General features: G+C 60.7%; 53 protein-coding genes and 4 pseudogenes (2 of these 57 only partly in view). 35 read left to right on the forward strand and 22 right to left on the reverse strand.

All coding sequences use genetic code 11. The annotated features are described in order from the left end of the window. Positions 1-334: the final stretch of a type VI secretion system baseplate subunit TssG gene (tssG, locus tag AB3X95_RS14940; protein ID WP_368621717.1), read on the forward strand. Its footprint begins 800 nt before the window's first position; 334 of the gene's 1134 nt are visible here — the last part of the coding sequence; its start codon lies off the left edge, out of view; it ends in the stop codon at positions 332-334. 26 nt (positions 335-360) lie between these two features. After that, positions 361-882, forward strand: a complete 522-nt coding sequence (tssJ, locus tag AB3X95_RS14945; RefSeq protein WP_368621718.1) for a type VI secretion system lipoprotein TssJ — start codon at positions 361-363, stop codon at positions 880-882. 13 nt (positions 883-895) lie between these two features. On the opposite strand, the gene AB3X95_RS14950 is transcribed toward tssJ, so the two are convergent. Beyond that, entirely contained in the window at positions 896-1489 is a 594-nt protein-coding gene (locus tag AB3X95_RS14950; protein WP_368621719.1) for a ParB-like protein, read from the reverse strand. 418 nt (positions 1490-1907) lie between these two features. Here AB3X95_RS14950 and AB3X95_RS14955 point away from each other — a divergent pair, with 418 nt between their 5' ends. The 8 genes from AB3X95_RS14955 (at position 1908) to AB3X95_RS14990 (ending at position 8075) form a co-directional block, all read left to right on the forward strand. Then, positions 1908-2663: a hypothetical protein gene (locus AB3X95_RS14955; RefSeq protein ID WP_368621720.1), complete on the forward strand. Its 756-nt coding sequence runs from the start codon at positions 1908-1910 to the stop codon at positions 2661-2663. 131 nt (positions 2664-2794) lie between these two features. After that, the gene (locus AB3X95_RS14960) at positions 2795-3115 is read left to right on the forward strand and encodes a DUF4148 domain-containing protein (protein ID WP_368621721.1); all 321 of its coding nucleotides are present in this window, start codon (positions 2795-2797) and stop codon (positions 3113-3115) included. A 135-nt stretch (positions 3116-3250) separates the two neighbouring features. Further along, positions 3251-4201: a ketopantoate reductase family protein gene (locus AB3X95_RS14965; RefSeq protein WP_184225045.1), complete on the forward strand. Its 951-nt coding sequence runs from the start codon at positions 3251-3253 to the stop codon at positions 4199-4201. Beyond that, positions 4198-4590, forward strand: coding sequence for a VOC family protein (locus AB3X95_RS14970; RefSeq protein ID WP_184225044.1), 393 nt, complete (start codon positions 4198-4200; stop codon positions 4588-4590). Before AB3X95_RS14965 ends, AB3X95_RS14970 begins: the two co-directional genes overlap by 4 nt. Positions 4591-4593: 3 nt before the next feature. Next, positions 4594-5055: a MaoC family dehydratase gene (locus tag AB3X95_RS14975; RefSeq protein WP_176120311.1), complete on the forward strand. Its 462-nt coding sequence runs from the start codon at positions 4594-4596 to the stop codon at positions 5053-5055. After that, positions 5055-6275 (forward strand): CaiB/BaiF CoA transferase family protein, encoded by a 1221-nt coding sequence (locus AB3X95_RS14980; protein ID WP_368621722.1) that lies wholly within the window; start codon positions 5055-5057, stop codon positions 6273-6275. Before AB3X95_RS14975 ends, AB3X95_RS14980 begins: the two co-directional genes overlap by 1 nt. After that, positions 6275-7108, forward strand: coding sequence for a shikimate dehydrogenase (gene aroE / locus AB3X95_RS14985; RefSeq protein ID WP_176365898.1), 834 nt, complete (start codon positions 6275-6277; stop codon positions 7106-7108). The genes AB3X95_RS14980 and aroE overlap by 1 nt, the downstream gene beginning before the upstream one ends. Before the next feature lie 55 nt (positions 7109-7163). Beyond that, positions 7164-8075 (forward strand): LysR family transcriptional regulator, encoded by a 912-nt coding sequence (locus AB3X95_RS14990; protein WP_176106325.1) that lies wholly within the window; start codon positions 7164-7166, stop codon positions 8073-8075. 20 nt (positions 8076-8095) lie between these two features. Here the strand turns inward: AB3X95_RS14990 and AB3X95_RS14995 are convergent. Continuing rightward, positions 8096-8545: pseudogene (locus AB3X95_RS14995) on the reverse strand (IS5 family transposase); the annotation flags it as partial. 108 nt (positions 8546-8653) lie between these two features. On the opposite strand from AB3X95_RS14995, the gene AB3X95_RS15000 reads away from it, so the two are divergent. Next, on the forward strand, positions 8654-9898 hold the full coding sequence (locus AB3X95_RS15000; RefSeq protein ID WP_368621723.1) for an alginate lyase family protein: 1245 nt from the start codon (positions 8654-8656) through the stop codon (positions 9896-9898). Positions 9899-10310: 412 nt separating this feature from the next. Here the strand turns inward: AB3X95_RS15000 and AB3X95_RS15005 are convergent, their stop codons facing one another. The 4 genes from AB3X95_RS15005 to AB3X95_RS15020 all read right to left on the reverse strand — a co-directional run bounded on the left by AB3X95_RS15005 (position 10311) and on the right by AB3X95_RS15020 (position 14890). After that, positions 10311-11672 (reverse strand): metallophosphoesterase, encoded by a 1362-nt coding sequence (locus tag AB3X95_RS15005; RefSeq protein WP_368621724.1) that lies wholly within the window; start codon positions 11670-11672, stop codon positions 10311-10313. A 214-nt stretch (positions 11673-11886) separates the two neighbouring features. Continuing rightward, entirely contained in the window at positions 11887-13179 is a 1293-nt protein-coding gene (locus AB3X95_RS15010) for an NRAMP family divalent metal transporter (protein ID WP_368621725.1), read from the reverse strand. A 169-nt stretch (positions 13180-13348) separates the two neighbouring features. Further along, positions 13349-13960 carry a response regulator receiver protein gene (locus AB3X95_RS15015; protein ID WP_176120319.1) on the reverse strand — a complete coding sequence of 204 codons (612 nt, stop codon included), beginning with the start codon at positions 13958-13960 and terminating at the stop codon, positions 13349-13351. Positions 13961-14056: 96 nt separating this feature from the next. After that, a complete protein-coding gene (locus tag AB3X95_RS15020; RefSeq protein WP_176120320.1) occupies positions 14057-14890 on the reverse strand; it encodes a class II glutamine amidotransferase in 834 nt (277 codons plus the stop codon). Positions 14891-14998: 108 nt separating this feature from the next. Here AB3X95_RS15020 and AB3X95_RS15025 point away from each other — a divergent pair. Both AB3X95_RS15025 and AB3X95_RS15030 read left to right on the forward strand, forming a co-directional pair. Further along, a pseudogene (locus AB3X95_RS15025) lies at positions 14999-15204 on the forward strand (MFS transporter); the annotation flags it as partial. An 86-nt stretch (positions 15205-15290) separates the two neighbouring features. Further along, positions 15291-15962 (forward strand): SagB/ThcOx family dehydrogenase, encoded by a 672-nt coding sequence (locus tag AB3X95_RS15030; protein ID WP_368621726.1) that lies wholly within the window; start codon positions 15291-15293, stop codon positions 15960-15962. Positions 15963-16007: 45 nt separating this feature from the next. Here the strand turns inward: AB3X95_RS15030 and AB3X95_RS15035 are convergent, their stop codons facing one another. Continuing rightward, on the reverse strand, positions 16008-16319 hold the full coding sequence (locus tag AB3X95_RS15035; protein ID WP_176120322.1) for a hypothetical protein: 312 nt from the start codon (positions 16317-16319) through the stop codon (positions 16008-16010). A 131-nt stretch (positions 16320-16450) separates the two neighbouring features. Next, the gene (locus AB3X95_RS15040) at positions 16451-17389 is read right to left on the reverse strand and encodes a cation diffusion facilitator family transporter (protein ID WP_176365891.1); all 939 of its coding nucleotides are present in this window, start codon (positions 17387-17389) and stop codon (positions 16451-16453) included. 203 nt (positions 17390-17592) lie between these two features. Between AB3X95_RS15040 and AB3X95_RS15045 the strand changes: the two genes are divergently transcribed. Together AB3X95_RS15045 and benC are read left to right on the forward strand one after the other, a co-directional pair. Continuing rightward, positions 17593-18078: an SgcJ/EcaC family oxidoreductase gene (locus tag AB3X95_RS15045; protein WP_368621727.1), complete on the forward strand. Its 486-nt coding sequence runs from the start codon at positions 17593-17595 to the stop codon at positions 18076-18078. A 192-nt stretch (positions 18079-18270) separates the two neighbouring features. Further along, positions 18271-20871 (forward strand): benzoate 1,2-dioxygenase electron transfer component BenC, encoded by a 2601-nt coding sequence (benC, locus tag AB3X95_RS15050; protein WP_368621728.1) that lies wholly within the window; start codon positions 18271-18273, stop codon positions 20869-20871. On the opposite strand, the gene AB3X95_RS15055 is transcribed toward benC, so the two are convergent. Beyond that, positions 20840-21745, reverse strand: coding sequence for a helix-turn-helix domain-containing protein (locus tag AB3X95_RS15055; protein WP_176120326.1), 906 nt, complete (start codon positions 21743-21745; stop codon positions 20840-20842). The genes benC and AB3X95_RS15055 overlap by 32 nt on opposite strands. Positions 21746-21857: 112 nt before the next feature. Between AB3X95_RS15055 and AB3X95_RS15060 the strand changes: the two genes are divergently transcribed. From AB3X95_RS15060 to AB3X95_RS15070, 3 genes are read left to right on the forward strand one after another with little or no spacing between them, the layout of a single operon-like run. Beyond that, positions 21858-22691: an SDR family NAD(P)-dependent oxidoreductase gene (locus AB3X95_RS15060; RefSeq protein WP_176120327.1), complete on the forward strand. Its 834-nt coding sequence runs from the start codon at positions 21858-21860 to the stop codon at positions 22689-22691. Positions 22692-22718: 27 nt separating this feature from the next. After that, complete coding sequence (locus AB3X95_RS15065; protein WP_184225033.1) at positions 22719-24428, forward strand: FAD-dependent oxidoreductase; 1710 nt, start codon at positions 22719-22721, stop codon at positions 24426-24428. Continuing rightward, complete coding sequence (locus tag AB3X95_RS15070) at positions 24422-24757, forward strand: NIPSNAP family protein (RefSeq protein WP_176120329.1); 336 nt, start codon at positions 24422-24424, stop codon at positions 24755-24757. The genes AB3X95_RS15065 and AB3X95_RS15070 overlap by 7 nt, the downstream gene beginning before the upstream one ends. 411 nt (positions 24758-25168) lie before the next feature. Here the strand turns inward: AB3X95_RS15070 and AB3X95_RS15075 are convergent, their stop codons facing one another. After that, on the reverse strand, positions 25169-25924 hold the full coding sequence (locus AB3X95_RS15075) for a TetR/AcrR family transcriptional regulator (protein ID WP_368621729.1): 756 nt from the start codon (positions 25922-25924) through the stop codon (positions 25169-25171). On the opposite strand from AB3X95_RS15075, the gene AB3X95_RS15080 reads away from it, so the two are divergent. From AB3X95_RS15080 to adhP, 10 genes are all read left to right on the forward strand, one after another. Further along, positions 25914-26051 (forward strand): hypothetical protein, encoded by a 138-nt coding sequence (locus tag AB3X95_RS15080; protein WP_368621730.1) that lies wholly within the window; start codon positions 25914-25916, stop codon positions 26049-26051. The two genes, AB3X95_RS15075 and AB3X95_RS15080, sit on opposite strands and share 11 nt — an antisense overlap. Positions 26052-26239: 188 nt before the next feature. Beyond that, entirely contained in the window at positions 26240-27310 is a 1071-nt protein-coding gene (locus tag AB3X95_RS15085) for a VOC family protein (RefSeq protein ID WP_368621731.1), read from the forward strand. A 34-nt stretch (positions 27311-27344) separates the two neighbouring features. Further along, positions 27345-28301, forward strand: a complete 957-nt coding sequence (locus AB3X95_RS15090) for a fumarylacetoacetate hydrolase family protein (protein WP_176106310.1) — start codon at positions 27345-27347, stop codon at positions 28299-28301. Next, entirely contained in the window at positions 28298-30277 is a 1980-nt protein-coding gene (locus AB3X95_RS15095) for an acyl-CoA synthetase (RefSeq protein ID WP_368621732.1), read from the forward strand. The genes AB3X95_RS15090 and AB3X95_RS15095 overlap by 4 nt, the downstream gene beginning before the upstream one ends. Positions 30278-30332: 55 nt before the next feature. Next, positions 30333-30572 (forward strand): hypothetical protein, encoded by a 240-nt coding sequence (locus AB3X95_RS15100; protein WP_176365882.1) that lies wholly within the window; start codon positions 30333-30335, stop codon positions 30570-30572. Between the two features lie 286 nt (positions 30573-30858). Beyond that, on the forward strand, positions 30859-31596 hold the full coding sequence (locus AB3X95_RS15105) for an OmpW family protein (protein WP_368621823.1): 738 nt from the start codon (positions 30859-30861) through the stop codon (positions 31594-31596). Between the two features lie 223 nt (positions 31597-31819). Next, complete coding sequence (locus tag AB3X95_RS15110) at positions 31820-34798, forward strand: molybdopterin-dependent oxidoreductase (RefSeq protein ID WP_184225031.1); 2979 nt, start codon at positions 31820-31822, stop codon at positions 34796-34798. Between the two features lie 11 nt (positions 34799-34809). Further along, on the forward strand, positions 34810-35673 hold the full coding sequence (locus tag AB3X95_RS15115) for a 4Fe-4S dicluster domain-containing protein (RefSeq protein WP_184225460.1): 864 nt from the start codon (positions 34810-34812) through the stop codon (positions 35671-35673). A 22-nt stretch (positions 35674-35695) separates the two neighbouring features. Then, positions 35696-36370, forward strand: a complete 675-nt coding sequence (locus AB3X95_RS15120) for a TetR/AcrR family transcriptional regulator (RefSeq protein ID WP_176365879.1) — start codon at positions 35696-35698, stop codon at positions 36368-36370. Positions 36371-36472: 102 nt separating this feature from the next. Then, positions 36473-37498, forward strand: coding sequence for an alcohol dehydrogenase AdhP (gene adhP, locus AB3X95_RS15125; RefSeq protein WP_368621733.1), 1026 nt, complete (start codon positions 36473-36475; stop codon positions 37496-37498). Between the two features lie 135 nt (positions 37499-37633). Here the strand turns inward: adhP and AB3X95_RS15130 are convergent, their stop codons facing one another. From AB3X95_RS15130 to AB3X95_RS15140, 3 genes are all read right to left on the reverse strand, one after another. Beyond that, a complete protein-coding gene (locus AB3X95_RS15130; protein WP_368621734.1) occupies positions 37634-39013 on the reverse strand; it encodes an MFS transporter in 1380 nt (459 codons plus the stop codon). A gap of 91 nt (positions 39014-39104) precedes the next feature. Next, entirely contained in the window at positions 39105-40628 is a 1524-nt protein-coding gene (locus tag AB3X95_RS15135) for a bifunctional 3-(3-hydroxy-phenyl)propionate/3-hydroxycinnamic acid hydroxylase (RefSeq protein ID WP_368621824.1), read from the reverse strand. Between the two features lie 57 nt (positions 40629-40685). Beyond that, the gene (locus AB3X95_RS15140; RefSeq protein WP_368621735.1) at positions 40686-41537 is read right to left on the reverse strand and encodes a fumarylacetoacetate hydrolase family protein; all 852 of its coding nucleotides are present in this window, start codon (positions 41535-41537) and stop codon (positions 40686-40688) included. A gap of 191 nt (positions 41538-41728) precedes the next feature. Between AB3X95_RS15140 and AB3X95_RS15145 the strand changes: the two genes are divergently transcribed. After that, positions 41729-42250: a VOC family protein gene (locus AB3X95_RS15145; RefSeq protein ID WP_368621736.1), complete on the forward strand. Its 522-nt coding sequence runs from the start codon at positions 41729-41731 to the stop codon at positions 42248-42250. Positions 42251-42399: 149 nt separating this feature from the next. After that, on the forward strand, positions 42400-43212 hold the full coding sequence (locus AB3X95_RS15150; protein WP_176120339.1) for an IclR family transcriptional regulator: 813 nt from the start codon (positions 42400-42402) through the stop codon (positions 43210-43212). An 87-nt stretch (positions 43213-43299) separates the two neighbouring features. On the opposite strand, the pseudogene AB3X95_RS15155 reads toward AB3X95_RS15150, so the two are convergent. The 7 genes and pseudogenes from AB3X95_RS15155 to AB3X95_RS15185 all read right to left on the reverse strand — a co-directional run. Continuing rightward, positions 43300-43440: pseudogene (locus AB3X95_RS15155) on the reverse strand (hypothetical protein); the annotation flags it as partial. After that, positions 43419-43607 (reverse strand): Arm DNA-binding domain-containing protein, encoded by a 189-nt coding sequence (locus tag AB3X95_RS15160; RefSeq protein WP_368621825.1) that lies wholly within the window; start codon positions 43605-43607, stop codon positions 43419-43421. The gene AB3X95_RS15160 and the pseudogene AB3X95_RS15155, both read right to left, overlap by 22 nt. Next, positions 43564-43719, reverse strand: a pseudogene (locus AB3X95_RS15165) (fatty acid desaturase); the annotation flags it as partial. The pseudogene AB3X95_RS15165 and the gene AB3X95_RS15160, both read right to left, overlap by 44 nt. Before the next feature lie 240 nt (positions 43720-43959). After that, complete coding sequence (locus AB3X95_RS15170) at positions 43960-45153, reverse strand: porin (protein ID WP_176120441.1); 1194 nt, start codon at positions 45151-45153, stop codon at positions 43960-43962. A gap of 124 nt (positions 45154-45277) precedes the next feature. Next, positions 45278-46696, reverse strand: coding sequence for a cytochrome c (locus AB3X95_RS15175; protein ID WP_368621737.1), 1419 nt, complete (start codon positions 46694-46696; stop codon positions 45278-45280). Positions 46697-46703: 7 nt separating this feature from the next. Beyond that, positions 46704-48479: a GMC family oxidoreductase gene (locus tag AB3X95_RS15180; protein WP_368621738.1), complete on the reverse strand. Its 1776-nt coding sequence runs from the start codon at positions 48477-48479 to the stop codon at positions 46704-46706. After that, positions 48480-49235, reverse strand: a complete 756-nt coding sequence (locus AB3X95_RS15185; protein WP_176120443.1) for a gluconate 2-dehydrogenase subunit 3 family protein — start codon at positions 49233-49235, stop codon at positions 48480-48482. A 914-nt stretch (positions 49236-50149) separates the two neighbouring features. On the opposite strand from AB3X95_RS15185, the gene AB3X95_RS15190 reads away from it, so the two are divergent. Both AB3X95_RS15190 and AB3X95_RS15195 read left to right on the forward strand, forming a co-directional pair. Next, entirely contained in the window at positions 50150-50485 is a 336-nt protein-coding gene (locus AB3X95_RS15190; RefSeq protein WP_176120353.1) for a DUF3331 domain-containing protein, read from the forward strand. 457 nt (positions 50486-50942) lie between these two features. After that, positions 50943-51380, forward strand: coding sequence for a hypothetical protein (locus AB3X95_RS15195; protein ID WP_309235089.1), 438 nt, complete (start codon positions 50943-50945; stop codon positions 51378-51380). Between the two features lie 265 nt (positions 51381-51645). On the opposite strand, the gene AB3X95_RS15200 is transcribed toward AB3X95_RS15195, so the two are convergent. Next, positions 51646-53427, reverse strand: a complete 1782-nt coding sequence (locus AB3X95_RS15200) for a winged helix-turn-helix domain-containing tetratricopeptide repeat protein (RefSeq protein WP_368621739.1) — start codon at positions 53425-53427, stop codon at positions 51646-51648. Positions 53428-53968: 541 nt separating this feature from the next. Here AB3X95_RS15200 and AB3X95_RS15205 point away from each other — a divergent pair. The 3 genes from AB3X95_RS15205 (at position 53969) to AB3X95_RS15215 (ending at position 56328) form a co-directional block, all read left to right on the forward strand. Further along, positions 53969-54286, forward strand: coding sequence for a hypothetical protein (locus AB3X95_RS15205; RefSeq protein ID WP_176120355.1), 318 nt, complete (start codon positions 53969-53971; stop codon positions 54284-54286). Positions 54287-54549: 263 nt separating this feature from the next. Continuing rightward, a complete protein-coding gene (locus AB3X95_RS15210) occupies positions 54550-55578 on the forward strand; it encodes a GlxA family transcriptional regulator (RefSeq protein WP_368621740.1) in 1029 nt (342 codons plus the stop codon). Next, entirely contained in the window at positions 55579-56328 is a 750-nt protein-coding gene (locus AB3X95_RS15215) for a response regulator transcription factor (RefSeq protein ID WP_368621741.1), read from the forward strand. It begins immediately after the preceding gene. Positions 56329-56349: 21 nt separating this feature from the next. Here AB3X95_RS15215 and AB3X95_RS15220 read toward each other — a convergent pair whose 3' ends face one another. Beyond that, a protein-coding gene (locus AB3X95_RS15220; protein WP_368621742.1) for a winged helix-turn-helix domain-containing tetratricopeptide repeat protein crosses the window boundary here: on the reverse strand, positions 56350-57473 show its 3' portion. The gene runs 688 nt beyond the window's last position; only the last 1124 of its 1812 coding nucleotides appear in the window; the start codon falls outside the window, past its right edge; it ends in the stop codon at positions 56350-56352.

Raw genomic sequence — 57473 nt, forward strand, 5'->3', positions numbered from 1 at the left:
TGCGTATCGCAGCCGGGCGGTGCGCGTGACGTTGCGGCCGGCCGATGCCGCCCAGGCGCACGATCTGTTGCCGGGTGCGTGGCTGCATCGCGAGTTGATGGCGTTCGTGCAGTTGTATGTCGGGGTGAAGGCCGACGTGCATCTGCGGATGGAAATGTCGTCGCGCCTCGCGCCGCTTTTCGCGATCAACGGCGGATCGCCAGGACCCGCGCCGCGCCTCGGCTGGACGACCGTGCTGCCCGCCGCGAGCGAATGCCTGATCAACGTCGCGCTCGGGGTTTATCAAGCGTTTCCGAAGCCCGCGGCCAATCCATACCTGACTCGATCCGCGTGATGAACAACGCGCCCAAAGGACTATCGATGAATCTTCGTTCTACCGTTTCCACGGTTGCGGCCGTTGCGCTGCTGTCCGCCTGCGGCGCATGGCAATCCATGTCGGACGCGTCGTCGAGCGCGTATCACGCGGTGTTTTTCAAGCGGATCAAGGTGCTCGACGTCGATCTGTCCGCGCGCGAAGCGCTGAACCCCGACGACGCCGGTCGCGCGACATCGGTAGCGGTGCGCGTGTATCAGTTGAAGGACCGCAAGGTGTTCGATGGCGCGTCGTACGAGGATCTGCTGAAGAACGACCGCACGCTGCTCGCGCAGGATTTGCAGGCGAGCATGGCATCGGTGCTGAATCCAGGGGCGTCGGCGAGCCTGTCGCAACCGATGCAGGCCGATACGAACTATGTGGCGATCGTCGCGTTTTATCGCAATCCCGGCAACGGGGATGGCTGGAAGTATGTGATCGAGAAGAAAAAGCTCGACGCGGACAAGCCGTTGAAGATGTCGTTGATGGATCAGTTTCTGGTGACGGCGGGCAATGTGGCCCACGATTGAGTGAGCCACCGGCTCAATCCTTTCGACCGAGATAGCCCGGCAGTCCCAATGCCCGGTCGCTCTTTGCCAGCTTCAAGGCTTCCTTGAGCAAAGCCGAGAACTTTTCGTCGTTATCGGGCCGCGGCAACATCGCGCGAAAGAAGTCGGACCAGCGAAATTCTTCCAACGGGACATTGGTTTTTTCATAGCCGCCGGCATCGCGGACCGCCGCCGCGAGGCTTCGGTATTCATCGTCCTTCATTTCCCACACGTGCCTGGCAAATTCGGCAAACGGCCGGCGCACCCCTTGCGCGTCGTACGGAAAGGTCCATCGTTCGTTTTCCATGCTGAGCCAGAACGACGCCGACGTGTACGAGGAAAGATCCCGCACCAGCACGACCGGAACCGAGCGCACGCCAACCTGCCACAGCGCCGCCGCCACATGGTGATGATCGATCGCGAACGGTATGCCCTTCGGTCCGCAGACGACCGGTATCGGCTTTTCGGCAATGGCCATTTGAAGGTCATGGGCGCTCAGCGATCGGTATTGGCGGGCCTTTTCCCGGACCTCGCGCGCGCCGTGGGTCATCTGCGTCGGACGCAGTTCTTCGATTTGCCGCGTATCCATGTCGGTCTCCGTGTCGGGATGCGATCACGCGGATTCCGCAAAATTCATGCCGCCGCACGAAGCGTCGCTCGCGTTCCGCCAGACGTCTACGGCGCGCGTCGGACTTCGTCAACGGTCATGTTCTTTATGTCGATGGTGGGGTGACGGCGACGCTTTGACGGGCTCTCAGGCCGCCGCCGCAATGGCCTGCAAGCCTCCCCGGCACCGCCTTCACTGCATGCAGGTCGGGTATGCGGTGACGGGCGATGTCGCGCGCAACGCGTGATGGGGCGATGATGCGGCGAAGCGAATCGGGAATAAGCACCGCATCTTGGTGGTCTTGCAGGTAAGACTGACATCGGATGGGTGATCAAATGAACCTGATCGACGCGGCGGCGTTTGCCCCGCACGTGACATACGACATCAACGGGACGTTCGCATGACGTTGCGGATGCAAGCCGCTCTGCGGCGATTGCAACTCGGCTCCGGCGTGGTGTTGCTGGTCTATCTCTTTCTCCATCTGCTCAATCACGCACTCGGAATCTGGTCGCTCGAACTCGCCGGACGCGGTCTGGTTCTGGCGCTGCGGCTCTGGCGCAGCGCGCCTGGAACGATCGCGTTATACGGAGCGGCTGCGCTGCATTTCGTGCTGGCGATGCGAACGATTTATGCGCGCCGTCACTGGGCGTTGCCTCTGGCGGAGTGGGTGCGTCTATGGGCAGGCCTCAGCCTGCCGCTGCTGCTGATCCGTCATGCGGTGACGACCCGGCTCGCGTCCACGCTCTATGGCTTCGAACCGGACTACGAGCGTGTCGTGATCCAGTTGCTGACGACCGGTACGCAGGGTTTGCAGCTTGCGCTGCTCGCGCCCGGATGGATACACGGATGCCTCGGACTATGGTTTCGCTTGCGTCACATGCGATGGGCGCTTCGCATGAAGCCCGTGCTGTTGACATGGGCCATCGTGCTGCCATTGTTGTCCGCAGCAGGCTTTGTCAGGATGATGCGAGCCGTCGAAGCGAAGCGGGCAGTCCTTCCAACTCCCGATCCAAAACTGATTGCGCATCAGCTTGCATTGAACGCATGGCGTCACGATCTCGTGGCCTTGTATCTGTCTCTGATCGTCGGCGCGTTCGTCGCAGGTCAATTGCGCAATGGGATCGAACGTCGGAGATTGCGTGGTAGTTCTATTTAGAAAAGACCGGGAATATCCAACGAGAAAACTCCGTCTACCGGATGTGCATCGCGTAACACTCACGATCTGACGAGACGGTCCGAAGTGAATGCAGATGCGCGAATACATTCTCAGGTCAAAAGGAGCACATCATGAAATCGGAATCGTTGAGACAATACGCGGTTTGCTCGCTACTGAGCTGCGTGTTCGCCGGTGCGATGTTGATGGCGGGCTGCACAAGCGCGGATGCGCAAACTGTATCGGAGCCCGAGCCTCATCAACTCACGCGCGCGGAGGTCATGCACGAACTCGAGGAGCTGGAAGCGGCGGGATACAACCCGTCGATGGGCGATGATGGTTCATATCCCGCCGATATTCAGGCCGCGGAAGCGAAGGTGGCCGCGATGCATCGAGCGGATAGAGCCGCGGCGATGAACGCGGGACAGAGCGGTCAGACGGTACGCGCGCATTGAGGGGAAAGACTGGAACGTTGATCCATCCCAGTTGGCGTAATGTAACATTAAAATACACAATGACCATATTGCGTTCATTGCATTGCCAGCATGAGGTAGGAATCGTATCTTCGTCTCCAAATCACGGAGACATCTATGAAGATCGCATTCCTGGGAGCCGGCGCGTTGGGTTGCGCGATCGGCTCCGCGCTGACTGAAGGCGGCCATCAGACGTGGCTGGTCGACCGCTTCGCGGCGCACGTCGAGGCCATGCGCCGCGACGGCCTGCTAGTCGACGATGCCAACGGCTCACGCCGCGTAAAAGTCCGCGCGACGATGAACCCCGCCGAAGTCGGGCCGGTGGACCTCGTCATCGTGCTGGTCAAGTCCTTCCACACCGATTCGGCAATGCGCGGCGCGCTCGATCTCGTCGGACCCGACACGCTCGTGTTGTCGCTGCAAAACGGCCTCGGCCATGAAGACGTGCTCGGCGAAATCGTCGGCCGGGAGCGCGTGCTGGCGGGCAAGACCTATGTGGGCGGCGTGCTGAAGGCGCCCGGGCACATCCAGTCGGGCGTGAACGGAAAGCTGACCATCGTCGGCGAGCTCGATGGCCGGGTTACCGACCGGGTCCGCGCCATCGCCGACGCGTTCAACAGTGCGGGTCTGACGACCACGATCAGCGACAACATCCTCGGCACCATGTGGGACAAGTTGCTGATCAACGTCGCAACGGGCGCGATCACCGGCATCACCGGTCTGACGTATGGGCAACTGTACGAAGAGCCCGTTCTGAAAGCCACCGCGTTGGCGGCGATCGAAGAAGCGATGGCAGCCGCGAAGGCTGCCGGCATCCGTCTTTCGATCACGAAAGCGGAACAAGCCTGGACGCTCGCGGCCGAAGGACTCTCGCCGGCGTTCAGAACCTCGATGCTGCAGAGCCTCGAAAAAGGCTCGGTCACGGAAATCGACTTCATCAACGGAGCGGTCGTGCGCTGGGGCGAGCGCCTCGGCGTGCCGACGCCGGTCAATTCGACGCTGGTCGCGTGCATCAAGGGCATCGAGCGCGCGATGACCGACCGTCAGCGAGAAGGAGCGACGGCATGAGCGGCGCGAAAGCCTATCTGGAGCACGTCGCCATCTGGGTGACGGATATCCACTGGCATATCCGCTTCTTCGAACAGGTCTTCGGCATGACCATGCGCGAGGTGGATGGCACGCGCGACGAGCCGCGTCAGTACTGGACGCTCGGCGGACTGCAGTTCATCAGTGATCCGCGCTACGAAGGTCCCGAGGGCCGGCTCGCGCATCTCGGCGTGATGTGCGAGGACCTCGAGGCTTCGCTCGCCGCGGCGCAAGCGTTCGGCGTCAGTGAAATGCCGCAAGGGCGCAACTGGCTGCGCCTGCCGGATGGACTCGCGGTCGAACTGATTCAGGCCAAACCCGCCACGTGCGTTGCGCAGGCGCTGGCGATCAATCCACGCGCGGAGGCGTAAAGCATGAGCACGATCATCGAAAAGTACTGGGACGACGCGAACGAAGGCGACGAGTGCGTGAGCCCGACCTATACCGTCACCAAAGAACGCATTCTCGCTTACGCCGATCTGACCGGCGATCACACGCCCGTGCATGTCGACGAGGAATATGCAAACGCGAGCCACTTCGGTTCGATCGTCGCGCACGGGCTGTTCGGCCTGTCGATCGCCGATGGCCTGAAGACGCAGAGCGACTATCGCTTCCTGCCGGGCATGTCGCTCGGCTGGACGTGGGACTTCCTGCTGCCGATCAAGGTCAACGACGTGCTTCACGTCAAGTTCCGCGTCGGCAACATGCGCGCGAGCAACAGCCGTCCGGACTGGGGCATCGTCGTGCTGCCGTCCGAGCTGATCAATCAGGACGGCCAGGTCGTCCAGCGCGGCGAACATCGGCTGATGGTGCCGCGCCGTCCGGGAGCGAACTGATGCAAGCCCGCCCCCTCGAAGGTATTCGCGTCGTCGACTACAGCCACTTTCTTGCCGGTCCGTACGTGGGCCGCTGCCTCGCGGCGCTCGGCGCCGAAGTGATCAAGGTGGAGCGTCCCGGCAGCGGCGATGCCGGCCGGCAGCACGCGACCATCCTCGACGACCAGCAAAGCGCCTACTTCCTGCAATTGAACATGGGCAAGCGCGGCGTCAGCGTCGACATGAAAGACCCGCGCGGCAAGGAGTTCATGCGGCGTCTGTGCGATTCGGCCGATGTGTTCATCGAAAACTATCGGCCGGGTGCGCTCGACAAGCTGGGCCTCGGCTATGCCGCGTTGTCCGAACGCAATCCGGGTCTCGTGTACTGCTCGATTTCGGCGTACGGTCACACCGGCCCCGACGCGCATCGCGCCGGCTTCGGCCTGATCGCCGAGGCGAAGAGCGGCATCATGCAGATGGTCGGCAATCCCGGCGAACCGCCGCCGCTGATGCGCATTTCGCTCGGCGATATGTACACGGGCATTCACGCGGTCGCCGCGATCAACGCGGCCTTGCTCGGCCGCGTGAAGAGCGGCCTCGGCCAGCATATCGACATGGCGTTGTACGACACGCTGGTGTCGATGCACGAATACGCGGTGCAGTGCTACACGATGCAAGGCGTGCTGCCCGAGCAGACGGGGCACGACATGCCGACGTCGACGCTGTACGGCGTGTTCCGCGCGGCCGACGGCGATCTCGTGATCGCCGCGCAGGTCGACGATGCGTGGAAGCGGTTTGCTTCGCTCGTCGAACAGCACGGCGGTCCGGCCGGCTTCGGCACCGATGCGAGGTTTCACAGCCTGAACGGACGCAACTCGCATCGCGACGAAATCCTCGCGGTCGTGAAGCCGTGGGTTGCGGCGCGGCCGGTCGCCGGCGTGCTGGCGCTGCTCGATGGCATCGACGTGCCTTGCGCAAAAGTGCAGCGCATCGATGAAGTGGTCAACGATCCGCAGATCGTCGCGCGTGGCATGGTGATCGAGCAGGACCATCCGCGCTTCGGAAAGCTGCGCCTGCCTAACCTGCCGTTCCGCTTCTCTGACTGCGACACGTCGATCCGCGAAGTCGGCCCGGATCTCGGTCAGCACAACGCGGAAGTCGCGCAGTCGTTGGGCTTCAGCGCCGCGGAAATCGACGCGATGCAGACCCAAGGCGTGCTGTTTTCGAAGAGGAGTGCGTGATGAGCGACCAATACGCGGTGATTGGCAATCCGATCGGCCACACGAAATCTCCGCTGATTCACGGTCTGTTTGCGCAGGCGACCGGACAGGACATCAGCTACTCGGCGATCCAGGGTCCGATCGAGCCCGCCGACGCTTTCGTCGAGACCGTCAAGACGTTCATCGCCGCGGGCGGCAGAGGCATGAACGTCACCGCGCCTTTCAAGATGCAGGCGTTCGCGATCGCCGACGAGCGCAGCGAACGGGCCACGCTCGCCGGCGCCGTGAATGCGCTGAAGTTCGAAAACGGCCGGATCGTTGCCGAGAACTTCGACGGCGTCGGTCTCGTGCGCGATATCGAAGTGAACCTCGCTCAGCCGATGGCGGGCAAGCGCGTGCTCGTGCTGGGTGCGGGCGGAGCGGTGCGTGGCGCGCTGCTGCCGTTCATCGCGGCGCGTCCGGCGCAACTGGTCGTCGTGAATCGGGATGTGCGCAAGGCCGAGGCGCTGGTCGCGCAAGTCGCTAGCAGCCGCCCATTGATCGCATGCGGCTACCGGGAACTCGACGGAATGGGGCAGTTCGACCTCGTCGTGAACGCGACATCGGCGAGCCTGACCGGTCAGTTGCCTGCGGTTCCCCCGGACGTGTTCAGCCCAGCAGGAACCGCGTACGAACTCGCGTATGGAAAGGGGCTCACGCCGTTCCTGCGGCTCGCGCGAAATGCGGGCGTGCAGGGCATCGCCGACGGCGTCGGCATGCTCGTCGAGCAGGCTGCCGAAGCGTTCGAGTGGTGGCGCGGCGTTCGACCGCAGACGCAAGCGATCATCGACCGGCTGACCGTTCCGCTCATTTGACGCATGCGGTGGGCGCAATGGATACAATGGCGATATTGCAAATGACAATACCGCCATGAGTACCACTGAGCTTCCGGACCTCAAGCTGCTTCAGCTTTTCGACCTGCTTTACGACGTGCGAAGTGTCACGCGCGCCGCTGAGCAACTCGGGCAAAGTCAGCCGACGGTCAGCATCTGGTTGGGTCGCTTGCGCGAGCATTTGCAGGATCCGTTATTCGTTCGCACGCCGGGCGGTATGACGCCCACTCCGCAGGCTGACGCGTTGATCGGACCGTGCAGGGAAATTCTCGAGTCGCTGCGCCGGTTCGCTGCGTGGGAGATATCGTTCGATCCCGCCACGGCGAAACGACGGTTTCGAATCTGCATGACGGACGCGAGCCACATTACGCTGCTGCCGCGAATGTTGGCGCATTTGCGGGCGCAGGCGCCAGGCGTTCGGCTCGAAGCGGCAAGGATCGACGGCAATACGGAGCGGGCGCTCGAATCCGGCGAGGCGGATCTTGCGATCGGGCACGTGCCTTGGCTGGGGGGCGGTATGTACCAGCAACAGCTTTATATGCAGGACTGGGTATGCCTTGCCAACCGCAATCATCCTCGCGTGCGTGCGCGGTTGAGTCTGAAGCAATACCGCAGCGAGGGGCATGTCGTCATTGCGGCTGGCACGGGCGGGCAACTTCTCGAACAGGCGTTATTGCGCGAGAACATCGAACGCGACGTCGTGCTCGAATTGCCCGGCTTCCTCGGACTAGGATCGATCATCAAGTCGACCGATCTGATTGCTACCTTGCCCCGACACATTGGCGAGACGCTGGCGCGGGCGAATGACGTCGTGGTCCATTCGTGTCCTTTCCCGGTGGACAGGTTCGCGGTGCGCCAGCACTGGCACGCGAAATACCATCACGAAGCCGGCAATCGCTGGCTGCGCTCGGTCGTCGCGGATCTGTTTCTCAATGGGAGCAGAAGCTAGACCGCCTGCACGTCAAGCGCACGCAGGTGTGCAATGATCGCGTCCGTATCGTAGGCCTTGTCGGCCGCGACGCTGCCTGGCCTTAGTTCGCCCAGCAACGGCAATGCCTCAGCACTGTCGCCGGCTTGCCCGCCCGTGAGGCCGAATTTAGCCAGCATGCCCAGCCCGTCAACCAGTGCGTGAATCTTCGTGCTCAAGCCACCGCGAGACCGACCCAGCGATTGGTCACCTTTTTTGGGACCGCCAGCAGCGCGCTGGTGCGCCCGGACAATGGTGCTATCGATGAAAACTTCCTCGAAATCCGCATCGCCTGCCAGCGCGACAAACACGCCGTGCCATATGCCGGCCTGGGACCATCGTGTGAACCGCTTGTACAGGCTGTTCCAGCACCCGAATTCCTCCGGAAGATCGCGCCATGGAGTGCCAGTGCGAGCAATCCAAAGAACGGCTTCGACAAACTCCCGGTATTCCGGCAACGTCAACGCTTCTTCCCAATCGGGCGTTGATCCGATGCGAGGCTTGTCTTCGGTGCAAAGCACGAGGCACCCGTTCGTTCAATTCCTGAGGCTCATCCGCTCATGTCGAGAAAATCGATACTCACTGTGTCAATCATCGCTGTGGTCAGCCTTTCGGCCTGCGTCGCTCAACCAGCGAACCATTACGCTGGCGCAGACCGGCAACACGCTCCGGTGGCCGTGCAAACCCCATCCGATATCGAAGCGAAGCCGTTCGCACATCCTGGGCTGCTGCACAGCGAGCGGGACTTCGAGCGCATGCGAGTCAACGTGGCGGAGGGCAAACAGCCTTGGCTACAAGGGTGGCAACGCTTGATCGCCAACCGCCATGCGTCGCTGGACTGGACGCCACGCCCGCAGGATGCCATCTATCGCGGCAAGAACCCTGAGCATGCCGAAAACTATTCGCTGCTGTTCAACGACGCGGCAGCGGCCTATGCGCTCGCACTGCGCTGGAAAGTCTCTGGTGACGACGCCTACGCCGGCAAGGCCATCGACATCCTGAACGCGTGGTCGGCCAATCTGAAGATGATCGATGGGAGTTCGGACAAGTTCCTCGCCTCGGGCATCTACGGCTACGAACTGGCGAATGCGGCGGAAATCCTGCGCACGTCGCCGCAATGGAAGGCGGCGGATTTCCGGCGCTTCCAGTCGATGATGCTCACCGTGTTCTACACGATGAACCACGACTTCCTGACCCGGCACAACGGCACTAAGGTTGATCACTACTGGGCAAACTGGGATCTCGCCAACATGGCGTCGATGCTGGCGATTGGCGTGCTGACCGACCGTCGGGACATTTATGCGGAAGCGGTCGAGTATTTCAAGCACGGCGCGGGCAATGGCTCGATCGAACACCTCGTCTGGAAGCTTTATCCGAACGGGCTCGGTCAAGTCCAGGAAAGCGGCCGCGACCAAGGGCACACCATGCTCGACTTCGCGCTGGCGGGTGCGTTTTGCCAGATGGCCTGGAATCAGGGAGACGACCTGTTCGGATACGACGACAACCGTCTGCTCAAGGGTGCCGAATACGCTGCGCAATACAACCTCGGCCACGACATGCCCTACACCTTGTATTCCGATAGCCTCGCGACGCAGCCGAGTATTTCGCCGGGATCGAGAGGCGATATGCGGCCAATCTGGGAATTGCTCTACAACCACTACGTGGTGCTGAAGAAACTCAAGGCGCCGGGCGTGACCGCATATGCCCAGCGTGTGCGCCCCGAAGGTGGCGGCGGTGATTATGGATCGAATAGCGGCGGCTTCGACCAACTTGGGTATGGCACGTTGACGTACACCCTCAAGTAACGGATCCGCTTGGGTGCTCGCGAGACTTGTCGTCGGTAGGGGTGATCGAAGATGGTCGGGGCAGAAGGGGGCGGATCTGTCCCGACCAATAGGCGAGGAACAGTGCGCCTCGCATTGGATGGTCCTGCGTTGACCATACCGCGACAGGAAGTAGGAAAGAAACTGCTGGTTGCGGGCTGACCAGCCATTCGCGTGTGCGTCGCTATCGACCCGAGACTCAATCGGGTCGGGTTTTGTAGGGCACGAGGCCGCTTTGAATCTCACGCTGTTCTCCGACTACCGGGTTGAGCGACGGCTCGAACGCTGCGAGCCGCCTCACTTTTACGATTACGGTAGATCTTCGCGAATCTGCAATGCGGGAAAACCAGCGGGAGCCGCGGATCGCATCGGATCGAGGCGAGTTGCGCACCTGTCAGTCTTCGCGAGGCTGGACCCGCGCGAATTGACGAATGTGCTCGGCAAGAGCGGGTATGCCCGAGTCGCGAGCGACATAGTGCGCGACCTGCCGGGTGGCCAGATCGATGGTCACCTGATCGTCGGGGGTTTTCGTGTTGGGTCCGTCGACCGCGGGATGGTATTCGATGCGCAACTGCCTCGCGTTGGCGACGAGCCGTAAATAGCCGAAGTTGCGGTCGTCGTAGCTTTCAAGGACGACTGCATCGGTGTCTTTCGACGCGGCCTGGATCAGCTGCGGCGCGCGAAGCGGCGGCTGTCCGTTGGTGGTGAGCTGCTGCACCGCGTGACCGCCGTTGCCACAAACGATGTAAGGGATGTGGGTGCCATCGGAACGGGTTCGCGTAAAGCGCTGATAGTTGTGCGCGTGTCCCGCGAGGTCCGCATGCGGCCAGATACCGACTTCATCGCAAACCGTATCGATCTGCTGTTGCATTTCCACGCTCCAGCCGTGACGCCCGCGCGCCACATACGGCGGATGGTGATGCGCGAACAGCAGTGCGCCTCGATAGTTCTCTTTCTTCACCCGCAATAACGCCGCTTTCAGGAACTTCAGCTGACTGTTGCCGATGTCACGGTCCGCGATCACACCGGGGTCCTCGAGCGTATTGCTGTACAACGCGATGATGCGCACGAACGGCGCCTCGAACGTGAAGAAAACGCCTGGCTGAATTTGCGCGGTCCGTGAAAGGTGGCCCGCGTCGGGAGAGACCTGGAAGCAGTCGGAGCAGAAGTTCCTCAGAAACGCCTGCAGGCTTTTTTCATGCTTTAACGGCGAAACCATTCCGTCGTGGTTGCCGGCAGCGGCGAGAATCGGCGCATGGTAGTTGCGGTACGGTTCATAGAACTGATCGTAGTAGTACTGCGCCTCGCCAAAGCTGTAGACGATGTCGCCCAGCAGAAAGTTGAATTGCGGCACCTCGGCGGGATCGGCTTCGTCGAAGTCGCTGACCATCTTGTCCGCGACTTCGTTCTGGGTGGCCGGACCCTTCGTACTGCCACAGTCGCCGGTGGCGTGAAAGACGATCTGTCCACTCTGGCTAATCGTATCGATGAGCTGCTGGTTGTTGTTCACCACCTCCGCAAACGTCAGCCGGGGCTCGGTGCCGCCGCGCGGCGGCGGAAACGGCAGCGCCTTCAGCTTGTGCTCGCGGTTCAGTTCGTCGATGACCTTGTAGGCCGCGGCATCGGATGCGTGCCTGACCACGAAGGTTTGCGGGTCCGGCGTGGGCTGCGGCTGCGAGAAAACCGGCGCGGCGAGAATCCTGCCACTGCGGTTGCCGCGTGAGGGTGACGATTCGTCTAAACGCTTCTTCGGCATGTGCAATCCTCCTTGGTCGTGGAACGGGAGCGGCCACGCGGTTGTCGGCAAACCGTCAGCATGTGACGGCGCCGTCGGTGGCCGGATGCACCGTTCAGACGAAGGTAAAACGAGGAAGTTCAGATACGGTTGCCGTTGCGCAACCGGTGCGGCGCGAATTGCTAAGCATGGTTTCCCCGTACGAAAGCCGGGTTCGTGGTGAACACGCGTCTGGTTACGACGGCACGAACACGCCAACCGCCGCCAGCGCCATCGCGAGCGTCGCGAGCCATCCTCCCCACGCCAGCACGCCCTTGACGGCGAACTGTCCCATCACCCGCCGACTTCGCGCGATCAGCATCATGACGACCATGATGGGCACCGCGGTAACGCCATTGATCACCGCGCTCCAGTACAGCGCGCGGATCGGGTCGAAATGCATGAAGGTGATAGCCACACCGCCGACGATGGCCAGTGCGATCACCGCGTAGAATTCGCGCGCGAGCGTCAGATGCAACGCCAGACTGCTGCGCCAGCGAAAGCTGCCCGCGGCGGCGTAGGCGGCCGAGCCGGCGAGAACCGGCAGTGCGAGCAGGCCGGTGCCGATGATGCCGAGCGCAAACAGGACGTAAGCAAAACGCCCGGCAAACGGCTCGAGCGCTCGCGCGGCATCGGCCGAGGTTTTTACTTCGATGTGGTGCAGATGCAGCGTAGCCGCCGCAGTCAACATGATGAAAAATGCAACGAAGTTCGACACCCCCATGCCGACCCACGTATCGAAGCGGATTCTTCGCAACTGCGCCGGCGCCTGCTGCGGCACGCGGCGCAGCGGCGCCTGTTCAGGTGCCGAGCGCATTTCTTCGACTTCCTGCGACGCCTGCCAGAAGAATAGATACGGACTGATCGTCGTACCCAGCACCGCGACGATCATGGTCAGATAGTCCGACGTCAGCGAGATGCGCGGCAACACAATCGCGCGCGCGACTTCGCCCCAAGGGATCGGCACGATGAGAGCGACCGCGACGTACGCAAGAAGCGATAGGGCGGTCCACTTCAGAATCCGCGCGTAGCTCTCGTAGGGGACAAAAATCTGCAGGATGACCGAGAACGTCCCGAGGCCGACGACGTAAAGGTGCTGCGGACCTGGCAGCAGCAGTCCGGCCGCGGCGCCCATCGCCGACAGGTCAGCGGCGATGTTGATCACGTTTGCCACGACGAGCAGGGCGACCGCGCTGTACAGCAGCCACGCCGGATAATGCGCGCGGATGTTCGACGCGAGGCCCTTGCCGGTCACCCGGCCAATCTGCGCGCTCACCAGCTGGATCGCGGTCATCAACGGATACGTGATCAGGATCACCCACAGAAGATTGAACCCGAACTGCGCGCCTGCCTGCGAATAAGTGCCGATGCCGGAGGGATCGTCGTCGGCCGCGCCCGTGATCAGGCCCGGGCCCAGGCGTCTGATCCAGGATCGCTCGACGGGGTCGCGTACGGCGGATTCCGGCTCGATCGATTTATCGTCGTTCATATATATGTCACCTCGCCGCCACATTTAGCAAATTGTGGGCCCGGGGTGTTCGTGCCGGCGTTGCGCGGCTTCGGCAAGCAGATGCGAAGCGCGGCTTCGGTGAAAATACGCGGAAATACCGGGCTTCTAGAGGGGAGGAACGAACCTTGGGCCGTGCCGACGGACACCGTCACCCATGATGCGCTGGAGCCTTCGTCTGCAACTGGATCAAGTCGATTGCGTAAAGCAATTCTTCGAGCACGATGGGCTTGGCAACGACGGCATCGACCTTGCCAGCGAAACTGGCCGCGTCTTCCGGCCGCGCCAGCGCAATGATGTGCGGCTTATCGATGCTTGTATCGAAGCTCTCCACGAACCACAACGCTGTCGTAATCGAATTGACGGGAACGTCGAGAATGATCAATTGGCGCGACGGCTCGAGCCATATTTCATGCCAATGGTCGAAACCGAGCGCTTTGGAGCGCCCATATCCCTTCACATTGAGCAGAACCCGCAGAGAATCCCGGACCGCCTTGTCGTGCCCAACGATGACGACCGCGCCGATGCATTGTGATGGTCTCTTCACCGCATGGGCCGTCGCGGCCCGCAGTTGCCACTGACAGCGCTGCCATTGCACCCGGGACAATTCGTAGTCGCGCTGCGCTTTCGACAGCGCATTCAGCGATGTTGCCGGGTTGCTTCTCAACTGTTGCAGATCGCGAGTCGCCTGGTCCAGTGCGGTGCAGGCGACGCAGAAGGCGAGCTTGTCTTCTGCGGTCGGTCCCGGATTCGAAGATGACACGCCGCGTTTCTCCCGAGCCGGTATGCACGTTTTGTGCCGTAGACCTTGCTCATTCCCGCAGCATAGGGCGGCAGGGCACAAAATGCCAGGCGCGGCTCAGTCCATTCGCGGCTTGAACGCATACTGCTCGATCTCGCCACCGCGTGCGACCACCGCCGTGCTCTCGGGAATTTCCTCCCAGATGCCCGGCAAGTCCGAGAGCGGCTCGGACAGCACGAGGAACGCATTCTCGCCGGCCGTCCTGATGCGCTCGTCGTCGGGATACAACTCGCGCAGATGGCGGAACGACGTGCTGTGAAACAGCGAGCGCGACTGGCCTTCGCTCGAATAACGGACCGCGATGATCTGCTCGCCGTCGGTCGCGCACACGGTCATGTTCAGCGGTTCATCGACGCCATGCCGGCGGCCGGTGGCTTCGACGAAGCCGACCATCCGCTCGAGCGCGGTGACGGGCGTGAGCTCCAGCCCGAAAGTCAGCGCCAGAAAAAACAGCACCTCGGAATCGGTCGAGCCTTCGATGGACGGGAACAGATCGGGGTCGATCTGCACCATCAGATCGCGGCGCACCTTCGGGTAGTTGCGCACCAGCCCGTTGTGCGCGAACAGCCAGCGGCCGTGGCGGAACGGATGACAGTTGGTTTCCTGCGACGGCGTGTCGGTCGCCGCGCGTATATGAGCAACGAATAGCGGCGAATGGATCGCCCGGGCGGCCTCGCGTAGATTGCGGTCGCTCCATGCGGGCTGAATGCAGCGGTAGCGAAACGGAATGTCGGTGGGATGGCCATACCAGCCGATCCCGAAGCCGTCGCCATTGGTGGTGGTGGCGCCGAGCCGCGAATGCATGCTCTGATCGATCAGCGAATGCCGGGCGTTGAACAGCACGGTTTCGAGCTGAAGCGGATTGCCGGTATAAGCGAGCCAGCGGCACATGATGGGTCTCCTGTCGGTTGCGCATGACAAACCTACACCACCGCACGGGCGGCGTTTGTAGGACCAAAGTCCGATTGAGGGAGACTTGATGCATGTCACCATAGACCGGAGAACACGGGCGTCGTCACCGGGATCGTCGGGCTTGCAGGGGCCTTGGCGGATTCCTGCTGCCGATTATATTCGGCATCCTGCTGGATTTTTTCAGAGTGCGTTCCACCTGCTTCATGTTCCTGTACGGGATCGTCTGGGTTTCGCTGATCCTGATCTATCTGTCGGAAGTGCGGCGTACACCGGTCGCGGGTTCCGTGGCCTAGCCGTGTTCGCCAACGCGCAGCACTGAGATTCGCGCAGGCTGCAGGCTCTGCCAGCCAGCCTGCTTTTTTGCTGATGGAGGTGCCCGATGAAACGCCGTGAACTGTTGGTTGCGCTGGCCGCAGGCGCGCTCGCCGAGGGTTCTACCAGCCTGGCGCAGGGCGCCCAGGCGAAATTCACCGATCAGGTCGAGTTGCCCAAGCCCAACCTCACAGGCACGGTGTCCCTCGAGGAAGCCATCGCGAAGCGCAGGTCCGTGCGCCGATTCGCGTCGAAGCCGCTGCCCGTCGAAGTCATCGGCCAATTGATGTGGGCGGGGCAGGGCATCACCAGCTCGGACGGTAAGCGCGCGGCTCCGGCGGCCGGCGCTTTGTATGCGCTCGAACTTTACGTGGTGACCGCCACGGAGGTGATGCACTATCTGCCGGAAGGCCATCGGGCCGAGAAGCGCGCCAGCCACGACCTGCGCCCCGCACTGCGAGCGCTTGCGGTCAACCAGGCGTCGGTCGAGGCGGCCCCGGCCTTGCTCGTGGTGGCCGCCGACCCCGGCAGGCTCACCGCGAGATATGGCGGGAGAGCCAATCTGTATGCCGATCTCGAGGTCGGGCATTCGACCCAGAACATGCTGTTGCAGATCGTCACGCTGGGGCTAGTCGCCGTGCCCGTGGGCGCCGTCGACGGGGCTCCGGCGGCGCGCAAGCTCGGGCTGCCTCACGGCCAGACCGTCCTCTATCTGATCCCGGTAGGCTATCCGGCCTGAGTCGTTCGGAGAGGCACGATCAGTTCGATCAAGCCTTCGCGAGTTTTACGGTCTCCAGCGTCGGGCGGTAATTGGCCAACGCCTCGGGCTGTACTCGCTTTGTTGCACGACCGGCAGTAGCGTGTCGACACAGTCCAGCGCGTCCGTCAATCGCCCGAGCACGATCAGCGAGCGCGCCGCATCGATACGACCGTGAAACATCGCGTCGCGCGGTCCGGCCCGTTCCACCATGTCGATGAGCTGCCCCATCTCGGCCTTGACGCGCGCGCGGTCGATTGGCCAGTGGCGGTCAATCCAGTTCCGAAGTGCGCGAACCAGCACCACGCAATCGTCGTACTCACACTGCAAGCTATCCATTGCCACCCTCAGCCCTATCACGGGTCGGCCTGGCCGAGCCGTTCATTGGGGGAACAAACCATCCCTATCTCGCCCGCATCCATATGTCAAGCAAGCGGCGCGCCACGTGTCGCCGGTGCTGTGCATCGTTGCTAGAGCGGGGCTCGGCCATGTTCTCGCAATTCGGGCTCGAAGAATATCCATCGAGCGGTTGGAAAGCGCTCCTTCAATTCGTGCTCGATGCGGTCGATCGTGCGCACCATCTCGTTTGCATTGTCGTGCGGTTCGAGTTCGGCCTGAATCGCAATCACCAGATCCTCCGACCACTTCAAGGCGATCAGACTGACGATGCGGCGGACTTCGCGGCGCTCGCTGAGCCACGCGCGCATCTCCTGGCGTATGCGCTGGTGCGCCGATTCACCCACGAGAAGCGATTGGATCTCGCGCATCGAGAACAGCGCCGTGGCCATCAGCACGATGCCGACGCCGACACTGCCGAGCGCATCGTAAAGCGGATTGCCGGTAAGAACCGTAATGCCGATCGCGATCAGGGAGACGAGCACGCCCGTTACCGCGGCGGCATCCTCGCTGACCGAGAGCATCACGGACGGCCTGCCGCTTTCCTTGAACCAGTTCAGTAGCCCGCCGGCGCGATGCCGGGGCTCGATCGTGCGAATGGAGGCTCTGAGAGCGACTGCCTCGATCACGCCGGACACGCACAACACGCCGATCGCGAGCAAGGGCTGTTCGAGCCGTGAGTGATGGATTGCTCGAAAGCCGCCGATCACCATCGACACAACGCCGCCGAAGATGAAAAGCTGCATCGCCACCAGCATTGCGTAGACATAGGTCGCGCGACCGAAGCCGAGTGGATGTTGCTCGTCGGGCTCGGCTCGCGCGGCGCGGTGACCGACGAGCAGCGCAATCTGGTTCAGACAATCGGCGCTGGAGTGTACGGCTTCGGCGAGTGCGGACCCCGAGTTGGTGTAGAACGCGACGGCGAACTTGCACGCGGCGACGGCGATATTCGATGCGAGGGCGTAGTAGACCGCCCGTGGCGCAGATATGTGCCGCCCGGACCTGGCCCTCATGACCCTATCTCCTTGTTCAAATCGAAAACGGGCGGTTCCCGACCTTGAAGATTGAACAGCAAAAAGCAGACCTCGAGACGCGAGACGCCTGCCGACTACAGGAGAGTCCAACCGATCTGGCGTCCGTTGCAGTGTGCGAGCTGGAACATTCTCATCGGCCCTCTGTCACCTCTGTCGAGGAACCAGACGAATGGAGACGCAACATGACTTCCCACGCGACGATTTCCGGCGATCAACCGAACCGGCCGACACTGAGTGCCGACGCATCCGCAACACGGCAGGCAAGCGACGCAGTCGCGCGCTTCGTCGAGGAACTCCAGGCCGGCTGGGACCAGCATGACGCGGACCTGTCGAACCGCCACTTTGCCGCGGACATCATCTGGGGCAGCCCATTCGGTGCGTCTGTTCATGGCTACGCGGAACTGCATCCCATCCATGCGCGATTGAAGCGATCCGGAAAGGGTGACAATGCTTCCCGCTTCGAGATCGTCGGTGTTCTTGCGCCGGCTCCGGACGTGGCGGTCGCGCAAGTCCGGCGCGTAGCGCTCGGCCCGGACGGACAGGTGGCGGAACCGTCCCATGACCTCGCGGCGTCGTTCTCCGAGATGGCCCTTTACGTACTGGTGCGCCGGGACCGAGTATGGTGGGTCGCGGCGGGGCAGAACACGCCCATTCGGCCCGCTCCATAGCGTGACGACGGGCCGCTTGCGGGCTTCATATCGGCCTTCCGGTGGCTTTTTCGTCTTACATTCCCCCCTTTCCTGGATGCAGGTTTTGTCCTGCTAAATAGAAGGTCTGTCCGTTGAGCATGTGACAATTTGGCCCTAGAGTGCGTCTACTAAAAACAGCCTGACCGTTCGGTTCAGCACACGGAGCGCACTATGGTCTATCAGATCACCCTCAATTTTGAAGACGGCGTAACTCGGCTTATCGACTGCGAAGACGGCGAGCGCATTACCGACGCCGCGATTCGCGCCAAACTCAATATTCCCCTCGATTGCCGTGACGGCGTGTGCGGTACCTGCAAGGCCGTATGCGAATCCGGCGAATACACGACGGGTGACTGCACGGATGAAGCCATCAGCGCGGAAGAGCTGGCTCAGCGCAAAGTCCTGACCTGCCAGATGAGCCCGAAGTCGGACTGCGTGATCCAGATCGCGTCGAGCTCGACGGGCAAGAGCGCTCGCATGCACCAAGGCCGTCTGACGTCGATCGAGCGCGTTTCGGAAAGCACCATTGCATTCGCCGCCAAACTCGAAGACCGTGTTGGTCTCGAATTCAAGGCCGGTCAATACGTGAACGTGACGGTTCCGGGCACGGATCAGACGCGCAGCTACTCATTCTCCTCAGGGCCCCAAGACCGTGACGTCTCGTTCCTGGTGCGCAATGTGCCGCAAGGCCTGATGTCCACGTGGCTGGCCGAGGAGGCGAAGGTCGGTGCTGCGCTCGAGTTCAAGGGTCCATACGGCGGTTTCTATCTGCGTGAAATCGGGCGTCCGGTTCTGATGCTGGCCGGTGGCACGGGGCTCGCACCGTTCCTGTCGATGCTTGACGAGGTCCTGAAGAGCGGCGGCAGCAAGTATCCGATTCACCTGATTCTGGGCGTGAATACGGACAACGATCTGGTGTGCGTTGATCAACTCGAAAGATACGCGAAGCTGATCCCCGGTTTCACGTACGCAACGGTCATCGCGGACAAGACGAGTGCTCACCCGCGTAAGGGTTGGGTCACCGATCACATCGAGGCCGCTCAACTCAATGACGGCGAAGTTGACATCTACCTGTGCGGGCCGCCCGCGATGGTCGATGCAGTAAGCAAGTATCTCAAGGACCAGAACGTGAATCCCACGAGTTTCCATTATGAAAAATTCGCTACGGCGGCGCCCGCACAAGCTGCTGCTCCGGCTGCGGCTTCCGTAGTCGTATCGCAAGCGGTGGATGCGCCCGTTTCGACCTCGGACGCGGCCAGGGCTCTCGAACTGGGCTTGCTGCTCGGTCGCTTGAACGCAGATCAGATCCAGAAGTTCGGGGCCTTCGCTGCGGCACAGAAGGCGCTGGTTCAAGCAACGGGCGATGATCAACTGGTCAAGCTGTACACAGAATTCGCACAAGACGATTTCGTGATGAAGGCGCTGGCCAAGCACGTGAAGCGTGATTCCGGGGCTATGTCGGCTCTGGCTGAAGAAGCCAAGGCCGGTGGTTGCCCGTTCCACGCGATGATCGACCAGGCGCCTGCGACCGCGCTCCCCCCATACTCGCATGAATTGAAGTGGCCCGAGGGTATGGAGCCGTTCAAGGTCGTTGACGACGGTTCGCAGGGCGACCCCTACGCTCACTACGAGTGGATGCGTGAAAACGCACCGGTTCTGCGCTGCCAGTCCACGACGTCCGACGTCTGGTTCATCTCGCGTTACGAAGACGTGTTCAAGGCCGTCCGTAACACGAAGCTGTTCTCGTCGGAAGTGGTGAAGCCGGTGCCGCTCACGTTCCTCACGCTGTTTGACGGTGAAGCACACTCGCGTCTGCGCACGATTCTGCAACCGTCGTTTACGCCGCTGGCAATCGATCCGTTTGTTGAAGCGGTGACCGCACGTGCCAACGAACTGCTGGATGCGATGATCGCCAAGGGCGGCGGCGACGTGGTTCAGGACTTCTCGATTCCGCTGTCGATTCGCACGATTTCGGCCATGCTGGATGTTCCGGCAGAAGACGAAGAGAAGATGAAGTTCTGGTCGGACGAAACCTTCTCGTACTTCGGGCGTATTGCACGCAACGCGCTGGGCACCGGTACCGATGAGCAGAGTGCTAACGATTTTTGGGAATACCTCCGCGTCCAAATGCTGAAGCTCATGGACACGGACAGCCAGTCGATTGGCGCGCACATCGCACGCATGTGGAAGGACGGGCTGCTCAGCGAGAAAGAGGCAAAGGAGCTGTGCTCGTTCGTGTTCATCGCCGGTCACGACACGACGACTATCCTGGTGGCCAACGCGTTCCGTATGATGGCCGAGCAGCCGCACCACCTCGAACGACTGCGCGCCAACATGGACGACTGCGATAAGTTCGTGGAAGAGACGGCACGCTATCGTGGCACCGTTCAACGCGTGTCCCGCGTGACGACCGCTGATACGACGGTCGCCGGCGTTCACATCCCGAAGGGTTCGATCATCCGACTGCTGCTGTCCTCGGCCAACCGCGACTCGCGCAAGTTCCCGGACGGTGAGACGTTCAACATCGACCGCGATAACGAAGCACACATGGGCTTCGGAAACGGGATGCATAAATGCTTGGGTATGCCGCTGGCGAAGCTGGAGACGCTGCTGTCGGTGCGTGCGCTGGCACAGAAAGTGGGTTCGATCTCGCTCGATGCCACGAAGGAAATCAAGTACGTGCGTGGCAACAACTTGACGAACTCGGGACCGGAGCAGTTGTTTGTCAAGCTCACGGGCGCTAACCCAGCAGGAATCGCTCTTGGGCAGTAGAACGATACTCGGTTGGCCGTTCTCCCACTTGTTTGCGGAAGAAACGGCCGAAGTAGGCTTCATCCTGGAATCCTAGTTCGTTGGCGATCTGCTTCACGCTCATCGTTGAATAGCCGAGTAGTCGTTTTGCTTCATGGATAGAACGTGCGTCGATAGCCTCGATCGCTGAAGTACCAAATGCAGCATGGCAGATTCGGGAAAGTTGGCCGGTGGTTACGCCCATGTCTTTGGCGTACTCACCGACTGCCCGACGTTCCCGACAGTGCTTGTCGAGTAGGGCGCGGAATTTTTCAATTCTGTCGGCCAGCGTTCGTTGCTCGGGATTCGCAGCCAGTTTCGCACTTTCGCTAAGACGTCCAACCTTAACGAATAAAGCGATCATCCGTGCAGCACCCGCAGCGAGCTGCCAACGCGCGTCTACCAGCGTCTCTTGTCGGATCGATTGAAAAACGGTCTCTAGCGGGGTGCCCTTGTCAAGGTTGAGTATTCCCGACAGAACTGCCGGAGTTCGAACGAATTCCAGTAGATCTGGGGCCAAGGCCATGATCACGGATTCGAGTGCTGGCTGAGCCGCCGTAACAACGTGTCCCTCAATGTCGTTCGCGAAGTGGAAGTTATGCACCGATTGTGCAGGGACCGCGATGAGGCAGGGGGCCTGAAATGTCCAGGTCCTGCCGTCAATCGAGGTCTCTCCACCACCGTGGGTGATGTATAGAACCTGGATGAGGGCACGGTGGACGTGAGGCTTGATTTCGAAGTCGAAAAGACTGGCACGTAGTGAGATAGGCTCGTAATGAACCATATCGTCATGAGGAGCATTGCTCTCCGCTCCGTAGAGCACGAAGTTCGAAATCGCATTTTGCTCCTGTTTCACGGTTTGTCCTGTTATTTGAGTGGTTTGTCCATTGTCACATAGTTGGCCTGCGTGTCAAATGGCGTAGCGATTCTCTATAGAAGTAACCTTTCCAAAAAAGTTGGGTATCCATATGAGTCAAGAAATCCAGAATCCGGTGCAGCCTGGGCTGCACCTGAATGGCAAGATTGTTGTCGTGACGGGCGCAGGCTCGGGTATCGGTGCCGGCATCGCACAGGCGTTCGCGCGCGTGGGGGCCCACGTTGCTCTCGTGGATAAAAACTTCGAAGGCGCGAAGGCCGTAGCCTCGTCGCTGCGTGATGAGGGTCTGGCTGCATTGCCCTTCGCTTGCGACGTATCGGATGAGAAGTCGGTAGCCGCTGCCGCTGACGATGTGCGTGCCACGATGGGTCCGGTCAACGCCCTGATCAACAATGCGGGCTTGCTTCGCGCAGGTTCGCTGGAAACGGTTTCGATCGAGGACTGGAATCTCTCGCTGTCCGTGAACCTGACGGGCTACCTGCTGTGCGCTCGTTCGTTCGGCAAGGATATGCTGGCCGCAGGCAAGGGCAGCATCGTTCACGTGGCTTCGATCGCAGCACTCAATCCGCAAACGAATAGCGGCTCGTATTCGCCGGGTAAGGCAGGTGTGCTCCTGCTCTCGCGTCAACTGGCAGCAGAGTGGGGCCCCCGCGGTGTGCGCTCGAACTGCGTGCTCCCGGGCATGATCCGTACTGCACTGTCGGCCAAGTTCTATGAAGAGCCGGGTTTCGAAGAGCGTCGTGCGCAAGTCGTGGCCTCGCGTCGTATCGGTGAACCGGAAGATCTGGCAGGACCCGCACTGTTCTTGGCCTCGGACCTCGCGGCCTACGTTAACGGCGCAGAGATTCTCACCGATGGCGGTCTGAACTGCATGCTCATGGACCAGGTTCCACGTCCTGGTTTCAACGCCGTGCCTGCAAAGTAATCAACAACGACAACAAGGAAGTCAGACATGACGAAGATAACTTGCGATTTGGTGGTCGTTGGTTCCGGTGCAGCCGGACTTGCTACGGCAATCACTGCAAAGAAGCGCGGCCTCAATGTTGTGGTCGTGGAAAAGGAAGCAGTGTTCGGTGGCACAACCGCACTGTCAGGCGGCGTTCTCTGGATTCCGCTCTCCCACTATGGCCGTAAGCAGAATCAGGCAGACTCGGTAGAGAAGGTCAAGCAATACCTGCGGGAAGAAGCGGGCAAGAATTACGACGACGCTGCTGTCTCGTGCTTCATCGAGAACGGCGCGAAGATGGTGGACTTCTTCGAGAAGGAAACCGAGACGAAGTTCGTACCCACGATGTATCCCGATTACAACCCGCATAAGCCAGGTGGACAGGATATCGGCCGCTCGATTTTGGCAGCACCGTACGACATTCGTGGCCTCGGCAAGGATATGAATCGTCTGAAGCCGCCGCTCGAAACGATCACGTTCATCGGCATGATGTTCAATTCGAGCAATGCCGACCTCAAGCATTTCTTTCAGGCAACGAAGAGCTTCAAGTCGTTCTGCTACGTGGCAAAGCGTCTGGCCACACACGTCAAGGAACTGACGCTCTATCGTCGCGGCATCAACGTCACGAGTGGTAATGCGCTGGCCGCACGGCTCGCGGCCTCGGCGCTGAAGCTCGGTATTCCGATCATGACCTCGACGCCGGTTCGTGGTTTGCTGACCGAAAATGGCAAGGTCACGGGCGTGCGCGCTGTGGGCTCGGACGGTGAAGTCCAGATCGTGGCAAAGCACGGTGTCGTGCTAGCAGCAGGCGGCTTCCCTCACGACCTCAAGCGACTGGCCCAAGTCTACCCGCACGTCAAGAATGGGGGCACCCACTTGAGCCCGACGCCGGAAAGCAATACCGGTGACGGCGTCAACATGGCCGAGAAGGCTGGTGCAGCACTGGGTATGGGCTATGCCGACGCCAGCGCATGGATGCCGGTGTCGAAGGTGCCGCTCAGTGGTGGTCGTACCGGCGTGTTCCCGCACCTGCTGGACCGCTACAAGCCTGGCATTATCGGTGTGCTGTCCAATGGCAAGCGCTTTACCAACGAATCAAATTCGTACCACGACGTTGGTGCAGCACTGATGCGTGTATGCGAAGGCAAGCGTGAAACCGCGATGTGGCTCATCTGCGACAAGGATGCGCTGGCGAAATACGGACTGGGCTACGTCAAGCCTGCACCGATGCCGACCGGTGGTCTGATCAAGAAGGGCTACCTGATCAAGGGCAAGACCCTGCGGGATCTGGCGAAACAGTGTGGTATCACCGCGGACACGCTGGAAAAGACGGTCGCTGAATACAACAAGGGCGCGGTCGTCGGCCAGGATATGCAATACGGCCGCGGCACGACGGCGTTCAACCGCTATCTGGCTGACCCGGAAAACAAGCCGAATCCGTGTGTCGCACCGGTCCAAAACGGTCCGTTTTACGCGGTCAAGGTGCTGATGGGCGACCTCGGTACGTTCGACGGTATCGAAACTGCGGTCACGGGTGAAGTGCTGCGTAAGGATGGTTCGCAGATCGAAGGTCTGTACGCAGTGGGCAACGACCGCAAGTCAATGATGGGCGGTGCCTATCCGGGCGCTGGTATTACCCACGGTCCGAACATGACGTTTGGCTACGTCACGGGCAATACGATTGCAGACAAGGTGAATGGGAAGGGCGCATGGTAAATCTCGCAAAGCCGCTAGTCGATCACCGTACGTACACGATCGCACTTCGCAAGATGCCGGAGTTTCTGGAGGTGTTCAATCGATTGGCCATGCCGATTCTGCTCGAAACGCTGGGCCATCCTTTGGGTTTCTGGACCTCGATGGTTGGGCCACAGAATCAGTTCACCCATTTGTGGGGCTATGAGGATCTAGCCGACTACGAGCGCCGTTGTCGAGCCCGTGACACACACCCTGACTTCCCCAGGTATCTGGCGGCGTCGGGCCATCTGATTACCGCGCAAACGACCCAGCTTATTCGCGCTGCATCGATGTCCGGCGTCGCAAAATAACAGCATTGCAGCTGGGGCCTAGTGAAGCAATAAGGTATACGACTTATTAATGGACGAGTCCAGGCTGGGCCCCGGTATAACTTAGGTGAAGCGTTGCGGTTTCCGTTCGGCCCGTGCACCATGGTGCGCGTACACCATCCATGAGGCCGCTGCTTGCGATTGCAACAACCATGAGATCGCACTGTGCTGTCCGCAATTCGCACACTGCACGGGAACAGGGCGGTTACGCGCTTTGAGGAATGAGTCGGTGCGTACGGCGGGGGAACATGCATGCCTTCGCTTTATCTGCTGGTTGCCTCGCTGATTTTTCCGTCGACGCAGAATGCGATCCGGCTCATATGTTCAGCGCTTCGCGAAACAGCGAGGTATCACTGCGAGACGCTCGACAACCACGGCCGGGACACAATCAACTCAGCCCTGTTCGACGGCTTCCTCGACGGCGGGCAATGGACGGGTAGCGATCTTTTCCGCCTCCGCGCGCTTCAGTCCGAGCGTTTGCAGCAACATCGCTGCCGTGCGCTCGGGAAAATGCTCGCCGCTAAAGCCCAGTTCTGTCAGCACGCCCGCCGCGCTCGCGCCCGGCACGACGAAGTTCAACTCGGCGGCGATGGCACACAGAACCGTGCCGCCCACTGCGAGAAATCCGATAAACGGGTCCGCCACGACGAACCGCTTCGCCGCAATCCCGCTGCCGATGTCGTGCAGCAGTCGCTGACCAAGTCCGCGGCTCATTGCGCGCGCAGAAAACCCTTCACGTATCAGAAAACGTCCCCACACGGGATCATGCCGCGCCCGAAGGACCGTATGGCGCACCGAGACGGCGACTACTTCTGCGGGGTCGGAAACGCCGCCTGTAAGGCGATCGAGCATGTTCGCGAATTCTTCAAACACGTTGTCGACGAGCGTCGCATAGATCGCTTCCTTCGATTCAAAGTGGTTGTAAAACGAGCCGAAGCCCACGTCGGCGGCCTCCGTGATTTCGTTGATCGCCACGCCCTCCATGCCCTTTTCGGCCATCAGCCTGAGAGCAGCGTCGAGCAGACGGGTTCGCGTCTCGCGCTTGCGACGTGCACCGCGCGGCTCCCGTTCTTCGGCAACGGGTACGGGGGCGACGCACGCCGCAACGGTGGAACGCTTGCCTGCCCGGCGATTTGTCGTGTTGGTCATCGTGATTGCCGATCTGGACATACCGCGCAGTATAGATTTGAATCTCTATATTGACAAAAACATCATCGATGAGTTTAATGTCATCAAAGGCCTCGACGAGCCGATTCCACCAGAACCGATGGAGTGATCATGGAGACAGCAGCCAGAAGCGGTGCCGCCCCGCGGCGTTGGCATTGCGCCGCCCGCGCGCCGATGCGGGCATCCGGACCCGCTTTCGATAGCGCGTCGGCGAAGCATCTATTGCGGTTCGATCCTGCCGCCAATGCGGCAGGTTTCAAAGTCGAATCGGCCATTGCGACAGAGTGAGGTTCCGACATGAAACTGACTACTGCACAGCCCGCTCGTCATCCCCATCCAACTGCAAAAGCGACCGCATTGGCCTATCTGGTATTCGAGCGACCGGACCTCGAACAAGCGGAGCGTTTTCTCAACAACTTTGGGCTTCGAACGGTATCGCGGGACGAGGCGCTGCTCCTTCTGCGCGGGACAGACGCTTCGCATTTTTGTTATGTGGTGCGTAGGGCGTCGAAAGCGCGGTTTGTAGGGTTCGGCCTGCAAGTCGGCAGCCGCGAGGAGCTTGATGCGCTGGCGAAGCTGCCGGGCGCGTCCGAGGTAGAAAACTCGGCGCTACCGGCCGGCGGCTGCGTGGTGCGGCTGACAGACCCTTCCGGTTTCGCTATCGATGCGATATGGGGCCAGGCACCCGCGTCAGCGTTGCCGCACCGCCTGCCGTTGCCATTCAATTCCGTCGACGCCACCGTTCGCGTCAACGACACGCAGCGACCGCCCGAGCGCGCTCCAGAGGTCATCCGGCTAGGGCATGTCGTACTCGAACTCGCCGACTTTCAGGAAACCTGTGCCTGGTACACGCGGCACTTCGGGTTCATCCCGAGCGACGTACAAGTGCTTCCCGACGGCTCGCCGGCGGTCGCATTCATGCGTCTCGATCTTGGCAGCAACCCGGCCGATCATCACACGCTAGCGCTTGCTCAGGGATTCGCCGCGACCTACAGCCATAGCGCTTACGAGCTCATCGACGCGGACGCGGTCGGTATGGGCCAGCGCGTTTTGCGCGACAGTGGCTGGACGCACGCGTGGGGGATCGGCCGACATATCCTCGGCAGCCAGATTTTCGACTACTGGCAAGACCCGTGGGGCGACAAGCACGAACACTATTGCGACGGCGACCTGTTCACGTCCGATGAGCCGACGGGAATCCATGCCGTGAGTCGGGAAGCAATGGCTCAGTGGGGGCCGACCATGCCGCGCAGCTTCACGAAGCCCAAATTCACGCCCGTGAGCATTGTGATTCTATTCAGAAACTTGCGTCGCAGCCCTGACCTGACTCTGAGCAAGCTGCGAACGCTGGCAAAGATTTTCGCCTGAACCAGGCATCCCTACTGATCCGGAGAATTGAACAATGGCACTTCACGTCCTGCATTATCTTCATCATGGCCGTGCCCAGTGGGGCGTGGTCGCAGAGGGCGCCATCACGCCGATTCCAGGCGAATACGAGTCGACCGCCGCGTTCATCGAGGCCAATCCTGTGGAGCGGCTCATGATACTCAGCGGGCCGTCAATTTCCGAATCGGAGGTGCAGTGGCTGTCGCCCGTGACCGCCAACCAGCAGTTCATCTGCCAGGGCGCGAATTATCGCCAGCATATGATCGAGTCCGGCATGGATCCGGACGTCAAGAAGTTCAACATGATTTTCACGAAGGCACCGAGCTGCATCGTTGCGGCGAACTCGGCCGTCGTGAAACCACACGCGGTGCGATTCCTCGACTATGAGATCGAGCTCGGTCTCGTGCTCAAACGAGACATCACATCCGGTGAAACAGTCACCGAGGAAAACCTGCACGAGTACATTGCGGGCGCTGTGATCGTCAACGACTATTCCGCGCGCGATATCCAGATTCCGCAGATGCAGTTTTACAAGGGCAAGAGCTACCGGACATTTGGCCCTGTCGGTCCTTACCTCTGCCTGCTCGAGAAGCACGACATTCCGAAGCTGAAAGAACTCGTGCTGACGCTGACGGTCAACGGAACCGTCCGCCAAAACGACACGACTGCTGGCCTTGTCTATGGCCCGGCAGAGACCCTGACTGAGCTTTCCCGCGTGCACGACCTCCGCACAGGTGACCTGCTCGCAACCGGCACACCATCTGGATGTGCGCTGAGCATTCCTTCGCCGGAGAAGCAGCGCGCTGCGGCGCAGTTGCCCGAAGAAGAAAAATGGCGGCTTTTCCTGAAGATGCAGGAGGACAGGCCTCAGTATCTTCAGGTTGGAGACGTTGTCGAGGCATGGATTGTCAGCCGCGACCGCTCCATCAATCTGGGCGTGCAGCAAAACGTCGTTGTTGAAGAGGCAGTATGAAAGACGCCGCAAAAGGACAGGATGTTTTCGCTATCGAAGCATCGGGACAACTGCCGGAGCTTCCGTCGAGCACCTACGAAATGATCTGCAGGGGCGCTGCCATCAATCCATCGGCGCCCGCGCTTTCCTTCTTTCGAACAGCCGATGACTATGCCAGCCCGGAGTGCTGGACGTACAGCGACCTGTTGCGTGATATCAGGCGCACTGCAAACATGTTTTCGCGACTGGGCGTGGAAAGGAACGCCGTCATCGCCTATGTGCTGCCGAATCTGCCTGAAACGCACTTCGTGATCTGGGGGGGCGAAGCGGTGGGCATTGTCTGCGCGATCAATCCGCTGCTTGAACGCGAAGCCATCGGCGAGCTGTTGAAGGCATCGGGTGCCACCGTGCTCGTAACGCTCGCGCCGTTCCCCGGGACTGAACTATGGCAAAAAGTGCAAGCGGTGTTGCACCTCGTCCCCGCCATAAAAGATCTGGTGCTCGTTAATCTGGCCGATCGGATACCGGGAGAAAAAGGATTAGAAGCCCGGATCCTGCAACGCGGCGAAACTGCAAGCCTGCATGGCAAAGGCGGCGTGCGCAGCGCGGTTCCAGCGCAGATCCGGGTCCATGATTTTGGCACCGCAATGGCGAACGAGTCCGGAATATCGCTCGACGACTCGTCCCCGGCGCGGATCGACGATATCTCATCCTGTTTCTGCACGGGCGGCACCACGGGATTGCCGAAGATCGCGATGCGCCGGCACCGCAACGAGGTTGCCAATGCGTGGAACACGGGGCGGTTTCTCGGCGAAAGCATCGGTCTGGGTAAAACGATATTTTGCGGACTGCCGCTATTTCATGTGAATGCCGTGATGGTGACAGGTCTGCTGGCGTTTTCGCGCGGCGCTCATGTCGTTCTCGGCACGCCGCAAGGATATCGCGGCGACGGTGTTGTAAAGCGCTTCTGGGAAATCGTTGAACATTACCGCATCAATTTCTTCAGCGGGGTGCCAACGCTCTATGGGTCACTGCTCGAGGTTCCTATTGGCGAGCACGATATCAGTTCGCTCGAGTATGGGCTGTGCGGTGCCGCGCCGATGCCAGTCGAATTGCTTCGCAATTTCGAGCATCGCACGGGGATCCAAATCCTCGAAGGCTACGGACTCACTGAAGGCGCCTGCGTGAGCAGCGTTAATCCACCGCTTGGCGAACGCAGGGCGGGCTCGATTGGCCTTTGCGTTCCGGGTCAGGCAATGAAGGTCGTAGTGGCCGATGAAACCGGCCGCTATATACGCGATTGCGCGGCAGATGAAGTCGGCCAGCTGGTGATCTCCGGACCGAATGTGTTCGTTGGATATTCCAGGCCAGAGCAGAACAGTGGGATCTGGATGGAACTCGGCGACGGCGAACGTTGGCTCAATACCGGCGATCTCGGGCGCCGCGATGCCGACGGGTACTTCTGGCTAACGGGCCGGAAAAAGGAGTTAATCATCCGGGGCGGCCACAACATCGACCCTGCGGCTATCGAAGAAGCCTTGCATCGTCATCCGGCGGTACAGATCGCCGCCGCGGTGGGCCGGCCCGACGCGCATGCGGGCGAGTTGCCGGTTGCCTATGTCCAGCTCAAACCAGGCGTCACGACAACCGAAGCGGAACTGGCCGCATTCCTGCGCGCCAGCATCAGCGAGCGGGCTGCGCTTCCTAAGGCAATCCGCGTCATCGATACGATGCCGCTGACAGGCGTCGGCAAGATCTACAAGCCGGCGCTGAAATGGCGAGAAATGGCGGACGCATTGCGATCCGCACTCGTTGAAGCCGGCATCAACGATGCAGCGGTGAGCATCGTCGAAGACAGCGCTCGCGGGCTGACGGCTCATATCGAGCTTAACAGCGCCGAGCTCGAAGGATTGGCGCGCGCGACGCTCGGGCGCTTTCCATTCGGTTTTTCGCTGTCCGTCGCGGCGAGCCCGGGCGGTAACGCGGGTCACGCCTAACCGCCAGTGGCATGGGTTGTCGAGCCAGAGCAGTGGCTTTGGGTTGGAGAGGAAGATGGGTATTGAATCGGAAACGACTTTGCGATCGCTTGTTGAAAAATGGCTCGGACCAGTTTCGGCAACGCCGCTGCGGATTACCCGATCGGGTCGCGCGCAGTCGAATAAGGGAGTCTACGTGCACATCGAACTGGTTCTGCCGGGGCAAAGGGTTGGCCTGTTTTTCTTCCGGCACTCCGATGGTTCGTGGCGGGTGTTCCCGCCGGAGGCTGCGCGCCCGTCAATTCGGTTTCACTGACATATCGGGTTATCGAGAGCGCGTCGGAATTTCACGCCAGGTATAGACATGTAACCGGACGCTTCTGCTGGAGGCACGAAGAAGAAGCGCGGTGGATGGCATCAGCAGAGACGCGAAGGCGCGTCATTTCACTTAGTACGACTGCATAAAAAGCGGGCGTGATGTGGTTCGATGCAATCGAATGAGAGCTATGCCGACGCTAGGCCGTCACGGGCGCCCCAAGAAGCGCCCTGACCGGCAGGCGACAAAAAAAGTATTCAGCTAATGAGACAGGAGAAGACACGTGATGAAAGACAGGAGAACGGTTCGATCCGCTGGTTTTGCGGTGTGCCTCTGCGCGGCCGCGCTTGCTGGTAACGCGAATGCGCAGACGGCAGGGAGCTTCACCGTGGCGACCGGATGGCTCCACGTCGCGCCACAGAGTAGTGCAACGCCGCTGACCGTGGAAAGCGTGGGTGGAATGACAGTGAATCAGCAACTGCCCGGTACTGGGGCGCACGCGACGTCCACGGACACAATGGGGATCACGACCGAGTACTACGTCACCGACCACATCGGCGTTGCGACGCTCATAGGACTCCCGCTCACGGTGGATCTGGTCGGGGATGGCGCGCTCGCGAAGTATGGAACCCTGGGCTCGACACGGCCGATTCCGCCCGCGCTTGTCTTTCGATACCACCTGCTTTCCGCCCAGTCGAAGTTCCGCCCGTTCATTGGGCTAGGCGTGAACTATACCTGGTTCACCCAGGTGCGCGCGACGAACAGTCAGTTTGTCACTGACAGTCTCGGTCCAGGTGGGTCGGCGCACGGATCCCTCAGTTCATCCTGGAACCCGGTATTCGAGATCGGGGCTTATTACGCGATGACGAACCACTGGTCCGTGGGTGCCAGCGTCGGTTACGTTCCTGTAAAGACTCACCTTACGCTGGACGGGACTACGGCTAAAGGGACGCGAATCGTTTCGACATCGACGATCCGTCTCAATCCCGTAAATGTCTTCCTGAATGTCGCCTATACCTTCTAATCCCAAAGGACAGCGTTTCAGGCGCCGGACACGGTGCAACACGTTCAACCAGTTTAGAGGTTCAAATGCACAACAAAGTGAGCAAGTGCGGCGCTTCGAAACACGCTGATGACGCCCCGAAGGCCGTAACGCTGCGGCGTACGGGTCCGGGCGCGCGCGGGAGTAACGGTTGCGCACGCGTTCTGGCCATCTCCTGCTTCAATGTTCCAATTCGGGTGAAACGATGAAGCGACAAGTGCTCAAATCGATTCTGTTCGCGCTGCCCAAAGTACTCGACCTGACGGCACGCCGTTTCCCCGCCTATCGTCAGCGCCTCAAGGAGCGGAACATTGTCGCCAGGATCGGGCTGATGGACCGGAGCCTCGGCCGCGTCGTCGAAATCAGGAACGGTCGCATCCGATCACGCGCTTGCACAGGTTGGCAAGCCGACGTGAGCATTCTGTTCAAAGATGTCGGCACGGCCCTGAAATTCCTTTCCCCACGGCAGGACCATGCTGAAATTATTCATGCGGCAAAGAACTTCAAGGTGGTGACGGAAGGCGACGATGAACTGCTGGTGTGGTTCATGCAAACGCTCAGTATGATGCAAACCATTGGACTGCCGATGGGCACGCCAATGCGGGACGGCACACGCCGGTACACGACCTGCACGAACGGTGGCCCATTGTTCGTGTACGTGAAGGATGGTCGCATCGTTCGGGTGACGCCCATCGATCTGGACGCCAAGGACGCCGCCAGCTGGGAAATCGAGGCGCGCGGGCGCCGCTTCAGCCCACCACGGCGAGGCCTCGTTGCACCGCACGCATTGGCGATCAAGTCGCTTGTCTATTCCGAAAAGCGGATTCTTCATCCGTTGAAGCGCGTTGATTTCGACCCTGATGGCGAGCGCAATCCGCAGAACCGCGGCAAGTCGGGCTACGTGCGGATCAGCTGGGACGAGGCGCTGGACATCGTCGCGAAAGAAATCAACCGGCAGAAGCGTGTTCACGGTCCCGGCTCGATTACGTTCCCCATGTCGTCGCATCATCAGTGGGGGAACATCGGCTACTACCTCAGCGCGCTCACCCGCTTTGCCAATCTGATCGGCTTCACTCGGGTTGCCGCGAATCCGGACAGCTGGGAAGGCTGGTACTGGGGTGCGATGCATCACTTCGGCAATTCGATGCGCGTCGGTGTGCCGTCAGGCTATGGCGGCATTGAAGACTGCCTGAAGGAGGCGGAAATGATCGTCTTCTGGTCTTCCGATCCGGAAAGCACTAACGGGGCGTATGCGGGCTTCGAGGGTACGCCGCGGCGCCTGTGGGCCAAAGAACTGGGCATCGAGTTCATCCACATAGACCCACACTGCAATCCGACCGCGCAGTTGCTGGGCGGGCGTTGGATTCCCGTGCGACCGCAAACCGATGCGGCTCTCGCGACCGCGATCATGTACGTTTGGGCCGTGGAGGGTTTATACGACGAGGACTACGTTGCCAACCGCACGACCGGATTCGACGAGTGGCGCGCCTATCTGCTGGGCGATACGGACGGCGTGCCGAAGACGCCCGAATGGCAACAGTCCGAGACCGGCGTGCCCGCGAAGGATGTACGGGCGCTCGCTCGCCTGTGGGGAAAAAAGAAGGTCTATCTCTCTGTCGGCATGACAGGCGCGGGCTTCGGCGGGGCAGGACGCGGCGCGACCGGGGCGCAATGGGCGCGCTGCATGATCATGATGATGGCGATGCAGGGGTGGGGTAAGCCGGGCGTCAATTTTGGGTGTCTGCAGTTGGGTGCTCCGCACGACCTCCACTTTTATTTCCCCGGCTACGCGGACGGTGGGATGTCTGGCGACCTCGCATGGACCGCCAATGCCGTCAACAACTATCAGCGCATGCCGCACATCCTGACGATGAATCCCGTCAAACAGATGGTCCCGCGGCAGCAGCTACCCGATGCCATCATCAACGGCCATGCGACAGGATACCTGTGGGACGGTATGTCTCAGGAAGCGCAGTTCGCGCCGTTCAGCTACCCGATGCCGGGCTATTCACCGATCCACATGATCTATCGCTATGGTGGCTCTTCTTTCAGTACCGTCACGAAGTCCGGACGCTGGGCCGATGCTTATCGACATCCCAGCATCGAGTTCGTGGTGAACCAGTCGATCTGGATGGAAGGGGAGGCGCAGTTCGCCGACATCATTCTGCCGGCCTGCACGTCGCTCGAGCGATGGGACATCGGCGAGTGGTCGAATTCGGGTGGGTACGCGCATCATGGCTTCAACACCGTCAATCATCGTATGGTGACGATGCAGCACAAGTGCATCGAGCCTCTGGGCGAATCCCGCTCGGACTACGATATCTTCGCCGCCATTCTGACCCGTCTTGGTCTTGGCGGTGTCTTCACCGAGGGCTGCGGCGAACTCGATTGGGTCAAGCGAGTATACGAATCGGCGGATCTGCCCGATCACGTTTCTTGGCGCGAATTCTGCCGCAAGGGCTACTTCGTCGTACCGCCCGAAAAGCCGGAGTTGCGCCATTCCGTGGACATGCGCTGGTTCGCGGAAGGTCGTCGCAAGGATCTGCAAGAACCGCATCCGATGCCGTCGCAGTATGCCGAAAAATTCGGCATGGGCCTGCAGACGCCGAGCGGCAAGCTCGAGTTCATACCCGAGTTGCTGAAGCGGCACACCGCCGACAACCCCGAGCGGCCCGCACTGAACCGGTATATCCCGTCGTGGGAAGGTCTGCGCTGCGAGCGGGCCGGGCGCTATCCGCTGCAATTAATCGCAACTCACAGCCGCTACAGTTTTCATACCCATTGCGACGGCAAAAATTCGTCAGTCAACAGCGTCGAGGATCATCGTGCGCTGATCGGCGGGCATCGCTTCTGGCTGCTGAGGCTCGGGTTCGCAGACGCGGCCGCGCGGGGCATTGCTCATCGTGACCTCGTCAAGGTCTACAACGACCGCGGCGCCGTAATCTGTGCGGCTGATGTATCTGCTCTGTTGACCCCAGGCGTCGTCAAGTCATACGAGGCGAGCGCGGAATTCCAGATGATCGAAGTAAACGGCGAACGTGTCGAGATTGGCGGCTGCATGAACATGCTCACGCCCGACCGCTCGCAAACGGCAGGCACCAGCAGCATGAGTCCGAACTCATGCCTCGTGCAGGTCGAAAAATGGAAAGGCGCCGATGCGTTCCTGCTCGGTCGTGCAGCGTGAGGAGAAACGCCATGAGCAAGTGGAATCTGGTTATCAAGGTCGGGCGCTGCGAGAACTGCCAGAACTGCGTGATCGCCGCGCGCGACGAGCACGTTGGCAACGAGTTTCCCGGGTACTCGGCACCGGCTTCGGCCGATGCCGAAAGCAGCATTCGCATCATGCGCCGCGTGCAAGGCGATTCGCACATGGTCGAGACGACGTACTTGCCGGTCATGTGCAATCACTGCGACGAGGCACCATGCATGCGTGTAGGCGGCGACGCCATCCGCAAGCGCGCCGACGGCATCGTCATCATTGATCCGGACAAGGCGCGGGGCAGAAAGGACATCGTCAAGGCCTGTCCATACAAGGCAATCGTATGGAATGAAGAATTGCAACTGCCGCAGACATGGATCTTCGATGCCCATCTGCTGGATCAGGGGTGGCAGCACCCGCGTTGCGAACAGTCCTGCCCAACGGGCGTTTTCGAAACCGTCAGGCTCGATGACGCCGCGATGGCAGAGAAGGCAAGACGGGAAGGACTCAAGGTTCTGGAACCGAAACTAAAAACCAGTCCGCGCGTCTGGTACAGCGGCCTCGATCGTTGGGAAACCTGCTTTATCGGCGGCAGTGTCAGCGCGCAGGTGGGGCAGGTCGTCGAGTGTGTCACAGATGCGGCCGTTGCGTTGTACTGGTGCGGTCGGAAAGTGGCCGAAACCGTAACCGACGCGTTCGGCGACTTCCGGTTCTCGCGGCTCATCAAAGATAGCGGCCATTATCGGATCGAGATTCGTCATGCGCTGGGCAATGCGTCGCGCGAATGCGTGTTGGGCGAGAGCGTGTATGTCGGCGAGATCGGCCTCGTGCAGTCGACGAATGCGGTTGAGGTCGACTGATGCTGGCGCTGTGTATCCATCCATGAAACCGGTACGCGTGACACGCGCATGCAAAAAAGAGCAGACGCGAGAGCGCCTGCTCGACGCAGCGCGCCGTTCGTTCATCGAGCGGGGCCTGGCCGCGACGAGTGTGGAACACATCGCCGAGGCGGCCGGTTACACGCGTGGCGCCTTCTATTCAAATTTCAGCAGCCAGCAGGAACTGCTACTCGAATTGCTGCAACGCGATGTAGAAAAGACGTGTGCGGACTGGCAGGCGATCATCGAATTGCCTGGCGCGTCGCACCAGGAAAAGGTTCGCGCACTCGCGCGTCTGAGTTGCGCTGAATTCGACAATGATTGCTTCCCGCTGTGGGTCGAAGCGGGCCTTCTCTCGTCGCGCGATAGCACGGTTCGGGAGCGGGTCACCGGGTTGCGGCAAAGGAAGCTGGCGAAGCTGGCCGCGTGTCTGTGCGCAGGCGCGCGTCCAGGCGACGGCGGCCGGCCTGCTCAACCTGAAGCGCTCGCGGCGGGCCTCCTCAGCCTTTGCGACGGTTTGCGTTTCTTCCGGCTGTGCAATCCGGAAGAGATGACGGACCAGGCGATTCGAGCCATTATGGCGGCCTTGTTTTCCTGCACTTCGTCCGGTCCGGTACCGGAGAAACCCGAGTCGCTGGATGAAACCGGTGCGATAGTCCGCTTCCACTTACGCTCTTAGATCAATACGTTAGGGCGGGTCGTTTTCATTGATCTATCGCAAAACACTAGCGGGCCTGGCGAGGATACTCGTGAGAATCACAAACTCACTGAGGAGCGACTCATGGCTCAATTCATGAAAGCTGCGGTAGTCCATGCCTTCGGCGAGCCGCTGCGGATAGAAGAAGTGACGGTTCCTGCGCCCGCTGCGGGTCAGATTCTCGTCAACGTGAAGGCGTCCGGGGTCTGCCACACCGATCTTCATGCCGCCGATGGTGACTGGCCGGTCAAGCCTCGCCTGCCGTTCATCCCTGGTCACGAGGGTGTCGGATATGTCGCGGCGACTGGCGCAGGAGTCACGCACGTGAAGGAAGGCGACCGCGTTGGCGTGCCGTGGCTCTATACCGCATGCGGTCACTGCGAATACTGTCAGACGGGCTGGGAGACGCTTTGCCACGAGCAGCAGAATACCGGCTATTCCGTGAACGGCAGCTACGCCGAATATGTGGTCGCCGATCCGGACTACGTAGGTCATCTACCGAACGGGGTCGCGTTCGACGAAATCGCGCCGATCCTCTGCGCCGGGGTCACCGTATACAAAGGCATTCGGGTCACGGACACCCGGCCCGGTCAGTGGATCGCCATCTCGGGCATCGGCGGCCTCGGTCATGTCGCGGTCCAGTACGCCGTCGCGATGGGTCTGCATGTCGTTGCCGTGGATGTCGCGCCCGACAAGCTGGAACTTGCGCGCAAACTCGGCGCGCAAATCACCATCGACGCCTCGACGTCCGATCCTGCGAGCGAGGTCCAGAAACAGATCGGTGGCGCACATGGCGTTCTCGTGACCGCTGTCTCGCGCGGTGCGTTTGCGCAAGCGCTCGGCATGGTGCGCCGCGGCGGTACCGTCGCGCTGAACGGCCTGCCGCCCGGCGACTTTCCGCTTCCGATCTTTTCCACGGTACTGAATGGCATCACGGTTCGCGGTTCCATCGTGGGCACGCGTCGCGACCTGCAGGAAGCGCTCGAATTCGCGGCCGACGGAAAAGTGCGCGCACATATCCACCATGAGCGGCTAGAGAACATTAACGAAGTGTTCACCGCATTGCGCGAAGGCAAGGTCGACGGCCGCATCGTACTCACTGAACTTTGAATGAGCCACTGCCTGGTGCCGGTATCGCGCGCCGTGCTCATCCAGTTGACGGTTCATCGCTGACCAAGTGACCGACGGCATTGATCCACGTCAGCTGGGCTCGGTGCTCCATGAGTAGTCTTCACGAGTTGCACGTCAATCGGTGCGCGCGTGCGAGTCGTCCCGCGAGACAGCCGGGGCGGCTGCGCGCGCCCTCAGCCGATGTCGCGCTGAAATGGGCCGCAGACTGTCCCGGGGCAATGCAAAGCTCGCGAGCAGAGCGACCGCACATGTTCCTACGACGTAGTAGGCTGGTGCTGTCAAGGATCCCGTCGCACGAACCAGCATGGTGGCGAGCAGCGGTGCAAAGCCGCTGAATACGACCACCGAAATGTTGTTCGCAAGGGCGATCCCGCTGAATCGTACCTGGACGGGGAACTGATCGGCGAGGACAGAGGGCCACGTACCGCTTGCCAGTGAAAAGACCACCGCGGCGAGAACGAATAAAACGACCGGATCGACAGTGTGATTCACAAGCGCCCAATAGAACGGGTAGCTCAGCACAATCAGCAGAGCCGCTGACGTTCGCAGCAGGTATCGGCGCGCAATCTTGTCTCCCAGCCAGCCCGCAGCGAGCAGACCGAACGAGCTGACGACCAGATAGGCATTCTGGGCGATCGCCGCTGTCTGAGGCGCATAGTGCAATTGTTGAACCAGAAAGGCCGGCATGTGACCGTAGAGGATCCCGTTGACGCCGGCCATCACAGCGATAGTGAGCGCTCCCGCTGCGACGGCTTTGCCATGATGTCGCAGCGTCTCGCGAAATGGTTGCCTGGCGACGGCGCCATGCATCTCCTTGAACTCGGGGGACTCGTCCAGGTTGCGGCGCATCCAGTAGGACAGGAGCCCACAGAATCCGCCGAACAGGAAGGCGATCCGCCAGCCATAGGCCGCTGCGTCGGCGCTTGACAGGTAGGTCTGGATGCCGAGATTGACCAAAGTGGCGAGCAGGACGCCCACGTTGACCGCACAGATGATGATGCCGGCGGCGAGGCCCGCACGGTGCGGTGCCGCTTCCACTGCATAGGTAATGGCGCCGGGCATTTCTCCGCCGACGCAAAAACCTTGCAGCATGCGCAACAGGATGAGCAGGATGGAAGCCGCAATGCCCCAGCTCTGGAAATTGGGCAGCAAACCCAGACAGATCGTGGCCGTGGTGACCACGATGATCGAACCCAGGAAGACCGGACGGCGACCATAGCGGTCCCCCCAGCTGCTGAGGACGATACCGCCGAGCGGCCGGATGACGTAGCCGATTGCCAGCACGGAAAACGCGGCCAGCATGCTGATCAACGACGAGGCGTTCGGGAAAAACTGGGCCGCGATGTGATGCGCGAAAAAACCGTAGACGATGAAGTCGTAAAATTCCAGCGAACCGCCAAGGCTCGCAATCAGAATCATCTTCCACTGCGCCCGCGATAATCCGGGCGAATGCGTCTGGCCAGCGACGCTGACCGGGTGACGAGATATTTCCATGACTCCTCCAGGGATTGTTGGCTTCTTCGTCCAATAGGTGTGCGTGGTCGCGCTGTCTCAGCGGTTCAACGTTGTCTGCATGGCGGGCCGGTTACGCGCTGGCCGCCTGCAGTTCGGGGAATGCGTGATCGACCAGGCGGTGCAAGGATGCGATGTCGTGTGCAATGCCGTAGACGTAGCGGTCAGGTCGAATCAGCACTGCTGCGGCGCCCGTTGACGCTAACCACGCATTCACCGCATCTTCGTCGCTGACGATCTGGATGCCCGCCCATGCAGCGCGACTGGCGATGTCGTCATCGCCGGCGAGTAATTCGGGCAACGCAACGAGGACAAATCGATATCCGACGACGTCATCCATCAAACGCCCGTCTGTCAGGCGGGGTTGAGGCGCGATCTGTCCTACCACGGTCGACGAGGATGCGTCGAGACAGGCTCCCGGGCCGAGCTTCGGTTGTGGAGTGACAAAGTTGCGAATCGCTTCGCTCATCTCGCTGTCCCTGCTGGTCGCAGCCTCGGGATTGGTCGTCTGAATGACCGAGCCGAGTTGCACCGCGGTTTCGATGAACTCGCGCACATGAGGCGAACGCTCTGATTCGTATGTATCGAGCAGCGAATCGGGCGAATTGCCACGAATGACCGCGCCGAGCTTCCATGCAAGATTCGACGCGTCGCGGATGCCGGCTGCCATCCCCTGGCCCATGAAGGGCGGTGTTTGATGCGCCGCATCTCCAGCAAGCAACAGCCGTCCGCGGCGCCAGCCGTTCGCCACGACCGAGTGGAAGGTGTAAATCGCGGAACGCTCGAGTCGGGCATCCGCCGGGGAAATCCAGCGAGCGAGCTTATCCCACAGCCATTCGGGGGACGCGAGTTGCGTCGCATCGTCGCCCGGCATGACCATGATTTCCCAACGACGGCGATTTCCGGGACCACGCGTATAGGTCGTCGGGCGCGCCGGGTCACAATATTGAATGGAGAAATCGCCGAGGTCGGGTCGCGGTGTGTCCAGCAATACATCGACCACAACCCACCGTTCGTGCGACTTCAGATCGGTTAGCTCGGTGCCCATGAAACGCCGCGCAATCGAGCGCGCGCCATCGCAGCCAACCACGTAGCGGGCGGTAGCACGGCCGAGTTTGCCGCAGCTCGTGTCTTCAAAGCGCAGTTGGACGCCGTCGGTCGTTTCGTCAAGCGCAAACACTTCGTGACGCAGTCGTACATCCACGTTCGCGTGAACGGCCAGACGGTCACGCAATGCGTTCTCGAGATCGGGTTGATGAAACTTATAACTTGCGCACCAGCCGTGCGGGCCGATGCATGTGGGCCGTACCCAGTCGATGAGGAGCTTGCCCTCGGCGTTCACGAATTTCATGCCGGGACCGACAAACAACTTCGGGAGCAGCGTGTCTGCGAGCCCGATGCTCTGAAACACCCGCATGCATTCGCCGTCAAAATGCACCGCGCGGGGCAGCGCAAAAATGTCCTTGTCTCGCTCCAGCACGAGTACCCGCAAGCCTTCGATCGCCAGCAGGTTCGCCAGCGTCGCACCGGTCGGGCCGAGGCCGATGACGGCGACATCGTAGTCGCATGCGTGCAACGAAATGGTTTTATCTGACATGTCTACATCCGCTTGGTGAGTCGCCGGATGCGCGGGGGGCGCGTCCGGCAACGATCTTTATGCTTCGTCGGCAATCGGATTGGAGAGGACGCCAATCCGGTCGACTTCCACTTCGACCCGGTCGCCGGGCTTCATGAACAGCGGCGGATTGCGTTTTGCACCGACGCCGCCGGGCGTGCCGGTGACGATGACGTCGCCCGGAGCGAGCGGCGTGAAGGTCGACAGGTAGGCGATCTGCTTCGCGATGCCGTGAATCAGCATCTGCGTGGTCGCGCGTTGCACTTCCTGCCCATTGATGCGAGTAACGAGCGTCATGAGGGCGTTCGGTTCGATCTCGTCACTTGTCACCATCCACGGCCCGAACGCGCCGGTGCGATAAAAGTTTTTGCCCGGTCCCCACTGGGTGGTGTGACGCTGCCAGTCGCGCACGGAGCCATCGTTGTAGCAGGCGTACCCGGCGATGTGATTCCAGGCGTCGGCTTCGGCGATGCGCCGTCCGCCACGCCCGATGATCACGGCAATTTCGCCCTCGTAGTCGAATTGCCGGGACTCGGGCGGACGCAGCATCGGCTGCCCGTGACCCACTTGCGAAGCCGGGAGCCGCATGAAGATAACCGGCTGCTCTGTGGTTTCGCGATTGGTTTCCTTGACGTGCTCGGCGTAGTTGAGTCCCACGCAGAAGATCTGTTCGGGGTTCGGAATCACCGGCAGAAGCGTCACTTCCGACAGCGGGTAGTCGCCCTTACCGGCCTGCGCCGCCTGCGCGGCTTCCCCCAGCGCGTCGGCGGCAATCAGTGCCTTCAGGTCGGCATAACGATTGTCCAGGCGCTTGCCGAGATCAACGACGCTGTCGTCGCGAACGACGCCGAAGGAGGGGCCTTGATGGGTAGAAAAGCTGACGAGTTTCATTGACGCTCCAGGTAGATAGAAATTCAGGAAGATCAACGCTAACGACCACAAGAAAGTCGTGCATTTATCGTATTTTGAGAATAAGCTATGTTTAACGATGAACACAACGTGTTTTTCGTCAGGGTTTATCACTACTGGAGGCGAGCATGGAAGGTACGAAGAGAGCGCGACGCGGGCTGTCGCTGAGCCATATGGGCTTCTATGTGAGCGATATGGCGCGGGTGGAAGACTTCTATTCGCGGGTGCTGGAGTTCACCGTAACGGACCGCGGCATGCTGCGGACGCCGCACGGCGAAGTGCGGCTCGTGTTCTTGAGTCGTGATCCCGCTGTTCATCACCAGATCGTGCTTGCGAGCGGTCGGCCCGAGCACCTGGCGTTCAATCCGATCAATCAGATCTCGTTCGAAGCGGATAGTCTCGACACGCTAAGGCAGTTTCACGCGCGCTTTGTCTCGGAGGGTCTGGAAGAGATCAACCCCGTCACGCATGGCAACGCGATTTCGATTTATGCGCGCGACCCAGAGGGCAACCGGCTGGAGATCTTCATCGACACGCCGTGGTACGTCGATCAGCCGATGCGGGTACCGGTCGACTTCGACTTGCCTGACGCAGACCTGATGGCGGCCGTTGAGCACCACGCGAGCGCGCTGCCAGGATTCAGACCACGAACCGATTGGCAGGCCGAGATGGCCGTTCGTATGGGGCTTGTCTAACTCGTTGCTTGAGCGGTCGGCTGCGCATCGGCAACAACAACGTAGCGCCCTGCGTAAAACAGGGGGCAGCCGCGCACTGTGAGCCGGGAAGGCCGCGGGAGAGCGCGCTGATGGCATAATCCGCTCACATAGAAGGAGCTAGCGCCGCGATGTCGAGCATCACCCGGCTTTTATCCATACTCGAACTTTTTTCGGAGGCAAAGCCGTTCTTGTCTGCCGAAGACGTTGCTGCCGAACTCGATTGTTCGGCTCCGACGGCCTATCGCTACGTGCGTGAACTCGTGGATGCTGGCCTGCTCGTCCGGTTTACAGGTGGAGATTACGGTCTCGGTCCTCGCATCATCAGGCTGGATTACCACCTGCGCGCGTCGGATCCATTGCTTGCGGTCGGCCAGCCAATCATGCACGAGTTGAGTGAGCATTCCGGCTTCGATGTAGTGATGTCGCGCTGGTACGGAAACGAGCTTGTCGACACACATAGGGAGACGCACGACGCGGCTCTTGACCTCCGGTACGGTCGAGGCCGTCCGAGGCCTCTGTTTCTCGGAGCCGCTCCTAAAGCGATCCTTTCGAGCTTTCCGAAGGCCAAGCTCGCGACCCTGTTCGAACAGTATCCCGAAGACATTGCGCAAAGCGGCCTTGGGACGACGCTCGAAGAGTTTCGGGCGTCATTGCTCAAAATCCGACGCGCGGGTTTTTATCTTTCAAGAGACGAGCTGGAACGTGGAGTTTCGGCAGTAGCGTCGCCACTGTTCACCGACGACTCCGGTGAAGCGGTCGGGTCGCTGGCGTTGATCATTCCGACCCAACGACTCGAGTTCGCAAATCTCGAGCGTCTCGTCGAAACCCTAAGGGAAGCAGCGGGGCGAATTTCACAGCGCACGCGGGCGGCTATCGAGAGCCGAGCGACTGCGACAACTGGGTCGTCGCAGACCGTCTCGCCAGTAAAGCGCTCAGCGTAGTTCACTGTCATCTGCTCCCAGCAGCAGCGGTGCAGTTCGATCGCTTTCGAAGACTCAATCCGTTGTCGCCACAACTCGCATTAGCCTTCAGGGAACAGCGTTTCCGAGGGCCGTTTCAAAGCCGACTCGAGACGTCTCGTATGCCTTCGGATGGATGCCAGACGCGACCAGCTTGGCAGCAGCGTTGCGAAGTTGGCGGGCGTCCGCTATCGAAAGATCGGGGAATCGGCCGAGCGTGTAGCTGCAGCCTTGCCATCCAACCGGTAGTCAAATTTCCAGACTTTCGAGCCCGAGACCGAGACCCGCAAATACATGGAGTCTCGATCACGAAGTTTATAGGGCTTGCTCCGCGCGTCTGACCCATTCGCTGTAACCCTTGACCAGAAAGGCTCCAGAGCGTTCTATGTATTGCTGGCGGGACGTTTCATAGACCGTCCGAAGCGCAAACCACGGTACCTGCGGCAAGTCATGATGAACCAGATGATAGTTATTGTTCAGGAGCAACTTAGGGGCGCGCAGAGCCTTAGTGGTTGGAGATCGGCGGCTGCTTCTTGAATGGAAACGTGAACTTTTGCCTGCAATTTGCCTGCAGGAAGCGACTGCTGGCTCAGATACAGCCCGACAATGTCGCTTATTCTGTCGCACGCCGCCAGGGCGAATAGGAGCGCCGCACCGAGCATACGGCGGCGGTGTGGCGCCGGCACGTTTTGAGACGGTCGGCCCAAATGCCGACGGACATGCCAACAGCTAGAACCGTTGGCGGAATCCAAAGCTCACAATCGACTGCGACTGGGTCGCCGCCGAGTGGCCGTTGCCCTTGTCCGAGACCGAAGCCGTGGCCGCCACCGGGTTGCCGTGTGCATCGAGCGTCATGCCCGAAGCGTGCTGGTAGCCGCCCAGCAGATACACCGTCGAGCGCTTCGAGAGGTCATACAGCGCGCCCAGTGAGACGTTGTGGTATTGCGCCTCGTCTTCGATGCCGTCCACTTGGCTGCCGCGCGTGTAGCTATAGCCTGCGAACAGATGCATGTGAGGTTGCACTTTCCACATTCCGAAAAGGCCGGCAATATTGAACGTCGCAGTGCCCGAATAGAGTGAGTTCCCACCGGCCTTGTATTGCACGTCGCTGTAGTTCGCGCCCACGATCCCCGGGCCGAAGTCCCAGGTCACGCCAGCAGCCGCGACCTGCTGCGACTGCGCGCTCGCGAAGCCTTCGTTGATCGACGAATTGAATGTTCCGTCATAGGTGCCTTGCCACTTGCCGGATGTCGGGTCTTGGGGGCCGGTCTTGCTGTTATCCGAGTGTTCGTAGCCCACGCCCATTTGTAGAGGGCCGTGCGCATAGCTGCCGCCCACGCTCCACGTGTTCTGGCTCTTGAGACTGCCGGCCTGGCCGCCGAAGCCGTACAGCGCGCCGAACGTAAAGCCCGCATAGTTCGCGCTGGTGTACTTGATCGAATTGTCGACGCGCGTGGTCTGGTCGAGATCGTCGATATCGCCCGGATGCGCGCCGAAGCCGCCGATCGCGCTGACCGGAGCGACAGGGCCGACGAAGTCGTCGAGCGAAGTGTACTGGCGACCCATCGTGAGCGAGCCGTACTGCTTATCGGCGAGGCCCACGAATGCCTGGCGGCCAAACAGGCGGCCGCCCTGGCCCTCGGTGCCGTTGGTGATGTCGAAACCGTCTTCGAGTACGAAGATCGCGGCGAGCCCGTTGCCGAGTTCTTCCTTTCCCCTGAGCCCCCAGCGGCTGCCTGAGAGGTTGCCGCTCGTCACTGCCACATTCGAATGGCCTTGGCCCGCGCCGGTGTTGCTGGTGCGTTCGTTGCTGCGGTAGGTAATTCCTGCATCGACGATGCCGTAAAGCGCGACGGCGCTTTGCGCCGCCGCTGTTTCCGCTAGCGACAAGAGAATTGGTGCAGAAATCAGAAGCTTTTTGATCATGTGCTATCTCGACCATTAGCAATGGACCGTTACACGAGTGGAACGGCCGAGCCGGCCAGCGGCAGGCGCTGGGAGAAAACGCGATTGAAGGCGCCAGCGAGTTACCGCATTGGCGTTAGCGTCAGTGCTTGAACGAGGCGCCCGGCGGCAGTTCGGGCGCGTTGACGGCCACCATCTTGCGTACCTTGGCGACGTCGTCGGCGATGACCGGCGCGCCGGTGTTGCCCCAGTTGACGCGCACGAAGGTGGCCACATCGGCTACGTCCTGATCGGACAGGCGCCAGCCGAACGCCGGCATCGTGAACGGAGAGGGCGCCGATTTCGTGCCTTCGAGCGTGTTGCCGCTGAGCAGTACATGAATCAACGATGTGGGGTCTTTGCCCTGCACCACCGGATTGCCGCCGAGCGCCGGGAACACGCGCGTGTAGCCGCGCCCGTCGCTGCGGTGGCAGGCCATGCAGTTGTCGCGATAGACGGCTGCGCCGCGTGCGCTCGCGTCGCCGCTTTGCAGCGCGTTCGCGGCGATGGCGTTATAGGCGTAGGGCGTTTCCTTCGGGTGGTTCGAGGGCAGTGTCTTGAGGTAGCGAGCCATCGCGAGCAGGTCCGCATCGGTCATGTGCTGCATGCTGTGCTGAACCACGTCGGTCATGCCGCCGAAAGCGGCCGTGTGCAGATTGCGGCCCGACTTGAGGAACTGCACGATGTCGTCCTCGGACCACGCGCCGATGCCCGTGCGCGCGTTGCCGCGCAGGTTCGACGGCACCCAGCCGTCGATCGGTCCGCCGCCCGCGAGGAAGTCGTCGCCTTCGAGGTCCGTCAGCGCGAGTTCCTGCATCGTGCGCGCCCGCGGCGTGTGGCACGCGCCGCAATGGCCGAGGCCCTGCACGAGATATGCGCCGCGCGCGACGGCGGTGTCGCTATAGTGCGAGTCGTCAAACACCTGCACCTTGGGCGCGAATAGCGTGCGCCAGATCGAAAGTGGCCAGCGCATCGAGAGCGGCCAGGGGATTTCCGCGGCGCGGTTCTGTGCGTGTACGGGCGCGACGCCCTGCATGAAGTACGCGTAGAGCGCCCTCGTGTCGTCGTCGGAAAGGCGCGCGTACGACGGGTAGGGCATGGCCGGGTAGAGCGTTTCGCCGTTCGGGCGTGTGCCCTGGCGCACGGCTTTCGCGAAATCGTCGTAGCTCCACTTGCCGATGCCGCTCCCGGCGTCGGGCGTAATGTTCGTGGAGTAGATCGCGCCGATGGGCGTATCGAACTTCAGCCCGCCCGCGAAGGGCTTGCCACCCTGGGCGGTATGGCAAGCGATACAGTCGCCAGCGCGAGCGAGGTATTCGCCGTGCGCGACGAGGTCGGGGTCTGCGGGCTTAGCAGTGGCGTTGGCGGCACGGGCCGTGAGCAGCGCAAACGCCATGGATAACACAGCATAGGCGGCGAGCGTGATCGCCGCCTTCGAAACGGGGTTCAGGCGGCGCAGTGCGCCGCGTGCGCTTTTACGAGCGAATCGCACGGGGACCAGGTCTTTCTTCATGATCGTCATGGGCTTCTCACACGCTCACCAAGGGGCCGGGGTTCTTCAGATATTGGCTGCGAATCGCTTTCGCGGACCAGTAGGCGAGAGCGGCGACGAGGCCGGTGGGGTTGTAGCCGATCCCCTGCGGGAACGCGGATGCGCCCATCACGAACACATTGGGCACGTCCCAGCATTGCAGATAGCGGTTGATGACGCTCGTCTTCGGATCGGTGCCCATCACGGCGCCGCCCACGAGGTGAGTGGTCTGGTAGCGGCGCGAGTCGAAGTGCGCGCCGAATTCGCGCGTGTAGACGTTGATGGCCTTCGGACCCATCGCCTCGGCGATCTTCTGCATCTGGCCCGTCACGTACCGCGCCATCTTGATGTCGTTGTCCTTCCAGTCGAAGGTCATGCGCAAGAGCGGCTGACCGTACGAGTCGCGATAGGTCGGATCGAGGTCGAGGTACACGTCGCGGTACGACATATTGGAGCCGTGCGCGTCCATCGAAATGGTGTGCGCATAGTGGTCCTTCACGGCCTTCTTCCACCCGGCGCCCCAGTTCGGCGTGCCCGCGGGTGTGGCGATGCCGCTGATCGGCTTCACGCCCGCCTGGTTCACCCAGAGCGGCGAGCCGCCGACGAAGCCGAGCGGCCCGTGGTCGAAGTTGTCGGCGTTGAAGTCGTCCACGGCCACGCCGTTGCCGCCCGCGCCGATGAACGGATTCGTCCACGTGTCCTTGTCGAAGAAAGCCGTGATGGTCGAGAGGTTCTGGTATGCGAAGTTGCGGCCCACCACGCCTTCCCCCGAAATCGGGTCATAGGGCTTGCCGATGCCCGAGAGCAGCAGGAGGTGCACGTTGTGATACTGGAACGCGGCGACGATCACGAGATCGGCAGGCTGGAACACTTCCTGGCCCGCGGGATCGACGTAAGTGACGCCCGTGGCGCGTTCTTTCGTGTCGTCGAGCTCGACGCGCAGCACGTGGCACTTTGAGCGGAGCTCGAAATGCTTCTCCTGCTTGAGCGCGGGCAGGATGTTGAGGTTCGGCGAGGCCTTTGAGTACATGTAGCACGCGTAGCCGCTGCAGTAGCCACAGAAGTTGCATGGGCCCATCTGCACGCCATAGGGGTTGGTGTAGGGGCCCGAGGTGTTGGCCGAGGGCAGCCGGTAGGGATGCAGGCCGAGCGCTTTCGCTGCGTCGTAAAAGCGCTGCGCGGAATACGTGTTCAATTGCGCGGGCAACGGAAAGTTGTCGCTGCGCGCCGCCTCGAACACATTGCCGTCGCCGACCACGTTGCCCTGCACCCTGTAGGCCTGGCCCGAGGTGCCGAACACCTTCTCGGCGAAGTCGAAGTGCGGTTCCAGTTCGTCGTAGCTCACGCCGTAGTCCTGGATCGTCATGCCTGCGGGGATAAACTTCTTGCCGTAGCGCTCCTCATAGTGGCTCTTCATGCGCAGCTCTTCCGGCGTGATGCGGAAATGCACGCCTGACCAGTGCAGGCCCGCGCCGCCCACGCCTTCGCCGGGCAGGAACGCCGCAAGCTGGCGGTAGGGCAGCGCCGTGTCGTTCACGCCGTGGCGGATCGAGACCGTCGTCTTTGAAAGATCCAGGAAGAGCTTCTTGCGGACGTTGTGCGTGAGCTCGTCGATTGTGTTGGGGTATGCGCCGTCCGGGTAGGTGTCGCGGTACTCGCCGCGCTCCAGCGCCACCACCTTCAGGCCCGCTTCGGTCAGTTCCTTTGCGAGGATCGCGCCGGTCCAGCCGAAGCCGACCACCACGGCGTCGACATGCGGTTTCTTCTGGGTCATTTACGCACGCTCCCCGTTGATCGAAACCGGGCCGTACGGATACGGCTTGCCGTTCTGGTTCACGAAATCCATGAAGTCGGCGCGCGCGCCGGGGAAGCCGATCATCTTCCACGCGGCCATGTCGCGGTTGCCGCCGTGGATCGGGTCGCAGAAGTAGCCTTCGCGCGTGTTCTGCAGCAACTGGCCGAAGAACACGGAGGCGGGCACGCCGTCCAGGTCGACCTTGCCCGCTTCGAGCGCCGTGAGCACGCTGTCGCGCGTATTGGCGTCGAGCGCGTCGAAGTCCTTGCCGTAGGCCTTCGAGCAGTACACGTTCACGGCCTTGATGCCGAGCCGGTAGATGTCGCGCGGCACGAGCTTCAACTGATAGCCGAGTTCGGGCACGCCTTGCGGGAATGGCCCCTGCATGTACCAGAGCGCGCCGTGCGCGTAAGGCGTATCCATCTGCCGGTCGATGAATTCGGGCACGCCTGCTTCGAGCGCGCCAGGGCCTTCGGAATCCGCGGGAATCATGCGGTCCACGGCCGCTTGCAGGAACGCCCACTCACGGGCGTCGAAAAAGCGGGGCTTGTAGTCTCCGTGGACTTGATGCGCCACGCCCGCGGACTCGGAAGGCTGGCCGCCTTGCTGCGCAGTACCGGGGGAAGCTCGCGAGCCGCGTTCGCAGCCGGCAAGTGCTCCTGCAGGAACGAGTACTGCCGCCGTGCGCAGGAAGCCGCGGCGTGACGTGAGAGGAGAGTCTGACATGGTTGAAATCCGTATCAAAACTGCGCGGCCTGTTTCGACTGAGGCGGCAAGCGGAGACTGGCTCATATGAACTCCGTGAAATGCTCAACGTGTGGCGCTGCATCGTGCGCGTGGATGCATGTTGCGTTCGCTGCCGCATACGTCCTCACACCTGGAACGAGTATTAACGACAGGCGCCTGCGTTGCCTGAGACGCTCGGAGGTGTTCAATTCGTAAACTCTTCTGTTCTTTTCCTCACTCATTTAGGATGTCTTAGACAAAAGGATAATCGGAGATTTCAAGACATACCATTCTCCGATGGTGTGTAAACGCTCGATGTTCAAGTTCACCAATTGGTGAAGCAGACCACCGATTGCTCCGGTAATCAGGAAGCGATAGCAACGAGGGTTAGATCGCGGTCACAATCAGCGGTGCGCCGATGAGCACGACCTCGAACCCAATCCGAATGTCCGGAAGCAACAGAGACGATACCCATTGCGGCACCAGGTTGCCCACGAATCTCGGTGGTATGTGCATGACGAGCTGGCCGAGGAGATCCAGGCCACCAAGCGGGGAGACACTCAACGCCGCCGCGTCAATGGCTTTAAAGAAAATTAGTCTCTCGGGTTGAGCAGGTCAGCCGCTTTCCTGAAATCCACAAGAAGGCTTTCCGCCTACGAGCCAATCTAGAGTAGGCCACGCGAAGACGCAAATACACTTTGGGTTAGATATGACATGACGCTACTTCCCATCGACACATAGATGCAGGTAAGCCATTGTGCAGTGGACCGCCACACCGCTTGCATCCTAGAGTTGCTGTCATGTCGCGCTGTTCACTCACAGCATCGAACACATGATTCGCCGTTCCAGGGTGAATTGGATGAAGTGTCTCGAACATGTGGATACGCGAATGATTGAAACGGGCTCGATTTCAGGAGTAGCAAATGATGACGAGAGAGTGCTCTGAAGTAGAAGTGGCGCGTGTCCAGATCGAAGTTCTTGAACAGTTTGAAAATACTCTCATCATCCGGTGGGTGGAGCCAGGGCGATGCCACTATGGCGAGCAGCGCTGGCGTCGTCGTTTTGCGAGGGCCCCCGGTGTGTGCGTTGTGTCGCAACGTGCAATCCGCCGCGGTGATGCCGTGTTTAGTCCCGCCGAACGCCCTGCTCGGGCGAACGCGTCTGCGATGATATCTGTGGAGGCGTTTGGGCTATTCGACTTGGCATCCCGAGAATATCAGTGGACGCGCGACCTCCGGCGAATGACTCACCGGCCGTAGCGAGAAGGCTACATTGGCGCTCTGATTTTGTCCGACGTGAACTTGGGCTATACCATAGTGCAATTGAAACGCGTACCGGCTAACGGTTAATCTTCGTTTTGAAAATGAACGATCAGGAGAGTCAAGAGATGATTAGCAGTGAGGCAGCGCGCAGTGTCGGCTGTAGGCGAGCGTTATCTGCGCCAGCGCCAGGAGATCCTCTCAAGCCTCGAATAGGCGAAAGCCGAAGAGCGAACGGCCTTGTGAAAAGGTACGGACGTTCTTGATCTTCTGCATGAAGAGATGCCCTTGATTTGGTCTGGTGTTCCCTTCCTCAGCGCGCAGATACAAAAACGCAGCGTGTCCTATCCAGCCACGTCCGACAAAGCGCCGCGTGAGCGGATCTCGCGGCGCAACCGCGATCGTGCGCCGATGGGACTACTGAATAAATGAACCGGTCTTCCAAAGGTAGGTATCCGTGAAAGTCTCTCATTTCATTCGATGCGCAGCCATCGGAACAACCATCGTATCGAGGGTAATACACGCACACGAGATCGGTGCAAACTTCGATTGCCGAGCTGGTCCGCATACATTCATTGAACAGTTGGTCGAAGGAAAGGAGATCGATCCGCTACCGATGAGAGTGTCGGACAATGCGGTCAACGTCTATCGGGTGAGACCGAATCAGAACTTCACCGCTTTTGGATTCAGGGTGCGGGCTGTTTTTGGCTACGCCCATAACGACGACATGTTCATTCAGAGGCGAGGCGGAGCTGACGTGCCCCACCAGGTCTATGGGGTCGTCGTGATGGCCGGGAAAGATGTGGTCAACAATCGCATCAGTGAAGCTGGAAGCCCGGCGACAGTGAGAGAGGTCATGCCGCTTGTCATGTCGGCCGTCGTTTGTGAGAAATAGCTTGACTTCGACGGCACTCGAAGGCCAACTCTGTTCTCCGCTTTTCCAGTTCATGTCCGCTGCGTATGAGATCGAGTTTCGTGCTGGCCTGCATGCCGTGCCGCGTCGTGCGCAGTAGTCACTGGCGCTGCTGAGCGCCTCTCGATAGGCTCCAGCCCACGACAGCCGAGCGCGTCGCGTACTGGCAGAGACGGCAAATACATTCGGCTTGTCCGTAGAGATGACATCTGCTGTAGTGGTGCAGGCAGCCATGCGCAGCCTAAATTCATTCCTGTGCACGTGGCTCCTGGCTAGCCGTCAGTGGCGGTCGATCTTGCAACCATTCGCTGCGCCCCATCTGTGCGATGATTTCGCAAAACCGCGGATAGCGATACAAGCGGGACGCCATGGGAAAGTATCTGGATAATTGCAGGTAATTGGGGTCGCGGATTTCGTAGGCTTCGCGGGCGTAGCGAATCGCCTCATCCTCCCTCGCCACCGCGCAAGCCGCGATAGAGAGTACCGTCGGCGTAACATATTCACGACGCACTCGGGCCTGCATTTCGCCGTAAACCGCGTCGGCCTCAGTGGCTTTGCCCCATTCTGCGAGGGCCACGACAAGCCAGGCCATAGGCCAAGGGTGCCGGCCGGACATCGCCAATGTCGCTTCTCCCGCCGCGACGGACGCTTCGAACTGACCGTTCACCAGCAGTGCCGCCTGCAGCACTCCATTAGCAAGCCAGCTCTCGGGATCGAGTTGGACGGCGCGCCGGCTGACCTCCATACCTTCCCCGGTCTTGCCTGCGACAATACAAGTCAGAGCGTATATGGCGTGCGCGTAGGCCGATAGCGGGTCCGCTGTCAGTGCTAACCTCGCTTGCTCCATTCCCTCCGCCAGCCGCCCTTCCGAGTACTGGAGATAAAGAATTCCGTACCAGCAGAGTGCCGGGATGTACTTCGGATTCAGCTGTAGTGCGCAAAGAAACTCACGCTCGGCTTCCGCCGTGTTCCAGGCCCCGATCAGGGCGGCGAGAGCCAGGGCGCAGTGTGCTTCGGCAAGCGATGAATCCAGTGCCACTGCGTGTCGAGCGGCCTCTATGCCCTTTGGCATGAAAGACCGAGGATCTACAAACCCGTACCAGCAAAGGGTCGTGTAGCTATCGGCAAGACCGGCCCACGCCAATGCATAGTCTGGATCGAGATCCACTGCTCGCTGGCAACAGGCGAGGGCACGGGTAATAGCGGGCCCCCTTTTGTAGAGCAGAGCGTGACCCTTCAGGTAGGACTCGTAGGCCTCGAGATTCGGGGTTCGAGGGCTAACCAGGTTCTTCGTACCCCACGGGAACGAGATCTTCAACCGCTGCACGATCGCTTGCGCAATCTCCTCCTGAATTGCGAACACATCTTTTAGCTCACGGTCATAGTGCTCCGACCAGAGATGATATCCGTCTACCGCAGACACGAGTTGTGCCGTGATCCGCAGCCGATTATCCGCTCTGCGCACGCTCCCCTCGAGAACGGTGCGCACGTTCAGTTGCTCGCCAACAATGCGCAGGTCGATGTGCTTACCCTTGAACGAGAAGGCCGAGCTTCGTGCCACGACGTGAAGCTCCTGGATCTGGGCTAACGCGTCGATGATTTCTTCAGTGATTCCGTCGGCGAAGTATTCGTGCTCCGGATCTGCGCTCATGTTGACGAACGGCAGTACCGCGATGGAATCGTTTATCACACTCTCGGTGGGGGCTGGCGTGGCGCTGCCTGCGGTTACGGGTGCGACCAGCCGGTAGCCTCGTTTCGAAATGGTCTCGATGACGCGTGGATCGCGGGCATCGTCGTCAAAGGCGCGACGCAACTCGGCGATGCAGCGCTTCAATACATCCTCGGTCACCACGGTCCTGGGCCAGACGGCTTGAAAAAGCTGCTCTTTGGAAACCGTGTCGCCTGGGTGCTGGGCCAGGCACACCAGGACTTCCATTACTTTGGGCTCGAGGCGAGTGGTCCTGCCCAGGGAAGAGATGCTGTTGAGGCTCGGGGTCACCACCCAGTTCCCCACTCGGAGGTCGTCCATCGGGTCTCTCCTCCAGCCGGTCGGTTGTCAGAATTATAGCTTTGCTGAATACCGTTCGCACGGGCATTCGCGGACGCAGAGGAGCTGTAGGGCGATCTCGCCGTGGAGCGCGTCTGTCGCGGTTGTTGCAATGCAATTCACGCTGGTCGATTAGACCGGCGCACACACCCTAAAGCGGTGTTTGAATGCGTGCTTGCAAGGCGCCTGGATCTCCCCGTGCGCATCTCCCGATGCGCTGATGCGCGGCTACGGAGACGCGCTTGCATAGCTCCCTGGCGAGCTGGGCACTGATCTTCAGGTTGTCGCAGAGGAATCTGCGCCCCTGTTGCAGCGCGACGCGTCTGAAAGTCATCGGTTGCCAGCAGCCGGATCCGGATGCGAGGCAGCCTTGGCATCCCGGATTTCGGCGAGCAATACGCCGGCATAGAGCGCCTCGGTTGCCGCCAGCGGGCTGGTCGGGGTGCGGCGAGCGGGCATCCCTCGAGCGCGTGCTGCGCTTCGAGCAGTTCCCGGAAGAGGTGCGCACGTCAAAGGCTGGCGAATGATTCCATCGAACGATGGTACCGTCCTCACCAAAATTCCACGGCGACATTACCGTCTTCTCACGACTTTCGGGCACATCCACACCAATAATGCTCCCGTCGCAACCATATTTTTGAAGGAGATGGTGTGGACGCGGCGGGATGATCAAGACCGGACTGTTGACCGTAGCCTCATATTTATCGAAAGGATCATGATGAGCATGTACGCAAGAGATTTGCTTGAACTACGCCGAGATGATCCGGCGTCGATTGAACTACGGAAGATGGCGATGAACATCATCGCCGCCGGCACCCGAGATCAACGTGAAGGCTGCTGACATGAACGCTCTCGAACGGTGGCGCTCACGACCGTTGCAGGTCCGTGCCTTGACTCGCTGCGATGAATGCTGCGAGTTGAAGGAGGACGCCAAGAAGCGCGTGAACTATTGCTCGAATATGACGGTCGTCTGTTGTGCAAAGTGTACCGCGGAGATGACTGAATTTCATGAGGCGGAGCGAGTCAGAAAACTGCGATTTCCGATAAATGTCGGAGGCCGGACGAGCGCCGACAGAGCGTCAACTGACGTGATGGAGAGCGAACATGTGCCGGATTGGCTTTCTGATCAGTGAGGGTTTTCAGATCATGGATCTCGCGACCCAGTCGGTGTTCGAGTGGGCAAACATCGTGGCGGATGAACCGTTCTACGCGCTTGAAAACTTTTCCGCAGTAGGCGGAGAAGTGCGTTCGTCACTTGGCCTGACAGTGAGCACACGATCATTGCATGGGCACGTTGACGTGGACACGTGGATCGTTGGCGGGGTCATTGATCCGCTCAGTTCTCCGCCTCCTGACACTATAGTTGCGTTCCTGGGCGAAGCGAACATCAGCTCGAGGCGCATAGGCGCGATCTGCACCGGCGGATTCGTGCTCGCGGAAGCAGGCTTGCTGGCGCAGCGGCGCGCCACGACGCATTGGGCGTACGGGCGCGCAATGCAGGAACGTTTTCCGGATATTCACGTCGAGGAAGACCAGATCTACATTGTCGATGGTCCGATCTGGACGTCCGCGGGCATGACGGCTGGCCTTGACCTGGCACTCGCGATGGTGGAAAAGGATCTGGGTGTGGAAACGGCCCGTGCAGTGGCGCATAGGCTTGTCATGCCTCAGCGGCGGGCGGGCGGCCAGTCGCAGCATTCAGAAATGCTGAACCTCGCACCGAAATCCGATCGGATCCAGAATGCCCTGAACTATGCGCGCCAGAATCTGAGGCGTTCGCTGACGGTAGATGAGTTGGCCGAAATCGCTCACCTGAGTCCGCGCCAGTTCAGCCGTGTGTTTACGCTCGAAACGGGAGCGTCTCCGGCCAAGGCTATTGAAAGACTTCGACTGGAGGTAGCGCGGCTGATGATCGAACAGAGCCGGCATCCGCTTGATGTTATCGCCAGAGAGGCCGGGTTTCGCGACTGCGAGCATATGCGCGACGTTTTCATGCGCGGGGTTGGCATTCCGCCTCAGACGGTCCGACGCGACGCGCGCATGGGAGTCCGAGGTACCTCGCGGATTCAACCGGTCGATGCTACGCGACCGCATCGGATTGCAAGTTCGAATGATTCATCCAGGTGCCTGTGAATGGAGCTTGTTATGACACCCTGCCACGCAGTTGAACGTGAATCGGAATCGTCGGCGCCGCACGACACGCCGATGGTATTTGTCGTCGACGATGACGTTTCGGTGCGTGAGTCACTCGAAGCAATGGTCCGCTCTGCCGGCCTCATTCCTGAGATGTTTGCTTGCGCGCAGGACTTTCTTGGGCGCCCGCGCCCGATGGTCCCGAACTGCCTGGTGCTGGACGTCAGTCTTCCCGAACTCGGCGGCCTCGACCTGCAGAAACTGATTGCAACCGAGCGTACCGACATGCCGATCATCTTCATGACCGGCTACGACGAGGTGCGCACGGCGGTGTGGGCCATGAAAGCCGGGGCGTTTGATATTCTCACCAAGCCCTTTGACGACCATGTCCTGCTCGATGTCATTCGCCAGGCTATCGAGCGCAGCCGTGCGGCAATGCGCGAGGAGGCCGACTTGCTGGCGATCCAGGATCGCTACGCCGCGCTCGGTCAACGCGAGCGCGAAGTGATGGCGTTGGTGGTGACCGGCCTTCTGAACAAGCAGGTGGGGGGCCAATTGGGCATCTGCGAAATCACTGTGAAGATGCACCGCAGGCACGTCATGCGAAAGATGAGCGCCCGCTCGCTCGCCGATCTGATAAGCATGGAGTGGAGACTTCATCCTGAATGCGAGCCACGGGCGGTGCTGCAACGCAGCTTCGTGAGCGATGGGGGGCATTGCGCCGTGGCAGCAAGTCCGTTATTTGAGTAGAGCAGCCAGTTGCATGACCATCTAAAGAGCCTTGTCAGGTGGAGCAGCGCGCAAAATTGTGCTGCGTGGCTCCTGCGTAACCGTCAGCGGTGGTTGGTCGTGCAACCAATCACTGCGCCCCATCTTTGCAATGATTTCGCAAAACGTCGGATACCGATACAACCGATATGACAAAGGAAAATATCGGGAAAAGTAAAATAAATTGGTGTCGCGGATTTCGTACGCTTCGCGGGCATAGCAAATCGCCTCATCTTCCCTCGCCGCCGCGCAAGCCGCGATAGCGAGTGACGTCGGCGTAACATATTCGCGACGCGCTCGGGCCTGCATTTCCGCGTAAACCGCGTCGGCCTCAGTGGCTTTACCCAAACTTGCGAGGGCCACGGCAAGCCAGGCCATGGACCAAGGGTGCCGACCGGACATCGCCAATGCCGATTCTCCCGCCGCGATGGACGCTTCGAACTGACCATTCACCAGCAGTGCCATCTGCAGCACCCAGTTAGCAAGGAAGCTCTCCGGATCGAGTTGGATAGCGCGCCGGCTGACATCCACACCTTCCCCGGTTTTGCCTGCGACAGTACAAGTCAGTGCGTATAAGGCGTGTGCGTAGGCCGATAGCGGGTCCGCTGCCAGTGCTAACCTCGCTTGCTCCATTCCCTCCGCCAGCCGCCCTTCCGAGAACTGGAGATAAGCGCTTCCGTACCATCCGAGTGCAGAGATGTACTTCGGGTTCAGCTGTAGTGCGCAAAGAAACTCACGCTCGGCTTCCGCCGTGTTCCAGGCCCAGAGCAGGGAGGTGAGAGCCAGGACGCAGTGTGCTTCGGCGAGCGATGAATCCAGTGCCACCGCGTGTCGAGCGGCCTCTATGGCCTTTGGCATGAAAGCCTGAGGAGCCGCAAACCCGTAGAAGCAAAGCATCGAGTAGCAATCGGCAAGATCGGCCCACGCCAATGCATAGCCTGGATCGAGATCCACTGCTCGCTGGCAACAGGCGAGGGCGCGGGAAATAGCGGGCCCCCTCTTGTAGAGCAGAGCGTGACCTTTCAGGTAGGACTCGTAGGCCTCGAGATTCGGGGTTCCAGGTTTCACCAGGTTTTTCCTACCCCACGGGAACGTGATCTTCAACCGCTGCACGATCGCCTGGGCAA

Origin of the sequence: Paraburkholderia sp. BR13444, assembly GCF_040948755.1 — a bacterium.
Lineage (GTDB): Bacteria > Pseudomonadota > Gammaproteobacteria > Burkholderiales > Burkholderiaceae > Paraburkholderia > Paraburkholderia youngii.

Bases quoted from the DNA above. Each gene is read 5' to 3' on its own strand.
- AB3X95_RS14960 (WP_368621721.1), top strand. From the start codon at position 2,795: ATGAAATCGGAATCGTTGAGACAATACGCGGTTTGCTCGCTACTGAGC.
- AB3X95_RS15075 (WP_368621729.1), bottom strand. From the start codon at position 25,924: ATGACCAACACGACAAATCGCCGGGCAGGCAAGCGTTCCACCGTTGCG.
- AB3X95_RS15065 (WP_184225033.1), top strand. From the start codon at position 22,719: ATGACGAAGATAACTTGCGATTTGGTGGTCGTTGGTTCCGGTGCAGCC.
- AB3X95_RS15000 (WP_368621723.1), top strand. From the start codon at position 8,654: ATGTCGAGAAAATCGATACTCACTGTGTCAATCATCGCTGTGGTCAGC.
- AB3X95_RS15035 (WP_176120322.1), bottom strand. From the start codon at position 16,319: ATGGATAGCTTGCAGTGTGAGTACGACGATTGCGTGGTGCTGGTTCGC.
- AB3X95_RS15140 (WP_368621735.1), bottom strand. From the start codon at position 41,537: ATGAAACTCGTCAGCTTTTCTACCCATCAAGGCCCCTCCTTCGGCGTC.
- AB3X95_RS15040 (WP_176365891.1), bottom strand. From the start codon at position 17,389: ATGAGGGCCAGGTCCGGGCGGCACATATCTGCGCCACGGGCGGTCTAC.
- AB3X95_RS15005 (WP_368621724.1), bottom strand. From the start codon at position 11,672: ATGCCGAAGAAGCGTTTAGACGAATCGTCACCCTCACGCGGCAACCGC.
- AB3X95_RS15200 (WP_368621739.1), bottom strand. From the start codon at position 53,427: ATGGACGACCTCCGAGTGGGGAACTGGGTGGTGACCCCGAGCCTCAAC.
- AB3X95_RS15060 (WP_176120327.1), top strand. From the start codon at position 21,858: ATGAGTCAAGAAATCCAGAATCCGGTGCAGCCTGGGCTGCACCTGAAT.
- AB3X95_RS15115 (WP_184225460.1), top strand. From the start codon at position 34,810: ATGAGCAAGTGGAATCTGGTTATCAAGGTCGGGCGCTGCGAGAACTGC.
- tssJ (WP_368621718.1), top strand. From the start codon at position 361: ATGAATCTTCGTTCTACCGTTTCCACGGTTGCGGCCGTTGCGCTGCTG.
- AB3X95_RS15180 (WP_368621738.1), bottom strand. From the start codon at position 48,479: ATGACCCAGAAGAAACCGCATGTCGACGCCGTGGTGGTCGGCTTCGGC.
- AB3X95_RS15215 (WP_368621741.1), top strand. From the start codon at position 55,579: ATGGAGCTTGTTATGACACCCTGCCACGCAGTTGAACGTGAATCGGAA.
- AB3X95_RS14955 (WP_368621720.1), top strand. From the start codon at position 1,908: ATGACGTTGCGGATGCAAGCCGCTCTGCGGCGATTGCAACTCGGCTCC.
- AB3X95_RS15090 (WP_176106310.1), top strand. From the start codon at position 27,345: ATGGCACTTCACGTCCTGCATTATCTTCATCATGGCCGTGCCCAGTGG.
- AB3X95_RS15150 (WP_176120339.1), top strand. From the start codon at position 42,400: ATGTCGAGCATCACCCGGCTTTTATCCATACTCGAACTTTTTTCGGAG.
- benC (WP_368621728.1), top strand. From the start codon at position 18,271: ATGGTCTATCAGATCACCCTCAATTTTGAAGACGGCGTAACTCGGCTT.
- AB3X95_RS15130 (WP_368621734.1), bottom strand. From the start codon at position 39,013: ATGGAAATATCTCGTCACCCGGTCAGCGTCGCTGGCCAGACGCATTCG.
- AB3X95_RS14990 (WP_176106325.1), top strand. From the start codon at position 7,164: ATGAGTACCACTGAGCTTCCGGACCTCAAGCTGCTTCAGCTTTTCGAC.
- AB3X95_RS14975 (WP_176120311.1), top strand. From the start codon at position 4,594: ATGAGCACGATCATCGAAAAGTACTGGGACGACGCGAACGAAGGCGAC.
- AB3X95_RS14950 (WP_368621719.1), bottom strand. From the start codon at position 1,489: ATGGATACGCGGCAAATCGAAGAACTGCGTCCGACGCAGATGACCCAC.
- AB3X95_RS14965 (WP_184225045.1), top strand. From the start codon at position 3,251: ATGAAGATCGCATTCCTGGGAGCCGGCGCGTTGGGTTGCGCGATCGGC.
- AB3X95_RS15020 (WP_176120320.1), bottom strand. From the start codon at position 14,890: ATGTGCCGCTGGCTCGCTTATACCGGCAATCCGCTTCAGCTCGAAACC.
- adhP (WP_368621733.1), top strand. From the start codon at position 36,473: ATGGCTCAATTCATGAAAGCTGCGGTAGTCCATGCCTTCGGCGAGCCG.
- AB3X95_RS15175 (WP_368621737.1), bottom strand. From the start codon at position 46,696: ATGACGATCATGAAGAAAGACCTGGTCCCCGTGCGATTCGCTCGTAAA.
- AB3X95_RS15210 (WP_368621740.1), top strand. From the start codon at position 54,550: ATGTGCCGGATTGGCTTTCTGATCAGTGAGGGTTTTCAGATCATGGAT.
- AB3X95_RS15105 (WP_368621823.1), top strand. From the start codon at position 30,859: ATGAAAGACAGGAGAACGGTTCGATCCGCTGGTTTTGCGGTGTGCCTC.
- AB3X95_RS15190 (WP_176120353.1), top strand. From the start codon at position 50,150: ATGATGACGAGAGAGTGCTCTGAAGTAGAAGTGGCGCGTGTCCAGATC.
- AB3X95_RS15145 (WP_368621736.1), top strand. From the start codon at position 41,729: ATGGGCTTCTATGTGAGCGATATGGCGCGGGTGGAAGACTTCTATTCG.
- AB3X95_RS15030 (WP_368621726.1), top strand. From the start codon at position 15,291: ATGAAACGCCGTGAACTGTTGGTTGCGCTGGCCGCAGGCGCGCTCGCC.
- AB3X95_RS14980 (WP_368621722.1), top strand. From the start codon at position 5,055: ATGCAAGCCCGCCCCCTCGAAGGTATTCGCGTCGTCGACTACAGCCAC.
- AB3X95_RS14970 (WP_184225044.1), top strand. From the start codon at position 4,198: ATGAGCGGCGCGAAAGCCTATCTGGAGCACGTCGCCATCTGGGTGACG.
- AB3X95_RS15110 (WP_184225031.1), top strand. From the start codon at position 31,820: ATGAAGCGACAAGTGCTCAAATCGATTCTGTTCGCGCTGCCCAAAGTA.
- AB3X95_RS15095 (WP_368621732.1), top strand. From the start codon at position 28,298: ATGAAAGACGCCGCAAAAGGACAGGATGTTTTCGCTATCGAAGCATCG.
- AB3X95_RS15205 (WP_176120355.1), top strand. From the start codon at position 53,969: ATGATTCCATCGAACGATGGTACCGTCCTCACCAAAATTCCACGGCGA.
- AB3X95_RS15135 (WP_368621824.1), bottom strand. From the start codon at position 40,628: ATGTCAGATAAAACCATTTCGTTGCACGCATGCGACTACGATGTCGCC.
- AB3X95_RS15045 (WP_368621727.1), top strand. From the start codon at position 17,593: ATGACTTCCCACGCGACGATTTCCGGCGATCAACCGAACCGGCCGACA.
- AB3X95_RS15010 (WP_368621725.1), bottom strand. From the start codon at position 13,179: ATGAACGACGATAAATCGATCGAGCCGGAATCCGCCGTACGCGACCCC.
- AB3X95_RS15070 (WP_176120329.1), top strand. From the start codon at position 24,422: ATGGTAAATCTCGCAAAGCCGCTAGTCGATCACCGTACGTACACGATC.
- AB3X95_RS15120 (WP_176365879.1), top strand. From the start codon at position 35,696: ATGAAACCGGTACGCGTGACACGCGCATGCAAAAAAGAGCAGACGCGA.
- AB3X95_RS15085 (WP_368621731.1), top strand. From the start codon at position 26,240: ATGAAACTGACTACTGCACAGCCCGCTCGTCATCCCCATCCAACTGCA.
- aroE (WP_176365898.1), top strand. From the start codon at position 6,275: ATGAGCGACCAATACGCGGTGATTGGCAATCCGATCGGCCACACGAAA.
- AB3X95_RS15100 (WP_176365882.1), top strand. From the start codon at position 30,333: ATGGGTATTGAATCGGAAACGACTTTGCGATCGCTTGTTGAAAAATGG.